60 protein-coding genes and 1 tRNA gene (2 of these 61 only partly in view) are annotated in these 54,586 nt (G+C 60.9%); 26 read left to right on the top strand and 35 right to left on the bottom strand.

Annotated features, from left to right (window positions below; translation table 11 throughout):
- Together JFT85_RS08440 and JFT85_RS08445 are read right to left on the bottom strand one after the other, a co-directional pair.
- On the bottom strand, window positions 1-920 hold the 5' portion of the coding sequence (locus JFT85_RS08440; RefSeq protein ID WP_201229655.1) for a hypothetical protein. Its footprint begins 301 nt before the window's first position; only the first 920 of its 1,221 coding nucleotides appear in the window; it begins with the start codon at window positions 918-920; its stop codon lies off the left edge, out of view.
- Between the two features lie 15 nt (window positions 921-935).
- The gene (locus JFT85_RS08445) at window positions 936-1,385 is read right to left on the bottom strand and encodes a YcgN family cysteine cluster protein (RefSeq protein ID WP_053255005.1); all 450 of its coding nucleotides are present in this window, start codon (window positions 1,383-1,385) and stop codon (window positions 936-938) included.
- A 152-nt stretch (window positions 1,386-1,537) separates the two neighbouring features.
- On the opposite strand from JFT85_RS08445, the gene JFT85_RS08450 reads away from it, so the two are divergent.
- Window positions 1,538-2,131, top strand: coding sequence for a nitroreductase family protein (locus JFT85_RS08450; RefSeq protein ID WP_169875779.1), 594 nt, complete (start codon window positions 1,538-1,540; stop codon window positions 2,129-2,131).
- Between the two features lie 121 nt (window positions 2,132-2,252).
- Here JFT85_RS08450 and JFT85_RS08455 read toward each other — a convergent pair whose 3' ends face one another.
- The 5 genes from JFT85_RS08455 to JFT85_RS08475 form a co-directional block, all read right to left on the bottom strand.
- Window positions 2,253-3,185: a D-2-hydroxyacid dehydrogenase gene (locus JFT85_RS08455; protein WP_073637162.1), complete on the bottom strand. Its 933-nt coding sequence runs from the start codon at window positions 3,183-3,185 to the stop codon at window positions 2,253-2,255.
- A gap of 108 nt (window positions 3,186-3,293) precedes the next feature.
- Window positions 3,294-3,587 (bottom strand): YcgL domain-containing protein, encoded by a 294-nt coding sequence (locus JFT85_RS08460; RefSeq protein WP_053255002.1) that lies wholly within the window; start codon window positions 3,585-3,587, stop codon window positions 3,294-3,296.
- Window positions 3,584-4,717, bottom strand: coding sequence for a ribonuclease D (rnd, locus tag JFT85_RS08465; RefSeq protein WP_053255001.1), 1,134 nt, complete (start codon window positions 4,715-4,717; stop codon window positions 3,584-3,586). Before rnd ends, JFT85_RS08460 begins: the two co-directional genes overlap by 4 nt.
- Before the next feature lie 122 nt (window positions 4,718-4,839).
- Window positions 4,840-5,439, bottom strand: a complete 600-nt coding sequence (locus JFT85_RS08470; RefSeq protein WP_053255000.1) for a class I SAM-dependent methyltransferase — start codon at window positions 5,437-5,439, stop codon at window positions 4,840-4,842.
- 99 nt (window positions 5,440-5,538) lie between these two features.
- The gene (locus JFT85_RS08475) at window positions 5,539-6,909 is read right to left on the bottom strand and encodes a glutamine synthetase family protein (protein WP_053254999.1); all 1,371 of its coding nucleotides are present in this window, start codon (window positions 6,907-6,909) and stop codon (window positions 5,539-5,541) included.
- Between the two features lie 415 nt (window positions 6,910-7,324).
- On the opposite strand from JFT85_RS08475, the gene JFT85_RS08480 reads away from it, so the two are divergent.
- Together JFT85_RS08480 and JFT85_RS08485 are read left to right on the top strand one after the other, a co-directional pair.
- The gene (locus JFT85_RS08480) at window positions 7,325-8,098 is read left to right on the top strand and encodes a transporter substrate-binding domain-containing protein (protein ID WP_069552956.1); all 774 of its coding nucleotides are present in this window, start codon (window positions 7,325-7,327) and stop codon (window positions 8,096-8,098) included.
- 50 nt (window positions 8,099-8,148) lie between these two features.
- Window positions 8,149-8,985, top strand: coding sequence for a cache domain-containing protein (locus JFT85_RS08485; protein ID WP_069552955.1), 837 nt, complete (start codon window positions 8,149-8,151; stop codon window positions 8,983-8,985).
- A gap of 63 nt (window positions 8,986-9,048) precedes the next feature.
- On the opposite strand, the gene JFT85_RS08490 is transcribed toward JFT85_RS08485, so the two are convergent.
- Together JFT85_RS08490 and pobA are read right to left on the bottom strand one after the other, a co-directional pair.
- Window positions 9,049-10,566 (bottom strand): MDR family MFS transporter, encoded by a 1,518-nt coding sequence (locus tag JFT85_RS08490; RefSeq protein ID WP_069552954.1) that lies wholly within the window; start codon window positions 10,564-10,566, stop codon window positions 9,049-9,051.
- A gap of 66 nt (window positions 10,567-10,632) precedes the next feature.
- Window positions 10,633-11,826 (bottom strand): 4-hydroxybenzoate 3-monooxygenase, encoded by a 1,194-nt coding sequence (gene pobA / locus JFT85_RS08495; protein ID WP_053254995.1) that lies wholly within the window; start codon window positions 11,824-11,826, stop codon window positions 10,633-10,635.
- A gap of 180 nt (window positions 11,827-12,006) precedes the next feature.
- Between pobA and JFT85_RS08500 the strand changes: the two genes are divergently transcribed.
- Window positions 12,007-12,873, top strand: a complete 867-nt coding sequence (locus JFT85_RS08500; protein ID WP_053254994.1) for a helix-turn-helix domain-containing protein — start codon at window positions 12,007-12,009, stop codon at window positions 12,871-12,873.
- A gap of 1 nt (window position 12,874) precedes the next feature.
- Here the strand turns inward: JFT85_RS08500 and JFT85_RS08505 are convergent, their stop codons facing one another.
- Together JFT85_RS08505 and JFT85_RS08510 are read right to left on the bottom strand one after the other, a co-directional pair.
- Window positions 12,875-13,051 (bottom strand): hypothetical protein, encoded by a 177-nt coding sequence (locus JFT85_RS08505; RefSeq protein WP_169875775.1) that lies wholly within the window; start codon window positions 13,049-13,051, stop codon window positions 12,875-12,877.
- Window positions 13,052-13,149: 98 nt separating this feature from the next.
- On the bottom strand, window positions 13,150-14,055 hold the full coding sequence (locus tag JFT85_RS08510) for a LysR family transcriptional regulator (protein WP_201229656.1): 906 nt from the start codon (window positions 14,053-14,055) through the stop codon (window positions 13,150-13,152).
- A gap of 108 nt (window positions 14,056-14,163) precedes the next feature.
- Here JFT85_RS08510 and JFT85_RS08515 point away from each other — a divergent pair, with 108 nt between their 5' ends.
- The gene (locus JFT85_RS08515; RefSeq protein WP_201229657.1) at window positions 14,164-15,030 is read left to right on the top strand and encodes an MBL fold metallo-hydrolase; all 867 of its coding nucleotides are present in this window, start codon (window positions 14,164-14,166) and stop codon (window positions 15,028-15,030) included.
- Window positions 15,031-15,064: 34 nt separating this feature from the next.
- Window positions 15,065-15,679, top strand: a complete 615-nt coding sequence (locus JFT85_RS08520) for an NAD(P)-dependent oxidoreductase (protein ID WP_069552951.1) — start codon at window positions 15,065-15,067, stop codon at window positions 15,677-15,679.
- A gap of 115 nt (window positions 15,680-15,794) precedes the next feature.
- On the opposite strand, the gene JFT85_RS08525 is transcribed toward JFT85_RS08520, so the two are convergent.
- Window positions 15,795-16,673, bottom strand: coding sequence for a LysR substrate-binding domain-containing protein (locus tag JFT85_RS08525; RefSeq protein ID WP_201229670.1), 879 nt, complete (start codon window positions 16,671-16,673; stop codon window positions 15,795-15,797).
- 110 nt (window positions 16,674-16,783) lie between these two features.
- On the opposite strand from JFT85_RS08525, the gene JFT85_RS08530 reads away from it, so the two are divergent.
- From JFT85_RS08530 to JFT85_RS08545, 4 genes are all read left to right on the top strand, one after another.
- On the top strand, window positions 16,784-18,409 hold the full coding sequence (locus tag JFT85_RS08530) for a 5-guanidino-2-oxopentanoate decarboxylase (RefSeq protein WP_201229671.1): 1,626 nt from the start codon (window positions 16,784-16,786) through the stop codon (window positions 18,407-18,409).
- The gene (locus tag JFT85_RS08535; RefSeq protein ID WP_053254988.1) at window positions 18,406-19,848 is read left to right on the top strand and encodes an aldehyde dehydrogenase family protein; all 1,443 of its coding nucleotides are present in this window, start codon (window positions 18,406-18,408) and stop codon (window positions 19,846-19,848) included. The genes JFT85_RS08530 and JFT85_RS08535 overlap by 4 nt, the downstream gene beginning before the upstream one ends.
- A gap of 213 nt (window positions 19,849-20,061) precedes the next feature.
- On the top strand, window positions 20,062-21,249 hold the full coding sequence (locus JFT85_RS08540; RefSeq protein WP_201229678.1) for a cyanate transporter: 1,188 nt from the start codon (window positions 20,062-20,064) through the stop codon (window positions 21,247-21,249).
- Window positions 21,250-21,386: 137 nt separating this feature from the next.
- Window positions 21,387-22,322 carry a LysR family transcriptional regulator gene (locus JFT85_RS08545; RefSeq protein WP_053254986.1) on the top strand — a complete coding sequence of 312 codons (936 nt, stop codon included), beginning with the start codon at window positions 21,387-21,389 and terminating at the stop codon, window positions 22,320-22,322.
- A gap of 3 nt (window positions 22,323-22,325) precedes the next feature.
- Here the strand turns inward: JFT85_RS08545 and JFT85_RS08550 are convergent, their stop codons facing one another.
- From JFT85_RS08550 to JFT85_RS08560, 3 genes are all read right to left on the bottom strand, one after another.
- Window positions 22,326-22,688 (bottom strand): 5-carboxymethyl-2-hydroxymuconate Delta-isomerase, encoded by a 363-nt coding sequence (locus JFT85_RS08550; RefSeq protein WP_053254985.1) that lies wholly within the window; start codon window positions 22,686-22,688, stop codon window positions 22,326-22,328.
- A gap of 70 nt (window positions 22,689-22,758) precedes the next feature.
- A complete protein-coding gene (locus tag JFT85_RS08555) occupies window positions 22,759-23,946 on the bottom strand; it encodes a low temperature requirement protein A (RefSeq protein WP_201229679.1) in 1,188 nt (395 codons plus the stop codon).
- A gap of 26 nt (window positions 23,947-23,972) precedes the next feature.
- The gene (locus JFT85_RS08560) at window positions 23,973-24,908 is read right to left on the bottom strand and encodes a LysR substrate-binding domain-containing protein (protein WP_053254983.1); all 936 of its coding nucleotides are present in this window, start codon (window positions 24,906-24,908) and stop codon (window positions 23,973-23,975) included.
- Between the two features lie 129 nt (window positions 24,909-25,037).
- On the opposite strand from JFT85_RS08560, the gene JFT85_RS08565 reads away from it, so the two are divergent.
- Window positions 25,038-25,217: a hypothetical protein gene (locus JFT85_RS08565; RefSeq protein ID WP_053254982.1), complete on the top strand. Its 180-nt coding sequence runs from the start codon at window positions 25,038-25,040 to the stop codon at window positions 25,215-25,217.
- A gap of 52 nt (window positions 25,218-25,269) precedes the next feature.
- Window positions 25,270-25,662: a VOC family protein gene (locus tag JFT85_RS08570; RefSeq protein ID WP_053254981.1), complete on the top strand. Its 393-nt coding sequence runs from the start codon at window positions 25,270-25,272 to the stop codon at window positions 25,660-25,662.
- A gap of 120 nt (window positions 25,663-25,782) precedes the next feature.
- On the opposite strand, the gene JFT85_RS08575 is transcribed toward JFT85_RS08570, so the two are convergent.
- Window positions 25,783-25,929 carry a hypothetical protein gene (locus JFT85_RS08575; protein WP_167422749.1) on the bottom strand — a complete coding sequence of 49 codons (147 nt, stop codon included), beginning with the start codon at window positions 25,927-25,929 and terminating at the stop codon, window positions 25,783-25,785.
- Between the two features lie 197 nt (window positions 25,930-26,126).
- On the opposite strand from JFT85_RS08575, the gene tcuC reads away from it, so the two are divergent.
- A complete protein-coding gene (gene tcuC / locus JFT85_RS08580; RefSeq protein WP_053254980.1) occupies window positions 26,127-27,431 on the top strand; it encodes an MFS transporter in 1,305 nt (434 codons plus the stop codon).
- On the top strand, window positions 27,431-28,189 hold the full coding sequence (locus JFT85_RS08585) for a substrate-binding domain-containing protein (RefSeq protein ID WP_053254979.1): 759 nt from the start codon (window positions 27,431-27,433) through the stop codon (window positions 28,187-28,189). Before tcuC ends, JFT85_RS08585 begins: the two co-directional genes overlap by 1 nt.
- On the opposite strand, the gene JFT85_RS08590 is transcribed toward JFT85_RS08585, so the two are convergent.
- Window positions 28,181-29,083 (bottom strand): LysR family transcriptional regulator, encoded by a 903-nt coding sequence (locus tag JFT85_RS08590; RefSeq protein ID WP_053254978.1) that lies wholly within the window; start codon window positions 29,081-29,083, stop codon window positions 28,181-28,183. The two genes, JFT85_RS08585 and JFT85_RS08590, sit on opposite strands and share 9 nt — an antisense overlap.
- Window positions 29,084-29,455: 372 nt before the next feature.
- Between JFT85_RS08590 and JFT85_RS08595 the strand changes: the two genes are divergently transcribed.
- The 3 genes from JFT85_RS08595 to JFT85_RS08605 all read left to right on the top strand — a co-directional run bounded on the left by JFT85_RS08595 (window position 29,456) and on the right by JFT85_RS08605 (window position 30,981).
- A complete protein-coding gene (locus tag JFT85_RS08595; protein ID WP_232005386.1) occupies window positions 29,456-29,707 on the top strand; it encodes a type II toxin-antitoxin system ParD family antitoxin in 252 nt (83 codons plus the stop codon).
- A 130-nt stretch (window positions 29,708-29,837) separates the two neighbouring features.
- Window positions 29,838-30,041 carry a hypothetical protein gene (locus JFT85_RS28455; RefSeq protein ID WP_242486526.1) on the top strand — a complete coding sequence of 68 codons (204 nt, stop codon included), beginning with the start codon at window positions 29,838-29,840 and terminating at the stop codon, window positions 30,039-30,041.
- Window positions 30,042-30,153: 112 nt separating this feature from the next.
- On the top strand, window positions 30,154-30,981 hold the full coding sequence (locus JFT85_RS08605) for a hypothetical protein (protein WP_371850827.1): 828 nt from the start codon (window positions 30,154-30,156) through the stop codon (window positions 30,979-30,981).
- Window positions 30,982-31,008: 27 nt separating this feature from the next.
- On the opposite strand, the gene JFT85_RS28555 is transcribed toward JFT85_RS08605, so the two are convergent.
- The 3 genes from JFT85_RS28555 to JFT85_RS08615 form a co-directional block, all read right to left on the bottom strand.
- The gene (locus JFT85_RS28555) at window positions 31,009-31,140 is read right to left on the bottom strand and encodes a hypothetical protein (RefSeq protein ID WP_255311511.1); all 132 of its coding nucleotides are present in this window, start codon (window positions 31,138-31,140) and stop codon (window positions 31,009-31,011) included.
- 129 nt (window positions 31,141-31,269) lie between these two features.
- Window positions 31,270-31,821 carry a tetratricopeptide repeat protein gene (locus JFT85_RS08610; RefSeq protein WP_167422748.1) on the bottom strand — a complete coding sequence of 184 codons (552 nt, stop codon included), beginning with the start codon at window positions 31,819-31,821 and terminating at the stop codon, window positions 31,270-31,272.
- A 246-nt stretch (window positions 31,822-32,067) separates the two neighbouring features.
- Window positions 32,068-32,322: a hypothetical protein gene (locus JFT85_RS08615; protein WP_069552939.1), complete on the bottom strand. Its 255-nt coding sequence runs from the start codon at window positions 32,320-32,322 to the stop codon at window positions 32,068-32,070.
- Window positions 32,323-32,603: 281 nt separating this feature from the next.
- Between JFT85_RS08615 and JFT85_RS08620 the strand changes: the two genes are divergently transcribed.
- A complete protein-coding gene (locus JFT85_RS08620; protein WP_078827885.1) occupies window positions 32,604-33,830 on the top strand; it encodes an MFS transporter in 1,227 nt (408 codons plus the stop codon).
- Between the two features lie 111 nt (window positions 33,831-33,941).
- Here the strand turns inward: JFT85_RS08620 and JFT85_RS08625 are convergent.
- The 5 genes from JFT85_RS08625 to dapA form a co-directional block, all read right to left on the bottom strand.
- Window positions 33,942-34,031, bottom strand: a tRNA-Ser gene (locus tag JFT85_RS08625).
- Window positions 34,032-34,114: 83 nt separating this feature from the next.
- Window positions 34,115-34,828, bottom strand: a complete 714-nt coding sequence (purC, locus tag JFT85_RS08630) for a phosphoribosylaminoimidazolesuccinocarboxamide synthase (protein ID WP_027604309.1) — start codon at window positions 34,826-34,828, stop codon at window positions 34,115-34,117.
- Between the two features lie 27 nt (window positions 34,829-34,855).
- Window positions 34,856-35,614: an MBL fold metallo-hydrolase gene (locus tag JFT85_RS08635; protein WP_069552938.1), complete on the bottom strand. Its 759-nt coding sequence runs from the start codon at window positions 35,612-35,614 to the stop codon at window positions 34,856-34,858.
- Between the two features lie 4 nt (window positions 35,615-35,618).
- Entirely contained in the window at window positions 35,619-36,734 is a 1,116-nt protein-coding gene (bamC, locus tag JFT85_RS08640) for an outer membrane protein assembly factor BamC (RefSeq protein WP_201229680.1), read from the bottom strand.
- 17 nt (window positions 36,735-36,751) lie between these two features.
- Entirely contained in the window at window positions 36,752-37,630 is an 879-nt protein-coding gene (dapA, locus tag JFT85_RS08645; RefSeq protein ID WP_053254903.1) for a 4-hydroxy-tetrahydrodipicolinate synthase, read from the bottom strand.
- 273 nt (window positions 37,631-37,903) lie between these two features.
- On the opposite strand from dapA, the gene JFT85_RS08650 reads away from it, so the two are divergent.
- Together JFT85_RS08650 and JFT85_RS08655 are read left to right on the top strand one after the other, a co-directional pair.
- Complete coding sequence (locus JFT85_RS08650; protein ID WP_003172487.1) at window positions 37,904-38,464, top strand: glycine cleavage system protein R; 561 nt, start codon at window positions 37,904-37,906, stop codon at window positions 38,462-38,464.
- A 10-nt stretch (window positions 38,465-38,474) separates the two neighbouring features.
- Window positions 38,475-38,948 carry a peroxiredoxin gene (locus JFT85_RS08655; RefSeq protein WP_201229681.1) on the top strand — a complete coding sequence of 158 codons (474 nt, stop codon included), beginning with the start codon at window positions 38,475-38,477 and terminating at the stop codon, window positions 38,946-38,948.
- 37 nt (window positions 38,949-38,985) lie between these two features.
- Here the strand turns inward: JFT85_RS08655 and JFT85_RS08660 are convergent, their stop codons facing one another.
- Window positions 38,986-40,056, bottom strand: coding sequence for an AI-2E family transporter (locus JFT85_RS08660; protein ID WP_053254901.1), 1,071 nt, complete (start codon window positions 40,054-40,056; stop codon window positions 38,986-38,988).
- A gap of 31 nt (window positions 40,057-40,087) precedes the next feature.
- Window positions 40,088-40,327, bottom strand: coding sequence for a sulfurtransferase TusA family protein (locus JFT85_RS08665; protein WP_053254900.1), 240 nt, complete (start codon window positions 40,325-40,327; stop codon window positions 40,088-40,090).
- Between the two features lie 94 nt (window positions 40,328-40,421).
- Here JFT85_RS08665 and JFT85_RS08670 point away from each other — a divergent pair, with 94 nt between their 5' ends.
- Window positions 40,422-41,855 (top strand): M48 family metalloprotease, encoded by a 1,434-nt coding sequence (locus JFT85_RS08670; protein WP_053254899.1) that lies wholly within the window; start codon window positions 40,422-40,424, stop codon window positions 41,853-41,855.
- Between the two features lie 74 nt (window positions 41,856-41,929).
- On the opposite strand, the gene JFT85_RS08675 is transcribed toward JFT85_RS08670, so the two are convergent.
- The 4 genes from JFT85_RS08675 to rpoE form a co-directional block, all read right to left on the bottom strand.
- Entirely contained in the window at window positions 41,930-43,378 is a 1,449-nt protein-coding gene (locus JFT85_RS08675) for a DegQ family serine endoprotease (RefSeq protein WP_073637172.1), read from the bottom strand.
- A gap of 234 nt (window positions 43,379-43,612) precedes the next feature.
- Window positions 43,613-44,572 carry a MucB/RseB C-terminal domain-containing protein gene (locus JFT85_RS08680; protein WP_053254897.1) on the bottom strand — a complete coding sequence of 320 codons (960 nt, stop codon included), beginning with the start codon at window positions 44,570-44,572 and terminating at the stop codon, window positions 43,613-43,615.
- Between the two features lie 16 nt (window positions 44,573-44,588).
- Window positions 44,589-45,176 (bottom strand): sigma-E factor negative regulatory protein, encoded by a 588-nt coding sequence (locus JFT85_RS08685; RefSeq protein ID WP_003172479.1) that lies wholly within the window; start codon window positions 45,174-45,176, stop codon window positions 44,589-44,591.
- A 32-nt stretch (window positions 45,177-45,208) separates the two neighbouring features.
- Entirely contained in the window at window positions 45,209-45,790 is a 582-nt protein-coding gene (gene rpoE / locus JFT85_RS08690; RefSeq protein WP_003172477.1) for an RNA polymerase sigma factor RpoE, read from the bottom strand.
- A 464-nt stretch (window positions 45,791-46,254) separates the two neighbouring features.
- Between rpoE and nadB the strand changes: the two genes are divergently transcribed.
- Entirely contained in the window at window positions 46,255-47,871 is a 1,617-nt protein-coding gene (nadB, locus tag JFT85_RS08695; protein WP_053254895.1) for an L-aspartate oxidase, read from the top strand.
- Here the strand turns inward: nadB and JFT85_RS08700 are convergent.
- Together JFT85_RS08700 and JFT85_RS08705 are read right to left on the bottom strand one after the other, a co-directional pair.
- Window positions 47,840-48,286 (bottom strand): protein YgfX, encoded by a 447-nt coding sequence (locus tag JFT85_RS08700; protein ID WP_201229682.1) that lies wholly within the window; start codon window positions 48,284-48,286, stop codon window positions 47,840-47,842. The two genes, nadB and JFT85_RS08700, sit on opposite strands and share 32 nt — an antisense overlap.
- The gene (locus JFT85_RS08705; protein ID WP_053254893.1) at window positions 48,270-48,524 is read right to left on the bottom strand and encodes an FAD assembly factor SdhE; all 255 of its coding nucleotides are present in this window, start codon (window positions 48,522-48,524) and stop codon (window positions 48,270-48,272) included. Before JFT85_RS08705 ends, JFT85_RS08700 begins: the two co-directional genes overlap by 17 nt.
- Before the next feature lie 140 nt (window positions 48,525-48,664).
- Between JFT85_RS08705 and ygfZ the strand changes: the two genes are divergently transcribed.
- The gene (gene ygfZ / locus JFT85_RS08710; RefSeq protein WP_169875762.1) at window positions 48,665-49,606 is read left to right on the top strand and encodes a CAF17-like 4Fe-4S cluster assembly/insertion protein YgfZ; all 942 of its coding nucleotides are present in this window, start codon (window positions 48,665-48,667) and stop codon (window positions 49,604-49,606) included.
- Between the two features lie 36 nt (window positions 49,607-49,642).
- Window positions 49,643-50,464, top strand: coding sequence for an HDOD domain-containing protein (locus tag JFT85_RS08715; RefSeq protein WP_053254891.1), 822 nt, complete (start codon window positions 49,643-49,645; stop codon window positions 50,462-50,464).
- Here JFT85_RS08715 and JFT85_RS08720 read toward each other — a convergent pair whose 3' ends face one another.
- Together JFT85_RS08720 and JFT85_RS08725 are read right to left on the bottom strand one after the other, a co-directional pair.
- A complete protein-coding gene (locus tag JFT85_RS08720; protein ID WP_053254890.1) occupies window positions 50,465-51,850 on the bottom strand; it encodes a sensor histidine kinase in 1,386 nt (461 codons plus the stop codon).
- Window positions 51,843-52,514 carry a response regulator gene (locus tag JFT85_RS08725; protein ID WP_053254889.1) on the bottom strand — a complete coding sequence of 224 codons (672 nt, stop codon included), beginning with the start codon at window positions 52,512-52,514 and terminating at the stop codon, window positions 51,843-51,845. Before JFT85_RS08725 ends, JFT85_RS08720 begins: the two co-directional genes overlap by 8 nt.
- Before the next feature lie 235 nt (window positions 52,515-52,749).
- Between JFT85_RS08725 and JFT85_RS08730 the strand changes: the two genes are divergently transcribed.
- Together JFT85_RS08730 and JFT85_RS08735 are read left to right on the top strand one after the other, a co-directional pair.
- Complete coding sequence (locus JFT85_RS08730) at window positions 52,750-54,039, top strand: OprD family porin (RefSeq protein WP_078827865.1); 1,290 nt, start codon at window positions 52,750-52,752, stop codon at window positions 54,037-54,039.
- 34 nt (window positions 54,040-54,073) lie between these two features.
- Window positions 54,074-54,586, top strand: the 5' portion of a protein-coding gene (locus JFT85_RS08735) for a Bug family tripartite tricarboxylate transporter substrate binding protein (RefSeq protein WP_069552934.1). 471 nt of this gene lie beyond the right edge of the window; only the first 513 of its 984 coding nucleotides appear in the window; its start codon is at window positions 54,074-54,076; its stop codon lies off the right edge, out of view.

The following is a 54,586-nucleotide window of genomic DNA, read 5'->3' on the forward strand; positions in this document are numbered from 1 at the left end:
CGGCGCAACAGCTCAATGGCGTAATACTCGCCCAAGCCTTCGCCGATCCAGTCACTGCTGTGGTGGTCGTTGAAGCGGCCGATGGCTTGCACCACTTCGCGAATCAACGGGCTACTGCCATTTTCACTCACCAGCGGCGTGCGGCTACTGAGGTAGATCGAGTCGCGGGACGAAAACACGCCACGGCGCATCGGGTCGCTGGCGCCCACCACCAGCAGTTTGGCCGGGTGGCGCGGGAATGCCGCATCAACCTGGGGCCAGACGAAGGTCAGCAGCGTCAACACATCCATGCGCCGCATGGCTTGCCCCTTGGGCGAGGCGACGGTGACGTCGGTGTCCCCCAGGCGCACGCGCCGGCTGCCCAGGGTGCCGGCGAGCATCCAGCCCGTCGGCCGGTCGAACAACCGGGAAACGTTGTCGATACGGAAGGTGTTCTTGCCGATACGCGGCCAGGCCGTCTCGATGCTTTTCCAGCCCGCCGGCAACTCGAATACCAAGCGCGAGACCAGCTCCACGCCGTCCTGCTGGTCGAGCCGCGCCGTCGGCACCAGGTCTTCACCCCGAAACAGCGCCCAACTCGGCGTCATCCGCGCTTCATACAGCCCCGGTTTGCGTGCGTGCGTGAGCCGTACATGGTAAGTCAGGCTGGCTTTGTCGGCGCTGGGTTGCCACACGCCACGGTGGCCGCTGACGCGCCATTGGCCATCGGCCTTGAAGTCGCTGTAGTCACCGTCGTGGCCCAGGTCGAAGTCAAGGCTGCGCACTGCCGAGCCCTGGGACAGGCTCACGCGCACTTCGGCCTGATCGCTCTGGGGCAGCAGTTTGACGTGGTAGTCGAGGTCGACTTTCTTCGCGCACCACGCGGGCAGGCTCAGCGCCAGCAATACCAACGAGGCCGCCAGCTTGGTTGCCACCGTCATACACACTCCTTTTTTTCAGCCTGCGCGGAAGATCAGGTGATCCTCCCAGTCGTCTTCGGGCACGCTGCCTTCGGCGAGCATTCGGCCGGACTGGGAAATGCGTTCGTGGTGCACGGCATCACGGTCGCCGCAAACCAGGTGGTGCCACAGCGGCAGGTCTTTGCGCTCGCTGACCAAGCGGTAGCCGCAGGTCGGCGGCAGCCATTTGAACTGATCGGCCTGGCCCGGCGTGAGCTGGATACAGTCGGGCACCGAGGCACGGCGGTTGGGGTAGTCAGTGCACTGGCAGGTTTTCAGGTCCAGCAGCTTGCAGGCGATGCGCGTGTAATAAACGCTGTTGTCGTCCTCGTCCTCAAGCTTTTGCAGGCAGCACAGGCCACAGCCGTCGCACAACGACTCCCACTCCTCCTGGTCGAGGTGTTCAAGGGTTTTGCGTATCCAGAAAGGTTCGACTTTGGCGGCCATGGCTCTACATCAGTATCGGTAGGTGAAAAGGCCGCCAGTCTAGTGCCCAAGGCCCTTGGGGCCAAGCGCTTACGACTGCCGGTATGACAAGACTTGTCAGGCTTGGGGCGGCGCAGTAGCTTTGAGCCCCGGTTTTTTATCAGGATCTGCCCATGAGCGATAACCCACGCATTGCCGATTACCCGATCCACACCCAGTTTACCGAGCGCTGGTCGCCCCGCGCCTTTACCGGCGAGAGCATCCCGCAGGAGACCCTGCTGAGCTTCTTCGAAGCCGCGCGTTGGGCGCCATCGGCCTACAACTCGCAGCCATGGCGTTTTCTCTACGCGCGCCGTGACACGCCGGACTGGGAACGCTTCCTGGGCCTGCTCAATGAATTCAACCGTGGGTGGGCGCAACATGCGTCGGCCCTGGTGATCATCGCCTCAAAAACCGACTTCATCGCCCCCGGCGCCACGGAAGAAACCCCGGCGCTGTGGCACACCTTCGACACCGGCTCGGCCTGGGGCCACCTGGCGCTGCAAGCCAGCCTCAGCGGCTGGCACACCCATGGCATGGCCGGCTTCGATCAGGCATTGACCCGCCAAGCGCTGAAGATTCCAGACGGGTATGCGCTGCACGCGGCGGTGGCCGTCGGCAAGCTGGGGGACAAATCGAGCTTGCCTGAATACCTGCAAGGCCGTGAAGTGCCAAGCCCGCGCAAGCCGCTGAGCGAACTGGTGTCGGAAGGTGACTTCAGCCTGTAAGCCTTGCCGATATCCCTGTGGGAGCGGGCTTTCCCGCGATAGCGATGGGTCAGTCACTGCATGGCAGGCTGATACACCGTCATCGCGAGCCAGCCCGCTCGCACATTTTGCTTGGGTGAGTTTAATAACCGCGCTCGAAATCCACTTCGCCGCGCAGGGCTTCCTTGGCCTGATACGCCCGCAGGTTCTGCACAAACAGTTCCACCATCATCAGCGGCGAGGTCGGCGCCGAGCTGTGGCCGGTCAACAGCAGGCCCCAGGCGGTCCAGAACGGATGGCGTTGCGGCAGGGGTTCCTGGCGGCAGACGTCGATCACCGCGCCAGCCAGGTGCCCTTCTTTCAGGGCCTCGACCAGATCGGCATCAACCACGGCCACACCGCGCCCGACGTTGATAAACAACCCGGTCGGCTTGAATTGCTTGAACAGCGCAGCGTCGTACAAGTCATGGGTGGTGGGTGTATTGGGCAGCAGGTTGATCACGTAGTCCACCTCCCCGACCAACCGGCCCAATTGATCCAGCCCGGCGACTTCGATAAACGGCGCCTGCTCACGCGCGGTGCTGGCGATGCCGTAGAGCTTGACGCCAAACGGCAGCAGAAAATCGGCAACACACTGGCCGATATCGCCGGTGCCGACGATCAGCACCTTGCGCCCCGCCAGGCTCTGGCCCAGGCGGTTGTCCCACTTGCGCTCGACCTGGCTGACCAACCGCGCAAGCACTTCACGCTCGTGGCCGAGCATGTAGGTGAGCACAAACTCGGCCATGACCTGGCCAAAGATGCCGACCGCACGGGTCAGGCGGTAGTCGCGCGGCAGGCCCTCGGCCAGCAGCGGCGTGATACCGGCCCAGGTCGATTGCAGCCACTGCGGCTGATGCCCTTGGCGCAACAACGTCGCAAGCAGATCCGGCTGGCCAAGCCATACCGGGCAATCGGCGGCCAGGCGCGACAGTTCGGCCGAGTCGCCGCTGGTCAGCACCTCGACGTCCGGTGCCGCGTCACTGAGCAATTGGGCGTAGAGCGGGTAATCCTGTTCAGCAATCAGAACACGCATGGTTCAAACCTTTCAAAAACACTGCAGACGGCCGCCCGCATCCATACGGCCACCACCCACTTTTACGTTTGCGTTGAAGACTGTGCCCCGGACAGGGCACAGATCCGATCACATCGGGTCGTTGCGTCGCAGCAGCTCTTCGGGCAAGTGTTCGATGTACTCGTCCTCGGCCGGTGGCATTTGCAGGTGGTAGCCCTGCTTGTCGAGGTTTTCGAGGACCACGGTGATGTCCTCGCGGGACAGCTTGCGCTCCGGCGTCAGCACCATTTCGAAGGCGAGATGGGCCTTGCCGAAGGCTTCCATCAACGGTTCCGGTACACGCTCCAGTGCATCGCTTTTCAGCACGTAGAGGTACATCCCGTCTTTTTTCAAACTGCGATAGATGGAGCAAATACGTTTCAAGGCTGTTCTCCGGCAGTGGCCAGGCTGTCGAGCAGTGCCTGGCCCATCAACTCGCGGCGCCAGCCACGCAGCGAGTCTGGCAATGTATAAGGCCCATCGGGGTAGCCACTCTTGACCAGGGCTTCGAGGGTTTTCTTGCGCAGCATCAGTTCCGGTGCCATGTCCAGGCGTTCGGCTTCGGCCTGGCCCAGGGCGCGCAGTTGCTTGATCAGCGCGGCGGCGTCCACTGGCAGCGGTTCAGCCACAGCGGGCGGCCATTGATCCATGGACACGCTGCCGGCACGCTTGATCAGGTCCAGCAGAAACTGGCCATCCTGACGCACGGTGCGCGGGTGCATGTCTTCGATTTTGCCCAGTGCGGCAAGGTTATCCGGCTGGGTTTTGGCCAGGGGCCACAACGAGTGTTCACGAATGATGCGGTTGCGCGGCAGGTCACGGGCGCGGGCTTGCTGCTCGCGCCAGGCGCACAGTTCACGCAGCACGGCGAGCTGGGCACGGGACAGTTTCCACGCCAGCTTGGCGTCGCGATAGACCTCGTACGGGTCGACTTCGCGGCGCAGGTTCGCCACCAGCTCGGCGCCGTCTTCCAGGACCCAGGCGTATTTGTCGTCCGACAGTTGCGGGCGCAGCCTGATGTAAACCTCGGCCAGGTGCACTGCGTCTTCGGCGGCGTAGCTCACTTGCGTCTCGGACAATGGCCGCTGCAGCCAGTCCGAGCGGGTTTCCCCCTTGGGCAGTTCGATATCCAGCACGGCTTGCACCAGGCGCGAGTAGCCCATGGAGAAACCGAGGTTCAGATACGCCGCCGCCAACTGCGTGTCGAACAACGGCACCGGCAGGCTGCCGGTCAGGCGCAACAGCACTTCCAGGTCTTCGCTGCAAGCGTGTACCACTTTGGTCACCGCCGGGTTTTCCAGCAAGGCGGCCAAAGGTTGCCAGTTGTCGATGGTCAGGGGGTCGATCAGGTAAGCACGGATGCCATCGCCGATCTGGATCAGCCCGGCAATGGGATAAAAGGTGTCGACCCGCATGAATTCGGTGTCGAGGGCGACGAATGGCAACTGCTGCCATTCGGCGCAATGCTGGCCGAGGCTATCGTTGTCGCAGATCCAGTGAATATCGATGGCCACACGGCTCTCCCTTGAAGAATGGCGCGCAGTATATATCGCGAAAGGGACTTGCGAGCATCCGCAGTGCACACGCCAAGATGAAAACTCCTACAAGAGGCGAAGAATAGTCCGGCAGGAGAGCGTTAGCCTCTCTTACGCAGAACGTAAACGCGCCACAGCTTGGAGCCGGGCAGGAATTCCTGATGATTGAGGACTTTGAAGCCCGCCAGTCGGAACTCTTCCTCCACCGGCGTACGTGCGTTCACTGAGACAATCACCGTGTCACGGCTGACGCGGTGAAACTCACGCAGCAACGCCAATCGCATGTCACTGCTGGGCACATGCCGAAACAACTCCAGGCAGAAAATGCAGTCCACCGCATTTGCCGACAGACCGATGGAAAACGCTGAGCCCTGGAACGTTTTGACACGCTTGAGCAAGGCCGCCGGGTGATGCGTGCGCGCATGGTCGAGCATGTCCTGGGAGTTGTCCGAGGCCAGGATTACCCGGTTGATGTGTTCGGCCAACACCGGCCAGAACCGTCCCGAGCCGCAGGCCAGATCGAGGATCAGCCCCGGTTCGCCGGCGACTTTCAACGCCTGGCGCACCAGCCGCTCATCGCGCCATGCGGCCAGACGCTTGAGCAGTGCGGGCGGCCGCGTGTCGCCGCAAACCCTGGCGTGCTCGCGGTCGCAGCGCTCGGCGAATTCAATCTCGATAGAGGAAGGAGAGGGTGACGACATCACAGGCTCATGTGTGTGGAACGGTAGTGAACGACCTTGATTCGTAGCTTAACCAGCACAACGTGAAAAAAAGGTCGAAACCGCCGAGGTCTTAAGCCATCACGCCTGATGCAGGTACCAACGCCAATCCTGCTCGCCCACTTCGCCCATGAACTGGCGGTATTCGGCGCGTTTTACTGCCAGGTACACACCGAGGAACTCGCTGCCGAACGCCTCCCTTGCCCAGCTTGACCCTTCCAGTGCACGCAGCGTCGTGAGCCAGTCGGTAGGCAGCGGCTCATTGGCCTGGGCGTAGCCGTTACCTTGCACGGGAGCGCCAGGATCGCGTTGCTCACGGATGCCACGGTGGATACCGGCAAGGATCGCGGCAGCCGCCAGGTAAGGGTTGGCGTCGGCGCCGCAGATACGGTGTTCGATATGCCGCGAATTCGCCGGGCCGCCGGGTACACGCAGGCTCACCGTGCGGTTGTCCACGCCCCACGTGGCGGCCAGTGGCGCATAGCTATTGGTCTGGAAGCGGCGGTAGGAGTTGGCGTTGGGGCAGAACATCAGCAGCGAATCGAGCAAGGTACTGAGCATGCCGCCCACGGCCTGCCGCAACAACACAGTGCCATCGGCCGCCTCACTGGCGAACAGGTTATTGCCGTCGGCATCGGCCAGGCTGACGTGCATGTGCATGCCCGTGCCCGCCAGGTCATCGAACGGTTTGGCCATGAAGCAGGCCGTCATCCCGTGCTGATGGGCGACGCCCTTGACCAAGCGTTTGTAACGCACGGCTTCGTCCATCGCTTGCAGCGCATCGTTACGGTGTTCCAGGGTGATTTCCACCTGGCCCGGGGCGTATTCGGAAATCGCCGTACGCGCCGGTATACCTTGCAGTTTGCAGGCGCTATACAGGTCGGCAAGGAACGGCTCGATCTGCTCCAGCTCGCGCAAGCCATACACTTGGGTCGAGCGTGGGCGATTGCCGTCAACATCCCGTGCCGGTTGCGGGCGGCCGTTGCTGTCGGGCTTCTGGTCGAGCAGGTAAAACTCCAGCTCCGCGGCCATCACCGGGTAGTAACCGTCGGCTTTCAGGCCGTCGATCACCCTGGCCAGCACATGCCGGGGGTCGGCCACGGTAGCGGGCAGGCCTTCGGTAGGGTGCATGCTGACTTGCACCGCCGCCGTCGGGATCAGGCGCCACGGCATGCGCTGCAAACTGCCGCTGACCGGGTAGGCGCGGCAGTCAATATCGCCAACGTCCCACACCAGCCCGGAGTTTTCCACGTCATCGCCATTCATCGTCAGGCCGAGGATGGTGCTGGGTAACGGCCGACCACTTGCATACACCGCCAGCAGTTCATCGCGGTGCAGCAACTTGCCGCGTGGTACGCCGTTGTTGTCGAGGATAAACAGCTCGAACATCTCGATGTCCGGGTTCTGCTCAAGGAAAGATCGGGCTTCGTGCAGGCTCGCAAAAACACTCATGGGAATTCTCATACGTTTGCGTCAGGCAGGCGCACAGGCGCTGCCGGGCAGATGCGCACAGGTGCGCGTCATCCGTGGGGCAAATCAACGTAGGGGAAAAGTATCCGGAGGGCGTGCGTGTCGGCAGTGGAACAGGGCCCAGAAAGCCAGTTCGGAAGGTAACGCCTCGACATCGGCCGGACGACTCGGCGCAAAGGCGCCAGGCAGTGTCGCGGGGTGAGTGTCGGGGCCATCGTCCATGCGTCAATCACTGTGAGCTAGAGGCCCGGCAGCGTCACACGCCTGGATAGGCGGTTAAATTCAGGGTTGATGGAGTTTGGTTGCAGGCTGGCTAAACATTCCGTGGCCCTTGCTACCTTGTCGCCCAGCTGGAAATAATGACAGCCCCGATCATGCCCCCCAAGGACCCGACCGCATGAAAGCTTTTCTAGCCCTGTGCGCACTCGCGAGTGTCGCCACCGCGGCCCTGGCCGACACCCCTACCTCGCGCCTCGACGACGTGCTGCAGCGCGGCACACTCACGGTGTGCACCACCGGTGACTACAAGCCCTACACTTCACTGCGCGCCGACGGCCGTTATGAAGGCATCGACATTGCCATGGCCGAATCCCTGGCCAAGAGCCTCAACGCCAACATCCAGTGGGTGCCCACCACCTGGAAAACCCTGATGCCGGACTTCCTGGCACAGCGCTGCGACATCGCCGTGGGCGGCATTTCGGTGTCCCTTGAGCGCCAGAAGAAAGCGTTCTTCAGCCAAGCCCTCGGCGTCGACGGCAAGATCCCGCTGGTGCGCTGCGCCGATGTGCAGCGTTACCAGACCGTCGAGCAGATCAACCAGCCGCAGGTGCGTGTGATTGAACCGGCAGGCGGCACCAATGAAGTGTTTGCCCGTGCGCATCTGGGCCAGGCGCAAATCCGCCTGCACGATAACGTGACGATCTTCGACGAGCTGCTGGCCGGCAAGGCCGACGTGATGATCACCGACGCCAGCGAGGCGCGCTTCCAGCAGAAGCTCAAGCCCGGGCTGTGCGCGGTCAACCCCGAACGGCAAATGCAGTACAGCGAAAAAGCCTTCCTGCTGCCCCGCGATGATGTGGCGTGGAAAAGCTATGTCGACCAGTGGCTGCATTTGAGCGTGGCCACCGGGGTGTACGACGGCATCGTCAATCAGTGGCTGGCGGCGCCCTGAGTCGAAGCCGTCTACGCTGTTGTCACACCAACAATAATGAGGGATGGGGAATGAAGGGACTCTTGCGAATCACCTGGCTGCTGCTGTTGTGTTTCAGCCAGGTGCACGCGGCGACTCAGGCTGAGGACGCCCGGGCAGCCAAGGCCCTGCTGGAAAAGGCCTTGGCTTATTACCAGAGCAACGGTGACAAGGCGTTCGCCGCGTTCAGCCGTCAGGGCGAGTTTGTCGACCATGACCGCTATGTGTTCGTGGTCGATACCCAGGGTGTACTGCTGGCCAGCGGTGGGCCGTCCTCCGTCCTGATCGGCCGTGATGTGTCCGAGCAACTCGGGCCGGACCTGCAAGCCTCGTTCAAACAGGCATTGGCGGTCCCCGAGGGTCAGGGCATCCAACAGGCCGACTACCGCTGGCAGAACTGGAACGATGGCAAGGTTGAGAAAAAACACGTGTTCTATCAACGTGTGGGCGCACGCATCCTGGCGGTGGGTTACTACCTGCCCCGGGCCACACCGGAACAGGCACGGGCGTTGCGCGACAAGACGGTAAAGGCGCTGGTCAAGGATGAAGCCGCGACGCTCAAGGCGATCAACTCATTGCAGGGTGGGTTCCTGCAGGATGACTTGTATGTGTTTGTGGTCGACCTGAATACCGGGCGCTACGTGGCGCATGGCACTAACCTGCGGCTGGTCAATACTGACTTCGGCAAGATCAAGGACCCCGACGGCAAGCCGGTGGGTGAGCCGATCCTCAAGATAATGGCTGAGCAGGACCAGGGTGAGTACACGTACCGCTGGAAAAACCCGGTGACCGACAAGGTCGAGAACAAGCACGCTTACCTGCGCAAGGTCGGGCATTTCATGGTGGCGGTCGGGTATTACAGCCCCTGATCGGCATTGGAAGGCGATTGACCGTGGGTGCCGGCGAGCCAGCGCCCACTGCCGTTGTATCCGTTACCTGGCGTTGTCTTCGCGGCCGCGCAGCAGCCGGTTCGGCATAGCAAGCGCTGCCGCCAACCCCAACAGCGACACCGCCGCACTCACCATCAACAAATGCCGGAACGTCACTGCCAATTCACCGCGCAGCGCATCTTGCGCTGGGCCTGGGGCGGCGTTCAGGCCGTCGAGCAGCACATTCCCGGAACTGCCTTCGGCCACCCACGCACCGCTGGCCAAATGCGCAAAACTCGAATCCTGCAACAACGCCAGCAACAGCGCCGACATGCAGGCCACGCCCACTGCCCCGCCCAACGAGCGGAACAGGTTGGTGGTACTGGTGGCGACGCCGATATCGCGCTGCTCCACCGAATTCTGCGTCCCGACCAACGACGTCGGAAACTGCATACCGGCAGCAATCCCGCACAACAGCATAAACACCGCCGTCAGCCCAACGGCCTGCGGCGCACTGTAGGCCATGCCGAGAATCGCTAAAGGACTCAACAGCGCCCCGGTGAGGATCATCGGTTTATAGCGCCCGGTCACCGAGGTCATCCGCCCGGCGAAATAAGCGCCCATCGGCAACCCCATGGCCAACGGCAACAGGTGCAACGCGGCACTGTCGGCACCGGAGCCGGTCACCGTCTGATAACGCAAAGGCATCAACACTGTCAGGGAAATCGCCTGGAAGCTGGTGAAGAAAATCGTGCACCAGCACAGCACCGCGCTGCGGTTGGCGAACAAGTGCATCGGCAACAACGGCTCGCGCGCACGGCGTTCGTGCCAGACAAACACGCTGAGCGCCACCAGTGCGCACACCAGCAGGCCCAGCACTTGCTGGTCACGCCAATGATGGCCCTGGCCGATTTCAGTGATGCCCAGCAACAAGGCCGTCAGGCCAATGATCATCAGCACGGTGCCCAGGTAATCAATAACCGGCTTACGCTGCGGCACCGGCAGCCCCACCAGGGTGCGATGGGCCACGTACCAGGCACCCGCCCCCAGCGGCAGGTTGATCAAAAACACCCAGCGCCACGACAGGTACTCGGTCATATACCCGCCCAGCACCGGCCCGGCCACACTGGCCACCGCGTACATGCTGCTGAAGTAGCCTTGATAACGGCCGCGCTCACGGGGTGGAATGATGTCGCCGATGATCGCCTGGCTGACCGAAATCATGCCGCCGGCGCCAACCCCCTGGAGAATTCGCGCCAGCACCAGTTGCTCCATGCTCTGCGCCATGCCGCAGAACAATGACGCCAGGGTGAACACGCCCATGCCGATCAGCATCATCGGGCGACGCCCGTACAAATCCCCCAGTTTGCCGTAGATCGGCACTGCCACCGTCATCGCCACCATGTAACCGGAGATCACCCAGGCCAGCAGGTTGACGTCATGAAACTGCGCGGAGATGGCCGGCATGGACACGGCCACAATGGTCTGGTCGAGGGCGCCGAGAAAGATCGCCATCATCAAGGCGACAAGCACGCTGCGCACGGCGGGCACGGGTTGAGCAGGCTGATTGAGATTGGTCACGGCATAACCTTCGAGCAGGGCCCGCTGGAAAAGGCTGCCAGCGGGAATGCTCGATACGATAGCAGGCTACTCGATAGCTTCGTAAGGAAGCCCGACGTAATTTTCTGCGATGGTTTTGCGGCCCGCCTCGGAGCTGATGAAATACGCAAGCTCGCTCTCGGCAATGCGCTGGCTGAACCCGTCGGCCTCCGGAAACTGGTGCAACATCGACGTCATCCACCAGGAAAACCGTTCGGCTTTCCATACGCGGCGCAAGCAGATCGCTGAGTACTGTTCCAGCAGGTCCACCCGCCCCTCGCGATAGACCTTGAGCAAGATCCGAAACAGCGTACTCACGTCGCTGGCCGCCAGGTTCAAGCCCTTGGCCCCGGTGGGCGGCACGATATGCGCGGCGTCCCCCAGCAGGAACAGGCGCCCGTATTGCATCGGCTCGACCACAAAGCTGCGCAGCGGCGCGATGCTCTTCTCGATGGATGGCCCGGTGACCAGTTGGGCCGCCAGTGCACTGGGCAAACGGGTTTTCAGCTCATCCCAGAAGCGCTGATCCGACCATTCATCCAGCGCTTCTTCAACCGGCACTTGCAGGTAATAGCGGCTGCGGGTCGGCGAGCGCATGCTGCACAGGGCAAAGCCACGCGCATGTTTGGCGTACACCAGTTCGTCATGCACCGGCGGTGTGTCGGCGAGGACGCCCAGCCAACCGAAGGGATAGACGCGCTCGAAGACCTTCAACGACTGCGCCGGAATCGACTGCCGCGCCACACCGTGAAAACCATCACAGCCCGCGATGTAGTCGCACTCCAGGCGAAAAGCTTCACCCTGGTGCTCGAAGGTCAGCCAGGGTCGATCAGTTTTGTGACCATGAGGCTGCACGTTCTGCGTTTCGTATAGAGTGATGCCACCCGCCGCTTCGCGGGCGGCCATCAAGTCACGGGTGACTTCGGTCTGGCCGTAGATCATCACCGACTGGCCGCCGGTGAGCGCCTTGAGGTCGATGTGGGTGAGTTCGCCATTGAGTGCCAGTTCGAAACCGTCATGCACAAGGCCCTCGGCGTCCATGCGTCGGCTGACGCCCGCTTCGCGCAGCAGGTCGACCATGCCTTGCTCCAGCACCCCGGCACGGATGCGGCCTTGCACGTAGTCGGCGCTCTGGCGCTCTAGAATCAGGGTCTGGATACCCGCGTTGTGCAGTAACTGGCCGAGCAGTAATCCGGAGGGACCGGCGCCAATAATGGCGACTTGGGTTTTTAGCGTTTTCATTATTTTTATGGCTCGCAAGCTTCACCCGAACGGATCAAGTGAAAGAGTTGTCATTGGTGTTATGGCTGACATTTTTCACTTGAGCGGGCAGCATAAGAAGGTGAAAACTGCGACAAAGCCTGCGCTTTTTACCAATTGGGGCGATTACCGCACCACTATCCTGAGTATCGGATTGAAACCATGACCAAAACCGCGATTCCGGTCTTCAAGCTGTACGGGGAAAGCCAGCAATGGCCGACGCCCGATTTGTTGCACTGCGAAACCATCTCCCGACGGAGTCGGGATTACCAGTGGGAAATCCAGCCCCACCGGCACGCGGATCTGTGCCAATTGTTGTACGTACACAAAGGCCAGGCACAGTTGGAAATCGAGGGCCAGCGCACCACGCTGAGCGAATCGACCTTGCAGGTGCTGCCGCCCCTGTGTGTGCATGGGTTTCGGTTTTCCGAGGATGTGGAAGGTTACGTGGTAACCCTCGCGGCGCCGCTGGTCAGCCACTTGCAGGCACAACTGGGTGCAACGGTGGAGGGTTTGCAGGTGTTGGGCAATTACCCGGCCGGCAACGACAGCGACTACCTCAACAGCCTGTTCACCCGCTTGCAGGGCGAATACGCGGATGAGCAGCCGGCGCGCGACATGATGATGCACGCACTGGTCAGCGTGCTGCTGGTATGGATCAGCCGCCAGGCTATCCAGCGCCACCACCCGCGAGCACCGCGTGGGCGTGAATATTTCCGGCGCTTTACCCAATTGGTCGAACAACACTACCGCGAACACCCGAAGATCGAGGACCTGGCCCACAAGCTGGGCATCTCGGTCTCGCACCTGAACGGCACGTGTCGGGAGTTGGGCGGGCAGCCGGCGTTGCAGATCATGCATGACCGCCAGCTATTGGAAGCCAAGCGCCTGCTGACCTACACCAGCATGACGATCAATGAGATGTCAGAGGTGTTGGGGTTCTCCGACCCGACCAACTTCTCACGGTTGTTCCGCCGCCGGGTCGGCTTTTCACCCAAGGCATTTCGCGAGCAATTGAAGGCTGAGTAGCCTACCGGAGCGCGCTGAAACTGCCGGTGCGCGGCACGCACAGGTCCTGATGGCAGCTGATCGCAAAGGTCGGCTGCATACGGGTCTGTTCAACCCGGTAAGCGGCGGTGCCGTACAGCGCAGTGGCCAGCACGCACAGGATGAAAATCATCAGGTACTTTCTGATTTTTAGAGTCATGACACACCTCTGAATGAATCGACTCGGTGCTGTTTAAAGCATAGGTCAGTCAGGGCGAGTTGCCATTATTGGACGCTATTCGAGATGTTTATGTCGGATCAGAGCCCGACATCCCAGATCGGTTCTTCCGGGAACCTGAGCACCAAAAAATCCAACAGGCTGCGCAGCGCCGAAGGCATGTGTTTGCGCGAGGCGTACACCGCGTAGATGTTCATCTGCCGAGGCTCGGCCTCGGGCAACAGGCGTACCAGTTCGCCACGGCGAATGTAGTCGCCCGCCTGGTAACTGGGAAGCATCGAAACCCCTGCCCCGGCCAGGGTCACGCGCAACAAGGTACTGGCCTCGTTGGACGTGATATTGCCGTTTATCGGCACCGAGACGTGCTCGCCGTTTTCTTCGAAATGCCACAGGCTTTTGCCGAAGTAAGAGTGAGTCAGGCAGTTGTGCCGGGCAAGGTCTTCGACTTTCTGCGGGGCCGGGTGCTCCAGCAGATACGCAGGCGTCGCACAGACCACTGAACGACAGACGGTCAGCCGCCGTGCGATGAGGTTAGGGTCCAGGTCATTGCTGGTTCGGATGGCCAGGTCGATGCGCTCGTCCACGAGGTTCACCGTGCGGTCGAGCATCTGCAAGTCGACCGTCACCAGGGGGTAGCGCTTGACGTACTCGGCAATCGCGTCGGCCAACTGCGCCTGGCCGAACGAGGTGCTGACGCTCAACCGCAACAGGCCACGGGGCGCGTCATCAGGCTCGCTGACTGCGGCTTGCATGTCGCAGCACAGTTCCAGCAACTGTCGGCAGCGCGGCAGAGTTTCACCACCGGCGGCGGTCAGGCTGAGTTTGCGCGTGGTGCGGTGCAGCAGGCGCGCACCGACCCAATCTTCCAGCTCGGCCAAGTAACGTGAGACCACCGGGCGCGACAGGTCCAGATGATCGGCAGCGGCCGATTGGCTGCCCAGGTCCACCACGGTCACAAACACCCGCATTGCTTGGAGACGATCCATGATTTGCACGCTTTTAGAAACAAACTATGTTCCAGCATCGCATTTTTTGTTGCGTTTAGTGCAACTAAGCTCTGTGCATCACTTAACGATTACTGGAGCTGCCCCCCGATGCTAGCCACTCTCAAGCGCCTGACCCTGACAACTGCCGCGCTGGCCTTCGCCGCCCACGCTTCGGCGGCAGAGCTGAAACTCGACGTGTATAACCCAGGTGAAGCAGCCATCTTCCCCGTCAGCTCTGTGCTGGTCAGCGGCGCGAAAGACGCGATTCTGGTGGACGCGCAATTCGGCAAAGGCCAGGCCGAGCAGCTTGTGCAAAAGATCCGCACCAGCGGCAAGCACCTGACCACCATCTACATCAGCCATGGCGACCCGGACTACTACTTCGGCCTCGACACCCTGACCACCGCCTTCCCCGACGCCAAGGTACTGGCACCGCAACCAGTGGTCGACCATATCAAGGCGACCGTGGCCGGCAAGCTGGAATTCTGGGGGCCGAAAATGGGGGCCGACAAACCGGCTAAAACCATCGTGCCGCAGGTGCTTGAAGGCCATAGCCTGAGCCTGGAAGGCCAGCAGCTGGAAGTCATCGGGCTGGACGGCCCACAGCCGGATCGCAGCTTTGTATGGATTCCTTCGATCAAGGCCGTGGTTGGCGGTGTCGTGGTCGCCGAGAACATTCACCTGTGGATGGCCGACACCCAGAGCGCACAGTCTCACAAAGACTGGCTGGCTACGCTGCAACGTATTGAACAGCTGAAACCGAACACGGTGATTCCAGGCCATTACCTGGGTAAACCATCGCTGAAGTCCGTGGCTTTTACCGCCGACTACATCAAGGCGTTCGACATTGAGACCGCCAAGGCCAAGGACTCCGCTTCCCTGATCGCGGCCATGAAAAAGCGTTACCCCACCCTCGCCGACGAAAGCTCACTGGAACTGAGTGCCAAAGTCGCCAAGGGCGAAATGAAGTGGTGAATGGTTTTAACCCTTTAACGAACTGGAGAACCTCATGAGCAAGATTGCAATCATTGGTGCCACCGGCCGTGCCGGCAGCCAACTGCTGGAAGAAGCGTTGCGCCGTGGGCACACCGTCACCGCCCTCGCCCGTAATACCGACAAACTGGCCGCCCGTCCGGGTGTCACCGTTAAACAAGTCGATGCCCTGGATGCCCAAGCCTTGCAACAGGCCATCAGCGGCAACGACGTGGTGATCAGTGCAGCGCACTTCGCCACCCTGCCGGCCAGTGCCGTGATCGGCCCGGTGAAGCAAGCCGGTGTGAAACGCCTGCTGGTGGTGGGCGGTGCCGGTTCGCTGCTGTTGCCAGGCGGCAGCCGTGTGATCGACAGCCCGGGCTTCCCGGCAGAGTACAAGGCCGAAGCCAGCGCAGGGGCTGAGTTTCTTGCAGCGCTGCGCGAGGAAAAGGCACTGGATTGGAGCTTTCTGTCGCCGTCGGCAGAGTTCGTAGAAACCGAGCGCACCGGGAAATTCCGCCTCGGTCAGGATGATTTGCTGGTGAGTAGCGACGGCCGTAGCTGGATCAGCTTTGCCGACTACGCCATCGCGCTGATCGACGAAGTGGAAACACCGAAGCACTCGCGCCAGCGTTTCACGGTCGGCTACTGACCGAGCGCGGTCAACACGATGGGAGCGGGCTTGCTCGCGAAGGCGTTGGTTCAGTTAGAGCATCGTTGACTGACACATCGCTTTCACGAGCAAGCCCGCTCTCACCTTTGGATGTTCAGTGCCAAGACTGTTGTGCCTGGCTCACCAACCAATCCATCAGTGCCTCCAACCCAGGCGACGGCTCAGTCCCCGGCGGATACACCAGGTAATAGCCCATCCCCGTCGGCACGCGCAGTTCAAACGGCGTCGCCAAGCGCCCGGCCTTCACATCCTCGCCAATCAACGCACTGTCGCCAATCGCCACCCCAGACCCTTGGGAGGCCACGGTCATTGCCAAATCCAATGTCTCGAAATGATGCCCCTGGGCCAGGTTGCTCAAGCGCGTATTGGCCGCCTTCAACCATAACGCCCAGTCCCGCTCATCCCGTGTGGGGTGCAGCAACACCTGTTGTTGCAGGTCCGCTGGCACACGCAGGCCGGCCAGTAATACGGGGGCGCACACCGGCGTGAGTTGCTCATCAAACAAGTGCCGCGCCTCGCTCGACTGCTCGGCGATGGGCGCATAGATCACGGCCGCGTCGAATTGCTCGCGGCGAAAGTCCACGGTGTAAGCCACGGTGGTGGTGAGTTCCACCGGCACTTCCGGGCGTTCCTTTTGCCACTGCATCAAGCGCGGCAGCAGCCAGCGCATCACGCAGGTCGAGGCCTTGAGTTGCAGGGTGTCGCGGCGACGGCCGATTTGCTCCACGGCATCGCCGATCAGGCCGAACACCTGCTGCGCGCGCAACGACCACTCGCGGCCTTCTTCGGTGAGGCTCAAGCCCCGCGCCTGGCGCTGGAACAACGCGTAGCCCAAATGGCGTTCCAACCCGGCGACCTGCCGGCTCACCGCACCTTGGGTGATGTGCAGGTGCTCAGCGGCGCGGGTGAAGTTGCAGCACTGGGCCGTGACCCAGAAGGTGTGCAACGCGGGCAGCGGCGGAAGGCGTTTCATCGGGTTCAGCCATGACGTAGGGACATGGCTAGTATGACTTTTTATCGATTGTTGCCGCTACCGGCCAACCGGTCCAATACCGCCTCGAATCCATCACAAGAGCGACACGTATGGCCACCTGCGGCGAAGTATTGGTCAACCTCCTGGAACGCTACGGCGTGGACCAGGTGTTCGGCATCCCCGGCGTGCACACCGTGGAGCTGTATCGCGGCCTGGCGCGCTCACGCATCCGTCACGTCACCCCGCGCCACGAGCAGGGCGCGGGGTTTATGGCCGACGGGTACGCGCGCACCAGCGGCAAGCCAGGGGTGTGTTTCATCATCACCGGGCCGGGCATGACCAACATCACCACCGCCATGGGCCAGGCCTACGCCGACTCGATCCCCATGCTGGTGATTTCCAGCGTGCAGTCGCGCAGCCAATTGGGCGGCGGACGCGGCAAGTTGCACGAGCTGCCGAACCAGGGCGCGATGATCGCCGGCGTCGCCGCGTTTTCCCATACGTTGATGTCGGCGGCAGAGTTGCCTGGCGTCCTGGCCCGCGCGTTTGCGCTGTTCCAGGCCGGTCGACCGCGCCCGGTGCATATCGAGATTCCACTGGATGTGCTGGTCGAAAACGCCGATGCACTGCTCGCCAGTGCACCGGTCAGTGTCGCGCGCGCCGGTGCGGCGCCGCCGGCGGTCAAGCAGATGAGCCAGTTGCTTGCGGCCGCCAAACGCCCGTTGATCCTCGCCGGTGGCGGCGCCATCGATGCCGCCGCACCCCTGATGCGCCTGGCCGAAACCCTCGGCGCACCGGTAGCCCTGACCATCAATGCCAAGGGCATGCTGCCGTCCACACACCCCTTGCTGCTCGGCTCGACCCAAACGCTGGTCGCCACACGCGCCCTGGTCGCCGAAGCCGATGTGGTGCTGGCCATCGGCACGGAGCTGGCGGAAACCGACTATGACGTGACCTTCGCCGGCGGCTTCGAGCTTCCAGGTTTACTGCTGCGGGTCGACATCGACCCCGACCAGACCGTGCGCAATTACCCGCCTCACGTCGCGCTGGTAGCCGATGCGCAACTAGCCGCCGAAGCCTTGCTGGCGGAACTGAGCACCACGCCACTGCCGGCTCGCCACAGCGATTGGGGCACTCAGCGCGTCGCTCGTTTGTGGGCCGAATTAACGCCCACCTGGGACGCCGCCACGCGCGCGCAAACCCTGTTCCTCGACACCGTCCTGCAGGCACTGCCCGACGCCGTGCTGGTGGGCGATTCCACCCAGCCGGTGTACAGCGGCAACCTGACCCTGAACCTCGACCACCCACGCCGCTGGTTCAACTCGTCCACCGGCTACGGCACCTTGGGGTACGCCCTGCCCGCCGCCATCGGCGCCTGGCTGGGGCGCGGCGACGGGCAGCCGGTGGTGTGCCTGATCGGCGACGGCGGCCTGCAATTCACCCTGCCGGAATTGGCCAGCGCCGTGGAAGCGCGCGTGCCGGTGATCGTGTTGCTGTGGAATAACCAGGGTTACGAGGAGATCAAGAAATACATGCTCAACCGCTCCATCGAGCCGGTCGGCGTGGACATCTACACCCCGGACTTCATCGGCGTGGCCACGGCCTTGGGCTGCGTGGCCGAAAGCATCCAGGGCATCGAGCAACTGCGCACGGCCTTGCGCGCCGCCGCCGATCGCCAGGGGCCAACGCTGATTGAAATCGACCAGGCGCTCTGGATGAAGGCGGTAGCGGTATGAGCCCAGTAGTGAACGGGGTGTTTATCGGCGGTGAATGGCGTGCGGGCCATGATGTACTGGAGGTGATCAACCCGGCCACCGAGGCGACGCTGGCCCGCGTCAGCGTCGGTGATGCAAGCGCCGTGAGCCAAGCGGTCGGCGCGGCCAGTGCGGCGTTCATCGACTGGTCGAAAAGCACCGGCCGTGAGCGCGGCGCGCTGCTGCGTGAGGTCGCCCGGGGCGTGAGCGCGCAACGCGAACATTTGATGCGGTTGCAATCGAGCAACAACGGCAAGCCTCTGTTTGAAGCGGGCATGGATGTGGATGACGTGGTCGCCACCTTCGACTACTACGCCGGCATCGCCGAACAGTTGGACGCCGGGCAAGACCGTCCGGTGGCACTGCCCGCCGATGATTTCAGCGCGCGCCTGCGCCGAGAACCGTGCGGCGTGGTGGGGCTGATCGTGCCGTGGAATTTCCCGATGGTCACCACCGCCTGGAAACTCGCCCCGGCGCTGGCTGCCGGCTGCTGCGTGGTGCTCAAGCCGTCGGAAGTCACGCCGCTGGCGGAGCTGCATCTGGCGCGGATTATCGCTGAGGCCGGGTTCCCGGCCGGGGTGTTCAATCTGGTCTGCGGCACCGGCTTGGCCGTCGGTGCACCGCTGGCAGCGGACCCTCGCGTCGCGAAGATTTCCTTCACCGGCAGTAACGCCGTGGGCGTGCAGGTGATGCAACGCGCCGCTGAAACCACCAAGGGCGTCAGCCTGGAATTGGGAGGCAAATCTTCATTGCTGGTATTGGCCGATGCCGACCTCGACCTGGCCGTGGAACTGGCCTGTGGCGGCGGCTTTTTCAACGCCGGGCAGATGTGTTCCGCCACCAGCCGCGTGCTGGTAGCGGACAGCCTCGCGGATCAATTCCTGCAGCGGTTGCAGACGCGGGCTGAAGGTATTCGTGTGGCGGAGCCGTTTGCCGACGAGGTGGAAATGGGCGCGTTGATTAACCGTGCGCAGTATCAGCGGGTGCTGGGGCACATCCAACGCGGCATTCACGATGGCGCGCGGTTGTTGTGTGGCGGTGATCGCCCGGCGCATCTGGCGAAGGGCTATTTCATTCGCCCGACGGTATTCACCGATGTGCCATTGGACAGTGCCTTGTGGAACGAAGAGATCTTCGGCCCGGTGCTGTGTGTACGCCGTTTTGCCTCGGTGGACGAGGCCATCGCGTTGGCCAACGACAGCGATTTCGGCCTGGTGGCCAGTGTGGTGAGCAACCATGCCGAAACCGCCGACCGCGTGGCCAACGCCTTGCAGGCCGGGCTGGTATGGATCAACGCGCCGCAGGTAATCTTCCCGCAGACGGCATGGGGCGGTTACAAGCAGAGCAGCATCGGCCGCGAGTTGGGGCCGTGGGGGCTGGCGGCGTTTCAGGAGATCAAGCATGTGATTCGCGCCCACTAACGACGAACGTCCTCTGTGGGAGCGGGCTTGCTCGCGAAAGCGGTGTGTCAGTCACAGATTCATTGCCTGATCCACCGCATTCGCGGGCAAGCCCACATTTTGATTCGCGGTGCATCAGTCACCTGCAATTTTTAGATAGCCCCAACGACTTTCTGATTTGCCCCCTTCCCCCCTGCGTGGCCTGATTCGCCCTTGTCTATTCAAGGCCCGCCCATGGAAAACGTTCACGCAAAACCCGCTACCGCCGTCTGGCTGATGATCAGCGTTGTACTGGTCGCCCTTAACCTGCGCCCGTCGATGGCTGCCATTGGCCCACTGTTGTCGTCGATTCGCACTGATGTGCCGTTAACGTTCAGCAACGCGGCGTTGTTGACCATGCTGCCGGTCATGGCCATGGGCCTGGCGATGTTCTTTGGCATGGGCCTGGCCAAGCGTTTTGGCGAACACCGCAGCATGATGATATCGCTGGCAGTCATTGGTCTTGCCACGCTCTCACGGCTGTTTCTGGATTCGGCGCTGGCGCTGATCGTCAGCGCAATGGCGGCCGGCGTGGGCATTGCGATGATCCAGGCGGTGATGCCGGCGCTGATCAAGTCGCGGTTCAGCCATAACGGTTCGCTGTTCATGGGCCTGTACGTCACCGCCATCATGGGCGGCGCGGCGCTGGCGGCGTCGTTCTCGCCATTCGTGCAAGCGCAGACCGGCAGCTGGCGCATCGGCCTGGCGATCTGGGCGGCACTGGCGGTATTGGCGTTGGTGTTCTGGTACGCGCAGCGCTCGGCCATGCCAGCGCTGCCCCAAGGCGGTTCCGGCCCACAGGAGTCGTTTCTCGGCAACCGCCGCGCCTGGTTGCTGGCGGTCTTCTTCGGCCTCGGTACTGCGTCCTACACCTGCGTACTGGCGTGGCTGGCGCCGTACTACGTGGAGCAAGGCTGGAGCGAACAGAACGCCGGTTTGCTGCTGGGGTTCTTGACCGCGATGGAAGTGGTGTCCGGTCTGCTCACTCCGGCCATCGCCAACCGCCGCCAGGACAAACGCGGGGTGGTGGCGGTGCTGCTGGTGCTGATCATCACAGGGTTCTGCGGCCTGATCCTGAGCCCGCAACACCTCAGCCTGTTGTGGCCATGCCTGCTGGGGCTGGGCATTGGCGGCCTGTTTCCGATGAGCCTGATCCTGTCCCTCGACCACCTCGATAACCCTCGACGCGCCGGCGGCCTGACCGCCTTTGTGCAAGGCATCGGTTACCTGATTGCCGGCCTGTCACCGCTTATCGCCGGGATGATCCGCGACCAGTTGGGCAGCTTTCAATGGGCCTGGTGGTCACTGACCGCCGTGATCGTGGTGATGCTGTTGATCGTCACGCAGTTCAACCCAAAGCATTACGCGCAACATATCCGCTGACGTCGTGTTGCGAACATTTTTTGTCCCAAGCCAAACATAGAAACGACCTACAGCACTTTCTATTGGTACGACCGTTCCGTTAAGCTTTTGCCTTTGTCGCGCGCTGCCTCAGTGCCAAGGCTTACCGGACGGAATGGATGCTAAACAGTAATTTGCTCAGAAAGCTCGATATGCAGGACTTGATGGTGTTTATCGCCGTCTACGACCAGAGCAGCGTTACCGAGGTGTCTGAAACGTTGTTCGTCAGCCAGTCCACCGTGAGCTACAGCCTGAAGAAACTGCGCACCAGTTTTGAAGATGAGCTGTTTATCAACACCCGGGCGGGCATGCGCCCTACGTACAAAGCCACCACCATGTACGGGCATGTGCAGAAGATCCTGGAAAGCATCAACCTGTGCCATGCCGGTGGCCAAGCCTTCAACCCGACGCAGCAGGCCGTGACCTTCAATGTGTGCGCCCCTGAGTACTTCGAACAGTTGATCCTGCCGCGCCTGTTGAAGAACTTCGACCGCGCCGACCTGCCGGTGATCGTCAACGTGCAAAAGCTGGAAACCGAGATCCCCGCCGATGACCTGCGCGAAGGCCGCCTCGACCTGGTGCTGTGCTTCGGCCCGCACTTTCACCGCGCCCATAAAGACTTCAAGACCCAGATGCTGCTGGAAGACGACCTGGTGTGCGTGTTCGATAAACGCTCGGCACCGCGCGAGCCGACGTTCAGCCTGCAAGCGTTTGTCGAGCGGCGCCACGTGTTCCCCACACCGTGGACATCCGACACCAACATGATTGACGGCTGGCTTACACGCCAGGCCCACAAGCGCCAGGTCATCGCCCGGGCCAACAGCTACAGCGCGGCCTTGAAGATGATCACCGGCACTGACTTCATCGTTACCCTGCCGCGCCGCATACAAAAACTGCTGGCCCCGGCCACGCTGTTCGGGCATTGCGAAGCGCCCAACGGTTTACCGGGGTTCACACTGGACATGCAGTGGAACGAAACCAGTGAGCAGGACAGCGCCAACACATGGTTTCGCGAACAGGTGGTGAAGGTGTGTGCGGACCAGGGCTTGCTGTAACCCTTAGCCGATCGCGACCTTGCTATAGGAATCGCGATCGATGTCCAGCACTTCAACACTGAGTTGAAGCTGCACATTCGCCGGCCATTCACCCAGGTCCTGCAAGGCCGCCAACAGGCTTTGCGACAACTGCTGCTTGACCTGCGGTGACCGCCCGCTGAGCATCGACAGCGTCACCGCGATAAAACCGCGCGGGTTGATTGACGTGCCAACCTGGAAACTCTCGACCTTCACCGCGCGGCTTTTGATATCGAACTCGGAACCGAACTGCCCGGATGCCATCAGTACGTTGTTGAGCCTCAACAGCGTCTTCTCGACGGCCAAGCCTGTGAGGTTGGCGGTGTATTCCAGGTGCAGATGCGGCATGAAAAGCTCCGAATTGTTGTAGGAAAAGAGTCATACGTATAGCACGCAGCCGAGCGCAATCGGAGCGCTTTCACTGTAAAACTTCGCCCAGGCTGCGCAGCGAACGGTTTTCCCAAACCGCTACGATCACCAATACCGCGGTGGTCAGCGCCCCCAGCGCCAACGCTGAAAACACCTGCGATAACCCCAGCAGCAATAGCACCAGCAACATCAGCAACCCGCCCAGGTGAGAAAACGGCGGCAACGGCCGGTCACTCATCACCCACTTGAACAGCGCGCTGCCCAACAGAAACACGCCGGGGCCGGCGATTATCGCCATGACACCCGCCTGGCTGGCATGCCCCGGATGCACCAGCACCAATTCGTCGGCCACGGCGCTGACAATGATCCCGGCAACGATCAATAGGTGCAGGTAGGTGTAGGCAATGCGTGCCTGGCGACCCGGGTCGGCGGAGCTGGCGATACGGTGATGGGCGCGCTCGGCACCGCTGTCGAAATAGATCCACCACAGGGCAATGCTGCCCACCACCGCCACCAGAAATGCGCCCAGGCCTTCCAGGCTCCAGGGCAATTGCGCGAAGGTGGCGCCGGTCACCAGCAATGATTCGCCGAGGGCGATAATCACAAACAGGCCGCACCGTTCGGCCATGTGATTGCCTTCCACATTCCAGTCCGCCAGCGTCGAACGCCCGAGCCCCGGCACCCAGAAATACACGGACGGCGAGACCAGCTCAATCAGCAGCGCCAACGCCCAGAACGCCAGGCGCTGCTCGCCTTCGAACAGCGCGCCGGTGATCCAGAACACCCCGGAACAGAGCATCCACGCCAGGATCCGCTGGAAGTTGCGGGTCATGTTCAGTGACTCGCCGCGCACGGCCCACAACGCAAACAGCGTGCGGCCGACTTGCATAAAGACGTAGGCACTGGCGAACAGCACACCTCGGTCGGTAAATGCCTTGGGAATCGACGAGGACAACAGCAGGCCGGCCACCATCAAGCCGAACAGGCCGATGCGAATCGGGATTTTCTCCGGGTCGAGCCAGTTGGTGACCCATGAGGTGAAGATCCACACCCACCAGACCGCGACCATCATCAACGCCACTTGCACCGCACCGCCGAGGGTCAGATGCGCCAGCAGCGAATGGGACAGTTGGGTCACGGCAAACACGAACACCAGGTCGAAAAACAGCTCGACCATACCCACCTTGCCGCTGTCATGGCTGCCACGTCCGCGCAGCAAGGAACGGGATAGGGTCATCGTTGGCTCTCCCTGAAGGGCTTATCTCAAGATTTTGGCGCCAGCACCGGCAGCCTGTCGCGCTCGCTCATAAATGCCTCCAGCCTTGAACGCATCCAGCGTTCCGCCGGGTCGGTGTCGACATGGCTGAGCCAAACCATGGACAAGTCCAGGGTCGGCGTTTCGAACGGAAAGGGCTCGCAGAACAGATTGCCGCCGGCCGCCATGGCCTGGGCGGTGTAGTCCGGCAGGCTGGCGATCATGTCGGTGCCGGCGAGCAACGCCGGCAGCGCGCTGTACTGCGGCACGGACAACACCACATGCCGCTTGCGACCAATCTCGGCCAGCCACTCATCGGCAAACCCGGACACGTTGGCGGTATGGGACACCAGCACATGCGGGCGGGCGCAATATTCGTCGAGGGTCAGCGGTTTGTCCGAGGCGTCGGCGCGTAACAGGCAGGGACGAATATGCCGCAGCAGTTTTCGTTTGGCATTTGCCGGCAGGCCGCGTGTCTGGGTGATGCCGACAGTGATATCGCCTGAAGCCAGCAGGTCGGGGATCCGCCAGTAATCCACATGCTGGACCACAAACACCACCAGCGGCGCTTCCTGGCGCAGGGCCCGCAGCAAGGGCGGCAGCAGGCCGAACTCAACGTCATCGGACAGGCCGATGCGGAAGGTCATGGTGCTCTGGGTTGGGTCAAAGTCGTGGGTCAGGCTCAAGGCCGATGACAGGGAATCGAGGGCCGGTGACAGGTGCTGGATGATCTCTTCGGCACGGGCAGTGGGCTCCATGCGGTGACCAACGCGAATAAACAACGGGTCATTGAATAGGGTACGCAAACGGTTGAGGGCCGAACTGATAGTGGGCTGGCCGAGAAACAGCTTCTCCGCCACCCGCGTCACATTGCGCTCGAGCATCAGTGCTTCGAAGACCACCATCAGATTGATGTCGGCCTTGCGTAATTCGTTGCGATTCATCGGCGCCTGCCCCTTTCCCCAAGACAAGCCGCAGTTTAGAAAGGCCAGGGGGCTGCGTCTATGTGCACACTGTTCATTGGGCGGCTTTGGCGCTATAAATCAGCGTTTGAAGGTCACAGGAACACGCGCGTGCTGGTGATTCTCGCCTTGGCCATTGGCGTGGCCGGGTACTGCCTCTGGGCTGTCAGGTTGCTCGCACACCCCACGGCGAGGACGTTGCTGCGCGTGTTTATCGGCCTGTGCCTGGCCGCAGTGGTGGCCTATTGGGTACTGGCGCTGGGCTTTCCGGTTTCTTTGTTGGTTTCATAAGCCGATGCCGGCCTTTTAATACGCCGGTTCACTGAGCAAGGACTGCTGAATCATGAAATTCGCCTACACCATCATCTACGTGCCGGACGTGGCTGCCTCACTGGCATTCTTCGAAAAGGCTTTCGGTTTCAGTCGCCGTTTCCTGCATGAATCGGGCACCTATGGCGAACTGGAAACCGGCGACACCACCCTCTCGTTTGCCGCCCATGCACTGGGCGAACTGAATTTCGACGGCGGGCACATAGAGGCGCATGCCTCCAGGAAGCCACTGGGCATGGAGGTGGGGTTCGTCACCGAAGATGTGTTCATCGCACACGCCAAGGCGCTGGCACACGGCGCGAAAGAACTGTCGCCACCGAGCACCAAGCCTTGGGGGCAAGTGGTCTCCTATGTGCGCTGCCCGGACGGAACGCTGGTGGAGTTGTGCACCCCCATCGTGGGCTGAACACACATCCAATCTGGGTGGGTTGGCGAAGGCGGCGTGCCAGTCATCGGTTGTATTGACTGACCCACCGCCTTTGCAAGCAAGCCCGCGCCCACCCTTGCACTGAGTACCAGGTGCTTGTCAGGGTTTCAGCGGGCGCTCCTGATCCCGCTCGGAAAGCTCGTGCCCGTCATCTGGATGCTTCCAGGTCTGCGGTTTCTCTTGCTCATGCTGACGCGCGGGTTGCTCACGCTCCGACTCATCCTGGCGCTTCTGTTCGTTAGCCATTGCCACCTCCCATCCGTAAGAATTGGTCACGCCTTAAGCATAGAACAGGGTGTGGATTTTTGACGCGACTGGCGATTGATAGCCTTGACGCATCAATGCATCCAAATTACTCACTTATCATTTCTAAATGTGTCAGCCACTATCCGCGGTCTTAAGCGAAACAAGCACTTTAAAAAGAACGCTGGAGACACAAAACCATGACTAGCCCTTCCCGGCCCGACTCTGCCCGCTCGAAAGTTGGTGCGGTATTCCGCGTTACTTCGGGCAACTTCCTCGAACAGTTTGACTTCTTTCTGTTCGGTTTCTACGCCACCTATATCGCTGCCGCGTTCTTCCCCGCCGCCAATGAGTTTGCGTCATTAATGATGACCTTCGCCGTCTTCGGTGCAGGCTTCCTGATGCGTCCACTGGGCGCGATCATTTTGGGTGCCTACATCGACGACGTGGGTCGCCGCAAAGGCTTGATCGTGACGCTGTCGATCATGGCCAGCGGGACCTTGCTGATCGTGCTGGTGCCGAGTTATCAAACCATCGGTCTGTGGGCACCCTTGCTGGTGTTGGTGGGCCGCTTGCTGCAAGGCTTCTCTGCGGGTGCAGAGCTGGGGGGTGTATCGGTTTACCTCTCCGAAATGGCCACGCCGGGCCGCAAAGGCTTCTACACCAGCTGGCAATCAGGCAGCCAACAGATCTCCATCGTGGTCGCCGCCGCATTGGGCTATGGCCTGAACGTCTGGATGCAACCGGCCGTGGTGGCCGATTGGGGCTGGCGCATTCCGTTCGCCATCGGCTGCGTGATCATCCCGTTCATCTTCGTGCTGCGTCGTAACCTGCAGGAAACCGAAGAGTTCGCCAACCGCAAACATCGCCCGACCATGCGCGAAGTGATGGCCACTCTGGTGAAAAACTGGACCATGGTCATCGGCGGCATGCTGATGGTGGCCATGACCACCACCGCGTTCTACCTGATCACCGTGTATGCGCCGACCTTCGGCAAAACCGTGCTGCAACTGAGCACCTCCGATGCACTGCTGGTGACGTTGCTGGTCGCGGTGTCGAACTTTGTCTGGCTGCCGATCGGCGGCACCCTGAGCGACCGCTTCGGTCGCAAGCCGGTGCTGTTGGCAATGACCGCCCTGACCGTTATCACCGCGTACCCGGCGCTGTCGTTCGTGGTCAACGCGCCAAGCTTCGCGCATATGCTGGAAACCCTGCTGTGGTTCTCGTTCCTGTACGGCATGTACAACGGCGCGATGATTCCGGCCCTGACCGAAATCATGCCGGTGGAAGTGCGCGTGGCGGGCTTCTCCCTGGCCTATAGCCTGGCGACGGCGATCTTTGGTGGTTTCACCCCGGCGATCTCCACCTGGTTCATTCACATCACCGGAGACAAGGCTTCGCCGGCCTACTGGATGATGTTTGCCGCACTGTGCGCCTTGTGCTCGACCCTCGCGTTGTACCGTCGCGCCAACCCCCGTGGGCAACTGATGCAGGGGGCTGTGTAATGAAGCCATTATTCAAAACCCTGACCGCCCTGGCCCTCAGCGCCCTGGCGCTGACGGCACACGCCGAACAACTCAAAGTGATGACCTCCGGTGGCTTCACCGCCGCGTATAAATTGCTCGGCCCGCAATACGCCCAGCAAAGCGGTGACACCCTGGACACCATCCTCGGCCCCTCAATGGGCAAGGCGCCGGAAGCGATTCCCAACCGCCTGGCCCGTGGCGAACATGCCGACGTGGTGATCATGGTCGGGTATGCCCTGGATGACTTGATCAAACAGGGCAAGGTCGACCCCGCGTCCCGCGTCGAACTGGCGGACTCGCGGATTGGCCTGGTGGTGAAGGAAGGCGCAGCCAAGCCTGCAATCGGCACCGATGCCGAGTTGAAAGCGGTGCTGAGCAAGGCCAAGTCCGTGGCGTACTCGGACAGCGCCAGCGGTGTGTATGTCGAGAAGGAGCTGTTCAAAAAGCTCGGCATGCCGGCCAAAGGCACGATGATCGAACGCCTCCCGGTGGCCGAACAGGTGGCCAAGGGTGATTACGAAGTGGGCTTGCAGCAGGTGGCGGAATTGTTGCCGGTGCCGGGCGTGACCTTCGTCGGCAAGATCCCGGAAAACGTGCAGTCGGTGACGCGCTTTGCCGCCGGCATTCCGGTCAACGCCGAGCACCCGGCCCAGGCCAAGGCATTGCTGCGCTACCTGGCCTCGCCCGAGGCGCAACCGGTGGTGCAATCCACCGGCCTGGACTCGGTATCACACTGACCGGAACGGCATCTCCCGCACCAACCGTTCCAACTCCAGCGCCGCTGGCGGCAAGGTCCGCCCGCGGCGTTTTATCAAGCCCACATGGCGCATCACCTGCGGCTCGACCAGCGGCACACTCACCAGGATGGGGTGGGTGCCCGACGGCATCGCAATCGACGGCACCATTGCCACGCCCAACCCCGCCTCCACCAGCCCGATCATCGTGGTCACGTGGTGGGTCTCGCAAATACTTGGCTTTTTCACGCGCACACCCCGCAAGGCCTGGTCCAGCAGAAAGCGGTTGCCCGAGGTTTTGTCCACGGTGATGTAGTCGTGCTCGTAAGCCTCGGTCCAGGTCACGCTCGTGCGCTCGGCCAACGGATGATCACGGCGACAGGCCAGCACATAGCGCTCCTGAAACAGCAGCTCGAACTCGACCTCGTCGGCCAGGCTGCCACTGAAACTCACGCCGAAATCTGCCTCGCCACTTTCCACCGCGTGGCACACCTCACCGGCACTGGCGTCCAGCACCCGCAGGCGAATCTTCGGGTACAGCTTGTGGTATTCGGAGATTACGTGGGGCATGAAGTAGTAAGCGGTGGACGGCACACAGGCGATGGTGACGTTACCCATGCGCGTAGACGCGACGTTACTGATGCCCATCAAGGCGATATCAAGGTCGTCGAGTATGCGCTCCACCTGGGGCAGGAACGCTCGCCCGACCATGGTCAGGCTGACCCGCCGCGTGGTGCGTTCGAACAACTTTACATCGAGGGCGGACTCCAGCTTTTCGATACGCCGGCTGAGGGCCGGTTGTGAGATACGGATGGCCTCGGCGGCCCCCCGAAAACTGCCCTTGTCCACCACGGCGCGGAAAGCTTGGAGGTCGTTGAGGTCGAAGTTGATGTTCACGGGAAGGCCAGTGTGGTCGATTTGAGGGGCATTATCGTATGCGCGGTGATGGGGCGCCATGCGTGACGGGGCCGGGGTGGATTAATAACCCTGCTAAAAATATGAAGTCATACATATCAGTGGGTTATTCGCGCGCTGGCGCCACGCAGTCAGCAAAAAGCGTCAATACTTTCGAGCTGACCTACTCAACGGGAGACAAAGACGCTCATGGAAACCCGCCAGACCACACCTTCTTTTTGGAACGACGACGCGACGCCACTGAGCGACATCGGTCAGTGCCTTCTTGCAACACGCCAACGGTCCAGCAGGATTGAATCCGACTCAACCCCTGCGCACGTCGACATGCGCTCAACTCAGCAAATGAGCATTACGGTGCCACTCGAGATGGCCGCCCTGGTCAAAGCCAAGGTGGCTGCCGGTGAGTACGCGACCGAGAGTGAAGTCATCCGCGACGGCCTGGGGGTCCTGCTGGCACGTGACCGCGCAATGGCGGACGGGTTGCGCGACCAGGTGATTCCAGCGGCCGCCGCGCTCACGGCCGCCCCTGGCCGGGCACTGTCCGCCGAGCAGGTTCGCGAACATCTGGCGGCCAACCGTCAGCGAAAAAGTACCGAAAAACCGTGAGTCATTCGCTAGCCTTTGCGCCTGAGGCGTTAGCCCAGCTTGACGCCCTCGAGGGCGACATCAGCGAAACCGAATCCCCCGTCGTAGCGGCGCGCTTTGTTGACAACATCATCAGCTACTGCGCAAGCCTTTGCGTGTTTCCCTTGCGCGGCCCCGTCGTGACGACCTGCTACCCACGTTGTGCATCACCCATTACCGACACATCACGGCCATTGCGCTCAGTGTGGCCGCCGAAACGCCCACGGTGTCGATCCTCGGCCTGCCTTTCGGTGGCCAGGACTATGCCGCGCGGTTCCACAATCACGGCGAACACGCGCCCTCGGCAGATGCGTGAGACGCCCAGCGACGCTGAGCGACAGCTTGATCAATAAACAAGGAAGATAAACATGACTGACACCGGATCCCTGCATCAATTTCTGCGCTGGGGGCTAAGTCTGATCGGCTTGATGGGTATGGCAACCCTGGGCTTTTTCGCCTGGCAAAGCTTCTATCCCGTCAGCGCAGCGCCGGGCTGGAGCGTTCAAACCGTGCACACCGATGTACCCAAAGCCGCCTCGCTGATGCCTATGCCTGACGGCTCGCTGATGATCAGCCAGGAACTCAACGATGCGAAAGGCAGCATCGTGCGTATTCACCCCGACGGGCAGCGCGAAGTGGTGGTCGGCAGCCTGTCCAAACCTGACGGCATGTTCGCAACCCACGGCGGCTGGGTGTTCAGCCAGGAGACCGGCGATGCGCCCGTCAGTTTTCTCAAGGAGGGTGTCGTCACGGAGCTGTTCAGGGGTGAAAACGTTCAAGGCCTGTGGGTCGAGGGTGACGATCTCTACGCCATCGAAGACCGCAAGGACAACGGCCGGCTATTGCGTTATCGCTGGAGCGACCAATCCCTGACCGTCGTGCGTGACCAACTGCACGAAGGCGAATCCATTACGCGTTGCACCGACGGCCGAATGCTCTACACGGAAAAGAAAAAAGGCGTGGTACGTGAGCTGACCGACGACGGCAGCGACCCTGTGGTGTTGGCGGGCCTGAACAAACCGACGTTTTTGATGTGCGATGAACGCGGGCTGTGGGTCAATGAAGACTCGACGCATCGGGCAAGGTTGCTGCTGATCGACAAACAGGGACAGCAACAAACGGTGCTGTCGTTCTTGAAGGCGCCGCAGTCGATTGTGCGCACGGGGGACGGTACTTATTTACTGGCCGAAGGGGGTCGTAACCGAGTATTGAAACTGGTGAGCACGTCGCTGGCAGTGGCCAGCGACGGCCTGTAAAGCACTAGCGCGGCCCCGAGGGACACGCTACTGGCAAGTCCCACCCTTGTGGTGCGACCCTGTGCCACCCACCGGATGCGTGCCTTTCGGGCACGCCACCGCGAACATCGGGCTGACGGCCAATACCACCAGCAACCCTAGCAACGACAACGTCTTCATAACATCCTCCGTGACGATCACACTGCATGATGGCACAAGGATATCATATCACCCATACGCAGGCCTCGGCCGAGTGCTGCCGCCAGAACAACAGCGGGTGCCAGTCGCGGCGACATACAGCCATCAGTTTCACGCCTGCGGCGCAGCAGCAATGGCTTCGGCCAGGTCTTCGTACTCTTCGCAGGTGGTACTGCACAAGGCTTTGATTTTCACCAATTGCTCTTGCGCCAAGTCGATGCGGCCCTTGATCACGTAGGCCTCACCCAGGTACTCGCGAACCTGGGCATAGTTGGGGTCGAGCGCGACCGACTGCAGGTAATAGCCGATGCCCTCATCGGTACGCCCCAGTTTGCGCGTGGCATAGCCGCGATAGTTGAGGGCCTTGGCGGTGTTCGGGTTTTGCAGGGTATCGAGCAAGGCCAGCGCCTCGTCATAGCGGCCATCTTTGGCCAGCCGGTAGGCATAGTCAGTACGGTCGGTGTCTGAGGTGGCTTTGCTGGTTTGCAGCACGCACTTTGCGGTCTTGGTGTCCCAGACCTGGCCTTTGGGGCAATTGGGCTTGGGCGGCGCCGACTCATCACCGGAGGCGCAGGCTTGGCCTGCGAGCAAAGCAGCGCTCAGGCAAGCGCCGAATAAAAGTGCAGCGCGGTAGCCAACGGCGTGTTCGGGGCGGCTCTTCATGGTTGTCATGCTCCGTAACGATAGGGAGGTACACCAGCAAACAACACAATGCGCCCTTTTCACCAGCAGGTTAAGCCTCGGGTGACTGCCGGCTTTTGGGCGATTCGCGCCCAACAACGCGGGGTTATTCACTGACGCAAATGATAGAGGCGAGCCCGCCGAGAAAAACCGGGGCACCCCACGACGAAAAAGCCCCGTAGCGTGTTTGGCTACGGGGCTTTTTCAGGTCATGGCGGCGCGCGTCATTCAGCGCCCCCGCTCTTTATTGGCTTGGGCAAGAACCGAGGCAGCCAGAGATTTTGTTGGCCCACTGTATTGATCGCTTTGAAGCGCCTTCCCGGCCTTCTCCTCCATCTCTGCACTTGTCTGCTTATCGGTACCGCTCTGAGCCAACGCTGAGGCGGCAAGGCTTTTGGCAATGGCTGAGGAATGGGGGTTGCTGAGCGTTTCAGCGGCCAGACTGGCCATGTTATCGGAGGTTCTTTTGGTGTTTTTGCTCATGCTGCAGGTCCTTTGCGGTGTGGGATTTTCTACCTGAAAATGCCTCAAAACCACGATAGGCAGTTACCGCGAGAGGCGCAACGCGTGGCTTGTAGGCGACATTGGAGAACAGGGTACGAAACGCGCAATCGTCCTGTAGGGCGTCGAATCGATTGCACTGATGGTTATTATCGAAACGATCGCCTGTGTGATTAGCCAAACCGATTCCTATAATCGCCTCCACTTTTCCTGCCCGTGCATCGCTTGATTTCAAGCGACATTCCCCTATGGAAGCCACCACCATGCCAAGCGTCAGCCAGGCCCCCAACGGCCCCCCTGAACATAATCAACAGAGTGTCAAACAGCAGTGGCTGGCGATTCTCTCGGTCGCCGTAGGTGCCTTCGCCCTGGTGACCAGTGAGTTTCTGCCCGTGGGCGTACTCAACGACGTCGCCAGCGACCTCGGCATCAGTGCCGGTCATGCCGGCCTGATGGTCACCCTGCCCGGCATCATGGCCGCCCTCGCCGCGCCTTTGCTGTCTGTGAGCATTGGCGCCATGGACCGTCGCTACCTGCTGATCGGCCTGACGCTGATCATGATCATCGCCAACACGGTCGTGGCCTACGCCAGCGACTTCAACCTGCTGCTGTTCGGCCGCGTGCTGCTGGGTATCAGCATCGGTGGTTTCTGGGCAACGGCCATCGCTCTGAGCGGCCGCCTGGCCCCCAAAGGCGTGGGCGTGGCGAAGGCGACCTCGATCATCATGATGGGGGTGACCCTGGCCACCGTACTGGGCGTGCCCGTGGGTACGTGGCTGAGTGGCCTGATGGGCTGGCGCATGACCTTTCTGGTCACCGCACTGGTGGGCGTACCGGTGCTGCTGGCGCAGGTATTCCTGCTACCACGGCTCACCCCGGAAAAGGCTATTCAGATCCGTGACCTGCCAGCCTTGTTTATCAACCCGCAAGCACGGGTCGGCTTGATCGCGGTCTTGCTGATCGGCCTGGCGCACTTTGCGGCATACACCTATGTCGCGCCCTTCTTCAAAAACAGTTCCGGCTTCGACGGCCCGACCATTGGCTCACTGCTACTGCTCTATGGCGTGGCCGGGGTGATGGGTAATGTCTTTGCCGGTTTCGCTGCCAACCGCAGCGTCCGTCACACCCTGCTGCTGGTCGCGTTGATGATCGGCACCAGCACCGCGCTGTTCCCCTACTTCGCCACCGGCATGACCGGCGCCGCCATGCTGATCGCACTCTGGGGCTTCGCCTTCGGCGCCTTCCCGGCGTGCGCCAGTATCTGGATGTTCGTCGTCGCGCCCAAGGACGTCGAACGCGGCATGCCACTGTTTGTCGCGTTGTTTCAGGTGATTATTGCATTGGGCTCGTTCTTTGGCGGGCGGATTGTTGATCAGATGGGTAGCGCGGTGTTGTTGAGTTTGGCTACAGCGCTGGTGGGGGCTGGGTTTGTGACGGTGCTGGTGTTGGGGCGTAATGTGAGTAATAGCTTGGTGGCGCAGCCTGGCTGACCAGATAGCAATCACTAAAAAGCCCGATGAGCATTGAGTTCATCGGGCTTTTTTTGTTTCAAAACAAAAAAGCCCCGTCGCTTATTCAGCGACGGGGCTTTTTCTATGTAATGGCGGAGAGATAGGGATTCGAACCCTAGGTACCGGTGAAGGTACAACGGATTTCGAATCCGTCCCATTCGGCCACTCTGGCATCTCTCCAACGGCGCGCATCATAACAGTGTGTTTCGCGGAAGCAAACCCCAAAAGCGATTTTTTTCCGTTCTATCAGATGCTTGCGTCGATTAAAGCGGAACGCCGAGGCGCTTGGCGACTTCTTCGTAGGCTTCGATAACGTCACCGAGGCCCTGGCGGAAGCGGTCTTTGTCCATCTTCTTCTTGGTGTCCTTGTCCCACAGACGGCAGCCGTCCGGGCTGAATTCGTCGCCCAGGACGATGGAGCCGTCGTGGAACACACCGAATTCCAGTTTGAAGTCGACCAGCAGCAGACCCGCGTCGTCGAACAGCTTGCTCAGCACGTCGTTGACCTTGAGGGACAACTCCTTCATGCGCGCCAGTTGCTCAGCGGTGCCCCAACCGAATGCCACGACGTGGGATTCGTTGATGAACGGGTCGCCCTTGGCGTCGTCTTTCAGGAACAGCTCGAAGGTGTAAGGGTTGAGCTTGAGGCCCTCCTCCACGCCCAGGCGCTTGACCAGGCTGCCGGCGGCGTAGTTACGCACGACGCATTCGACCGGGATCATGTCCAGCTTCTTCACCAGGCACTCGTTGTCGCCCAGCAATTTGTCGAATTGGGTCGGAATGCCGGCCGCTTCGAGTTTCTGCATGATGAAGGCGTTGAACTTGTTGTTCACCATGCCTTTGCGATCAAGTTGTTCGATGCGCTTGCCGTCGAACGCCGAGGTGTCGTTACGAAACAGCAGGATCAGGCGGTTGGCGTCGTCGGTCTTGTACACCGACTTGGCTTTGCCGCGGTAGAGTTCTTCACGTTTTTCCATGATGGGCTCCGCTTGCTAAATGGTGGGCTAGGCGATGTGTCGCCAGTCGAGCCCTGAATCTTGATCGGCCAGTTGCAGCCAGTCCGGGTCGCACCCGAGGGTGTCGACAAAACATTGCCGGGCCAGCTGCGGCAGGTTGTTCTTGCTGCTCAGGTGGGCCAGGACCAGGTGTTGCAAGTCTTGCCAGCCCAACTCATACACCAGGTACGCCGCCTGGTGGTTGTTCAAATGTCCCAACTCGCCGCCCACCCGTTGCTTGAGAAAGTACGGGTAATGACCACGTGCCAGCAGGTCTCGGCAGTGGTTGGACTCGATCATCAATGCATCCAGGTCACGGTAACCGTCCAGCACCTTTGAGCAGTAGGAACCCAGGTCGGTGAGCACGCCGAAACGCCGCTCACCGTCACTGAATACATACTGCGTCGGCTCCTGGGCGTCATGCGCTACGGCAATCACACTGATGCTCAACGCACCAATCTGCAGCGTCTCGCCACCGGCCAGGAAACCTGCAGGTTCTATGGGTTTGCGCATCCCGCGCAAGGTGCCGCGACTCAGGTACACCGGAAGATTGTAGCGCCGAGACAGCAAACCCACGCCATGCACGTGGTCGGCATGTTCGTGGGTCACCAGAATCGCGCTCAGCTGCGCGGGGTTTACCCCCAGGCGCAGCAGGCGCCGCTCGGTTTCCCGCAGGGAGAAACCACAATCCACCAGCACGTACGTGTCGTCATGAGCGACCAGCGTGCCGTTCCCTTGGCTACCGCTGCCGAGAACGGCAAAGCGCATCGGATCAGCCCAGGTTGTCCTGAATCACGCCCAACACTTTGCGTGCTGTTTCAGCAGGCGCAACGGTGTTGATGTTCTTCTCGACAGTGACTTGCACGCTCTCGCCAACCTTGCTCAGGCGAACCTGGTAACGCTCGGCGCGGGTCTCGATCTCTTCCTTGGTCGGCTTGCTGCCGAACAACTTGCCGAAGAAGCTTGGCTCGTCGTCTTTCTTCTCGGCCTTTTCAGCCACGTTGATGTAGTACAGGCCCAGGCTGCGGTTGATGTCTTCAACGCGCCAAGGACCTTGCTCCAACGCACGGCCAACACTGGCCCAGGCGCGGTCGAGGTCTTCACCCAGGGTCAGCACCACGTTGCCGCTGCCGTCTTCGGTGAGGCTGACGCGGTTGGGCGTGTCAAAGTTACCGGCGGCGAGCAGGGAGACCGAACCGCCCTTCTCCGAGATACGGCTCATGCTGGCCAGCATCTCGTCGACCAGCGCGGCGTCAACGCCCATGTTGACCGAACGCGGGGTGAAATCGACGTTGGCAGTACTGCCGGCCGGGCGCTCGGCGCTGACCACGTAGACTTCACTGGTATTGCGTTGCACGCCGGGCTCGATACGCACACGCACACGGGCTTCGCTGTCGGCGGCTACACCACCGGCCTGCAGGCGCTTGGCCATGCTGGCGGACAGTTCGCTGCCGTGCTGCCACGCCGTGGTGAACTCACCGGTCTGCGGACGCTGCTGATCAATGCGGAAACCGTTGTCCTGGAAAAACTGCACCGCCACCGGCCAGACTTCGGCAGGTGGGCGCTGAGCGACGATCCAGCGGTTGTCGCCGCTCTTCTGCAGGCTGTAGTCACTGGCGTCAGCCACGGCCGAGATCGGCTGTGGACGTGGCACCACGTACTCACCCTTGGTGGTGTCGTCAGCGACGTTGCGCGGGATCGGCAGCAACGGGTCAAGGCGCTTGGCGACATTGACGTCAGGCGGCAGTTGCATCGGTTTGGTTGCTTGTGCTTCCAGGTAATCGCTACCGCGGTCACGGAAGTAACCATCCGGGCCCCAAATCCAACCGCAGCCGCTGGTGCTGGAGATAATCAAGGCAAGTGCGGAAAGTCCGGCCAATCGCTTCATGCGTAGTGCTTCCTCAATTAAACCAGGACGCCGGACTGGCGCAGGGCCTGTCGCAGCGGTTCGTGACAGGCTTCGCTGAGCCGGGTGAGCGGCAGACGGATACCGTCCGGCATCAAGCCCATTTCAAACAGCGCCCATTTCACGGGAATAGGGTTGGATTCGATAAAGAGTGTTTTGTTGAGCGGCATCAGCTTCTCGTGGATCGCACGCGCCTTGACAGCATCACCGGCGATGGCCGCGGCGCACATGTCGCTCATGGCACGCGGGGCAACATTGGCGGTCACCGAGATGTTGCCTTTGCCACCCAGCAGGATCAGTTCGACCGCCGTGGCGTCGTCACCGGAATACACCAGGAAGTCGCTGCTTACGCCAGCCAGGATGTCCTTGGCGCGCTGCAGGTCGCCGGTGGCTTCCTTGATACCGATGATGTTCGGTACGGTGGACAGGCGGATCACGGTCTCGGCCTTCATGTCACAGGCAGTACGGCCGGGCACGTTGTAGAGGATCTGCGGGATATCAACGGCTTCGGCAATGGCGCGAAAGTGCTGGTACAGGCCTTCCTGGGTCGGCTTGTTGTAGTACGGGGTCACAAGCAGGCAAGCATCGGCGCCGGCTTTCTTGGCGTTCTTGGTCAGCTCGATCGCTTCACGCGTCGAGTTGGCGCCCGTACCGGCGATCACGGCGATACGACCCGCGACGCGCTTGACCACGAACTCGATCACCTGAATGTGTTCTTCCACATCAAGGGTGGCCGATTCACCTGTGGTGCCGACCGCCACAATGGCGTTGGTGCCCTCTTGCAGGTGGAAGTCCACCAGTTTGCCCAGGCTATCCCAGTCGAGATGACCTTGTGCATCCATGGGTGTGACCAGTGCCACCATACTGCCCGCAATCATGCAACCGCTCCTGCCGGAAAAAGAGAGCCGTAATGGTACTGGCGCCAAGATGCTTGTACAAGCGAAGTACCGCCTGAGGATGCGTTCTGGATCAACTAAACGACGGGCAATGCCATCATTGAGCCAAAGCGTTGCGTGAAGCACGCTGAAATCAGACCGATCACGCAATGAAAACGCCACCTCCTATCCCTTGGCGACGCTTTTCGCTACCCTTCATGCTTTGATCGATACAGCCCTCACCGTATCGACCGCTCATCGTTTTAGGAAGGCTGCATGTCCACCCCCACAGTTCGCGAACAATTCCTTGTTATCAGTGCCCTCGGCGCCAACCCCATGGAGCTGACCAACGTCCTGTGCCGCGCCAGCCATGAAAACCGCTGCGCCGTTGTGACCTCGCGCCTGACCCGCCATGGCGAGTGCAGTGCGCTGGTGCTGCAGATTTCCGGCACCTGGGACGCCCTCGCGCGTCTGGAAACCGGCCTGCCGGGCCTGGCCAAGAAGCACGACTTCACCGTCAACGTGGTGCGCAGTGCTGCGCTGGAAAACCGCCCACAAGCCCTGCCTTATGTAGCGTACGTCAGCTCGGCCTACCGCTCGGACATCGTCAACGAGCTGTGCCAGTTCTTTATCGACCATAACGTCGAGCTGGAAAACCTGACCTGCGACACCTACCAGGCGCCACAAACCGGCGGCACCATGCTCAACGCAACGTTCACCGTGACCTTGCCGGCCGGCGTGCAGATCAGCTGGCTGCGCGACCAGTTCCTGGATTTCGCCGATGCCCTGAACCTCGATGCGCTGATCGAGCCGTGGCGCCCACAAAACCCAATGTAAGGAAGAACTCATGCCGGTAGCCATCGACAAACCCGTGGCCGATTTCGAAGCCCAGGCCACCAGCGGCCAGACCTTCAGCCTCGCTGCACTCAAGGGCAAGCAGGTGGTGATTTACTTCTACCCGAAGGACAGCACCCCGGGCTGCACCACTGAAGGCCAGAGTTTCCGCGACCAGTACGCGGCGTTCAAGGCCGCCAACACCGAAGTGTTTGGCGTCTCGCGTGACAGCGTGAAGTCCCACGAGAACTTCAAGAGCAAGCAGGAATTTCCCTTTGAGCTGATCAGCGACAAGGACGAAGCGGTTTGCCAGCTGTTTGATGTGATCAAGCTGAAGAAGCTGTATGGCAAGGAATACCTGGGTGTTGATCGCAGCACGTTCCTGATCGACAAGGCTGGCGTGCTGCGTCAGGAATGGCGCGGTGTAAAAGTGCCGGGCCATGTGGACGCCGTGTTGGCGGCTGCGCAGGCGCTGGAAAAGGCTTGATGCGTGAGGGGCGAACACTGGCTGTTCGCCCCACGCGTTACAACAAAGGCGCAACCACCGGCTCTTTTCGCGGCCAGGCATCCAGCACGGCTTTGAACAACGTCGCCAGGGGAATCGCGAAGAATACGCCCCAGAATCCCCACAACCCACCGAACAACAACACCGCACAGATAATCGCCACCGGGTGCAGGTTGACGGCCTCGGAAAACAGCAGCGGCACCAGTACGTTGCCATCCAGGGTCTGAATAATGCCGTACACCGCCATCAGGTAGATGAACTGGTCACTCCAGCCCCACTGGAACAATGCGATCAACATCACCGGTACCGTCACCACCACCGCGCCGACATACGGCACCACCACCGACACGCCTACCAGCAACGCCAACAGCGCCGCGTAGTTCAGCCCAAGCGCAACAAATGCGATGTAGGTGACGCCCCCACAGATCACAATCTCGATCACTTTGCCGCGAATGTAGTTGGCGATCTGCCGGTTCATCTCTTCGGCCACGCGGGTAATGAGCGCGCGTTCACGCGGCAGGTAACCGCTGACCCAGCGGCCGATTATCGCGCGGTCCTTGAGGAAGAAAAACACCAGGATCGGCACCAGCACCAGGTAGATCATGATGTTGACCAGCAGCGGCAGGCTGGACAGGGAAAACGTCAGCGCCCATTGCCCGAATTTTCCGATCTCGCCACGCGCCACTTCAATGGCTTGCAGCACTTGTTCATCCGACACCAGGTGCGGGTAGCGTTCCGGCAACAACAGCAACAGTGACTGCCACTTGGCGAGCATCCCCGGCAATTCGTTGAACAGGGTGATCAACTGATGCCAGAGCAATGGCAACACCACCACGATAAACACCACCAGCAACCCCATGAACAAGGCGAACACCAGGCCCACCGCAACGCCGCCCGGCAAGCGCAGACGCTCCAGGGTGGTGACCAGGCCCTGCATCAGGTAAGCCAGCACCATCCCGGCCAGCACTGGCGCCAGCATCCCGCCCAAGGTGAGCACGGCCGTAAAGGCCAGGAACAGCAGGACCGCCAGCACCACGGCTTCTTCGTCGGAGAAGTAGCGCTGAATCCAGTCTCGTAACACTTTGAACATCAATCAACCTCGGATGATGGGGGCAAACGGCTCAGGCCTTGCGCAACCAGTAACGGTACACACCGGCGGCGTCTTCTTCGTGCACTAAAGTATGCCCGGCCAACTTGGCGAAGGTCCGAAAATCGCGCTGGGAGCCAGCGTCCGTGGCGATGACCTTAAGCACGGCACCGCTGGCCAATTGATTGAGTTCCAACTTGGCCTTGAGCAAAGGCAACGGGCAATTGAGGCCACTGGCATCGAGTTCGGCATCAAAGGCGACAGCGTCGGTCATGGTTTACTCCGGACAAGCGATTGGGGTGCTTAGAATATCTGGTCCGAAGCTCAGTGTCCGGCTACAGTAAGCTCTTTGTCGAAAGGCTCTGTGCATGACTTTTTTGCGCCCTACCCTGCTGACGCTGGCCTGCCTGCTGGCCTCTCCGGGCTTCGCTGACGACCTGCCGTCACTTGGCGACGCCAGTTCTGCCATTGTCTCTCCGCAACAGGAATACCAACTGGGCCGTGCCTGGCTGGCTTACCTGCGGGGCCAGGTCTCGCAGCTCAATGATCCACAACTCAAGGATTACGTCGAAACCAGCGTGTACAAGCTGGTGGAAACCAGCCAGGTCAACGACCGACGCCTGGAGTTCATCCTGATCAACAGCCCGCAACTCAACGCCTTTGCTGCGCCGGGCGGGATTATCGGGGTCAACGGCGGCCTGTTCCTTAATGCCCAGACCGAGGGTGAATACGCCTCGGTACTCGCTCACGAATTGGCTCACTTGTCCCAACGCCACTTTGCCCGGGGCGTCGAAGCTCAGTCGCGCATGCAACTGCCGATGATGGCCGCGTTGCTCGGCGGGATTATCGCGGCCGCAGCAGGCGCGGGCGATGCGGGGATTGCCGCGATTGCCGGCAGCCAGGCAGCAGCCATCCAGGAGCAGCGCCGGTTCTCGCGACAGAACGAGCAGGAGGCTGACCGTATCGGCATTCTCAACCTGGAAAAAGCCGGTTACGACCCACGCTCCATGCCCACCATGTTTGAGCGCCTGATGCGCCAATACCGTTTCGACGCCAAGCCGCCTGAATTCCTGCTGACGCACCCGGTAACCGAATCGCGGATCGCTGACACCCGCAACCGCGCCGAGCAAGCCAAACCCGGCGGCAAGGAAGACAGTTTGCGCTATCAGCTGATTCGCGCACGGGTGCAGTTGCAATACGAAGACACCCCGGGCCTCGCCGCCAAACGCTTCCAGGCGCAGTTGGACGAGAACCCGAAAAACGATGTGGCGCGTTATGGTCTGGCGATCGCCCAGATCAAAGGCACTCAGTACAAAGAGGCACGGGAAAACTTGCAGCCATTGTTGGCCAAGGCACCCAACGACATCACCTACAACCTGGCACAGATCGAGTTGGACATGGCCAATAGCCGCTTGCCCGACGCCCAGCAACGCACTGATCGGATGATCACCCAGTACCCCGGCAACTACCCGCTGAATCAGGTGCGGGTGGACTTGCTGATCAAGCAGAACCGTATCGCCGATGCGGAAAAGGCCTTGGACGGGCTACTCAAATCGCGTCCGGATGATCCGGATGTGTGGTACCAGGTTGCCGAGACACGTGGCCTGTCCGGCAACATCATCGGCCTGCATCAGGCCCGCGCCGAGTACTTTGCCTTGGTCGGTGACTTCAAGCAGGCCATTCAACAGCTGGACTTCGCCAAGCGCCGCGCCGGCAGCAACTTCCCGCTGTCCTCGCGAATAGATGCCCGCCAGCGTGAGTTGATCGAACAGGAACGCCTGGTAAAAGGGATGATGAGCTAAACCCATCAGCCACAAAAAAGCCCCGCCTTCGTTAACCGAAGGCGGGGCTTTTTATGGGGTTGCAGGCTAGCGGGTTACTCGGCCAGCTTGAACGTGATGAAGCTTGCACGCCCCTGACGCAGCACGCGCATCGACACCGAGCGATTCTTCGGCAACGCCTTGGCGATGTCGGTGAATTCCTTGGTGGAGTTGATTGCCTGGTTGTTCAGGTGGGTAATCACGTCACCCGGCTGCAGGCCGATCAAGGCAGCTGGGCCGTCCTGAACTTCCTTGATCACAACACCGCTCTTGAGGTCGAAGCTCTTCTTCTGCTCCTCGCTCAGCTCAACCACGGCAATGCCCAAGCGATTACTGCTGCGCTCGGCGCCCGGTTTGGCGTTGCCCAGAGCATCCAGCGTTGCGCCCTCTTCCGGAATCGCGCCAACGGTCAGCTCAACGGTCTGGCGCTTGCCGTCACGAATCACTTCCAGCTTGGCTTTGCTGCCGGCTTTAAGGGCCCCCACCAGATGCGGCAGGTCGGCTGACATGATGATCGGCTGACCATTCATGCTCAGGATCACGTCGCCCACTTGCAGACCGCCTTTGGCAGCCGGACCGTCGTCCTGGATTTGCGCGACCAGCGCACCGGCCGGTTTGTCGAGGCCGAACGATTCAGCCAAGTCTTTGTTCACTTCCTGGATGACGACGCCCAACCAGCCACGGCTGACCTTGCCACCGGCTTTGAGCTGGTTGGAGACGTCCATGGCCACGTCGATAGGAATGGCAAAGGACACGCCCATGAACCCACCGGAGCGGGTGTAGATCTGCGAGTTGATCCCGACCACTTCGCCCGCCAGGTTGAACAGCGGGCCACCGGAATTACCCGGGTTGATCGGCACGTCGGTCTGGATGAACGGCACGTAGTTTTCGTTCGGCAGGCTACGACCGATGGCACTGACAATGCCTTGGGTAACGGTATGGTCGAAGCCAAACGGAGAGCCGATAGCGACCACCCACTGCCCGGCTTTCAGGTCCTGGGATTTGCCCAGTTTCAGCACCGGCAGGTCTTTACCGTCGATTTTCAGCAAGGCCACGTCAGAGCGCGGGTCAGTCCCGACCAGCTTGGCTTTCAGCTCACTGCGATCAGCCAGGCGGACGAGGATCTCGTCAGCGTCGGCAATCACATGGTTGTTGGTGAGGATGTAGCCATCAGGCGAAATGATAAAACCCGAGCCCAGGGACTGAGCTTCACGCTGACCACCGCCACCGCCACCGCCACCACGCGGGGAGCGCTGTTGCGGCATGCCGCGCTCGAAGAACTCGCGCAGCATTGGCGGCAAGCCTTCCAGGTCCGGCATCTGCTGGTTCGAGACTTTGCGCTCCGGCAGTTTCTGCGTGGTGCTGATGTTCACCACGGCAGGCGAAGCCTGCTCCACCAGTTGGGTGAAGTCAGGCAGCTCGGCCGCTTGCGCGGACACCGCCTGACCCAGCACCAGCACCGTGGCGATTATGGATAGGTAAGACTTCAAACGTGGTATCGACATACAGCTCCCGTTACGACGAGCAGGGTTGAGCGACAGGGTTCAAGAAACGCCGGAAACTGCGATCGGCTTCCTTGTTCCGCGAACAAAATAAGGTCAGGACCTACAGGCCCTGACCTATAAAAAACATGTGGATTTTTTGCAAGTGAAAATAATGATCCAGAGATTTCATACTCATCGCTCCCAACCAAGCATAGGCTCACATTGAAAGACCAGGATGAACATAGGATTAACGACTCACGGCTTGGCGGCGGTCTTTTCGCCGCGCACCGACAGCGCGATACGCTCAGCGGTGCCGATAGGGATTTCGCCGACAACCGTCACCATGACTTCGCCATCGACGGTGTTCAGGCGGCGAGACACGGCAACCGTCGGACCGAGCTGGGTGCGTGTTTCGCTCACACTCGCACCCTCGGTCGATTCAAGAAACACGGAAAAGCGCGCCAGCCCGTCGTCATACATCAGGCTGTCAACGGTGGCTTTGGTCTGGGTGTCTTTTCGCGAGATGCTGTTGGTGAGCTGGAAACCAGGGGGCAACCAGTCCAGGTGCCATGCCTGGGTGGCGGGCACTTCGGGCGCTTTGCTGTTCGAAACCGCTACAGGCGTGCATTCGCCGCTGGGCTGTAAATCGCGATCCGTCAGTGCTGCCGACGTATTCAGACGCGTGAACTGAAAGCGCTCCAGCAACTGGCCTTGATCATTGAGCAACAACGATTTCAGCGGCAACGCGGTTTCACGATCCAGGTGCAACTCGAAGCCATACCGGTATTGATCGCGTGGAGTAATCGACACAATCACTGCATTACGACCAGCCACACGGGATTTGCCAATGACGGCCAGTTCGTAGAATTGAGTGAGTTTTAGCGGGTCGAGTGCGCGCGAAGGCGCGTCAGGCGAATTGCCCAGGCCGGCGACCAGTGTGCCACTGACACATTGAGTTTTTCCATTTACCCGCACCAGTTCCTGGGCAGAACCGTCGAGCTGCAACAGCCGCTCACGGACTTGACCGTCCTGGACACGGTGCCAGATGTCATGGGTAGAAAAACTGCCGTTACGCTCGTAGATGAACGTACCTGCAAAGCTTTGCTGCTGCTCTGCACGCCCAAGTCGAGTCAGCCAGTCTTGGGCTTCGTCGGCATGGGCGGATAGTGCAAAACAACCACTGAGCAAAAGCGTAAGGAGCGGTATGGCGCGCATAGGGCCCCTTAGCGGTTTAGCGGTTTTCCAGGCTGGCTGCACGAGCGTATGGCAGAGCGCTTTCAGTGCCTTTCAGTGCCGATTCCTGTGCGTGTTGGCGCAGGTAGCCTGGAAGACGCTGGTCCTGCCAGCCGGATTGCCCCTGAAGTACACCATTGGCCATGGGACCTGTGGTATCAGAGCTTTCCTTGTAGCCGGCCAGTACCGCTGGGCCTTTGACTTGCGGACCGGCCATGACCGGTTGCTGAGTCTGTTGGGCCAGTTCGGCACCGGCGATTTCGTCCTGGTTGTACAGGCGAACACCGGCCAACACGGCAACAGTCACCGAGGCAGCTACTGCCAGGCGACCCAGGCTACGCCACGGGCCACGAGCAGCTTTTGCCGGAACGGCTTCATCAGCCAGCGCGGCAGAAACGGCCGCAGCAATATCCAGACGAGGGATTAGAAGATCCTTGTGCATCACCGCCCGAGCGACTTGGTAACGAGACCAGGTATCACGGGTTTCGGCATCATCAAATGCATTGAGCACTCGACGAAGTTCCAGTTCATCCGCTTCGTTATCCATCACTGCGGACAGCGATTCCTGCAGGGCATCACGACTCATGGCGGTTCCTCTCTTGGCTGTCGCCGCTGTCTTTAGTTTTCCTGCAACAACGGTTGCAAGGCTTTGTCGATGGCTTCCCGGGCCCGGAAAATCCGTGACCTTACAGTCCCCACCGGACACTGCATGACGCTCGCAATGTCTTCGTAACTGAGACCATCGAATTCACGTAAAGTTAACGCCGTACGCAAATCTTCTGGCAGTTGCTGAATTGTGCGATGAACGGTTCCTTCGATCTCGTCGCGCAGCAATGCACGCTCCGGCGACTCGAGATCTTTGAGGCCGTGATCACCATCGTAAAATTCTGCATCTTCTGAACTTACATCGCTATCCGGTGGGCGGCGGCCGCGAGACACCAGATAGTTCTTCGCCGTGTTGATGGCGATACGGTATAGCCACGTGTAAAACGCACTATCACCGCGGAAATTGCCAAGTGCACGGTACGCCTTGATAAAGGCTTCCTGTGCAACGTCCTGCGCTTCATGGGTGTCGTGCACAAACCGCACGATCAACCCGAGAATTTTGTGCTGGTATTTCAGCACTAGCAGATCAAATGCGCGCTTGTCGCCGCGTTGAACGCGCTCGACCAGCTGCTGATCCTCTTCCTGGGTTAGCATGAACACTCCTCGTTGTACTTGAAGGAGGCTTGCATAACTAAACGATCAGGCTTGCAAACATAGACTAGGACTTTTCGCAAAAGTTCTCCCCCTCCAAGCAAGTTTCCGGCATGCACTGATTTGGCACACACGAAAAACGCAGCGCGGGTTAGGCCGGCTGCGCGAATAATCTTGTCGCCGGTCTTCTGACGCGTCCAATGCTCCCGACGGGCCAATAAACTCAACGTTTTCCCAGCTTTCGGGCAACCTGCTATTGAGTCGGGGCTTATGCAAAAAGTTCCCACCTCAATAACCAGTCAGTCAGCCCCTCGCCGTGCACCGTAATTTCACATTGCCACGAATGCCCGGCTATTGTGCCGCTCCCCCCCTCTATATACTAGTGGCCCGTGTGACCCTTTGATTCGCCGATCCAGGCGTCCTGTTTGCGCCACCCCCTGTGGATCGCTTTTTGCGGAATCCTTCAAATGAGCCAACAGTTTCAACACGATGTTCTGGTGATTGGCAGCGGCGCGGCCGGCTTGAGCCTGGCACTGACCCTGCCCAGCCACCTGCGCATTGCCGTTCTGAGCAAGGGCGATCTGGCCAACGGCTCGACATTCTGGGCCCAAGGCGGTGTCGCGGCGGTACTGGACGACACCGACACGGTGCAATCCCACGTCGAAGACACCCTCAACGCCGGCGGCGGCCTGTGCAACGAAGACGCCGTGCGCTTCACCGTCGAGCACAGCCGTGAAGCCATCCAATGGCTGATCGACCAGGGGGTGCCGTTCACCCGTGATGAACACGCGGGCAGTGACGACGGTGGTTTCGAGTTTCACCTGACCCGTGAAGGCGGCCACAGCCACCGCCGCATCATCCACGCCGCCGATGCCACCGGCGCGGCAATCTTCAAGACCCTGCTCGACCAGGCCCGCCAACGCCCCAACATCGAATTGCTGGAGCAACGCGTCGCCGTTGACCTGATCACCGAAAAACGCCTGGGCCTGGACGGCGAACGCTGCCTCGGGGCCTATGTGCTCAATCGCGCCAGCGGCGAAGTCGACACCTATGGCGCACGCTTCACCATTCTCGCCTCGGGCGGCGCGGCCAAGGTCTACCTCTACACCAGTAACCCCGATGGCGCCTGCGGTGATGGCATCGCCATGGCCTGGCGTTCGGGCTGCCGGGTGGCCAATCTGGAATTCAATCAGTTCCACCCCACCTGCCTGTATCACCCGCAAGCCAAGAGTTTCCTGATCACCGAAGCCCTGCGCGGTGAAGGCGCGCACCTGAAACTGCCGAATGGCGAGCGTTTCATGCAGCGCTTTGACCCCCGCGCCGAACTGGCACCACGGGATATCGTCGCCCGCGCCATCGACCACGAGATGAAGCGCCTGGGCATCGACTGCGTCTACCTCGACATCAGCCACAAGCCCGAAGCCTTCATCAAGACGCACTTCCCCACCGTCTACGAGCGCTGCCTGGCGTTCAACATCGATATCACCAAAGGCCCGATCCCCGTGGTACCGGCCGCGCACTACACTTGCGGCGGCGTGATGGTCGACCAGCATGGCCGCACCGACGTGCCCGGCCTGTATGCGATTGGCGAAACCAGTTTTACCGGCCTGCACGGCGCCAACCGCATGGCGAGCAACTCACTGCTCGAATGTTTTGTCTACGCCCGCTCTGCGGCAGCCGACATCCTCGAGCAACTGCCACGCATCCCCGTGCCCGCCGCCTTGCCGCGCTGGGACGCCAGCCAGGTGACCGACTCGGACGAAGACGTGATCATCGCCCACAACTGGGACGAACTGCGTCGCTTCATGTGGGACTACGTCGGCATTGTGCGCACCAACAAGCGTCTGCAACGCGCTCAACATCGCGTGCGGTTGCTGCTGGATGAGATTGACGAGTTCTACAGCAACTATAAGGTCAGCCGCGATTTGATCGAGTTGCGCAACCTGGCCCAGGTTGCCGAGTTGATGATCCGCTCAGCCATGGAGCGCAAGGAAAGTCGCGGCCTGCATTACACCCTCGACTATCCGCAGATGTTGCCTGAGGCGCGCGACACTATTCTGGTGCCAACCACCTACGGCGGCTGAACTTCAAGCGCACCCGCAGGCGCCGATGCACATCGGCGGCCTGCGAGTCCATCGGCACACAGATCGAACGCACCCACCATTCACCCTGCGCCCGGTAGCGCAGCACCACGATCAGCGGCAACGCCAGGCTATCGGGACGTAGCTGAACACTGTGCCAGCCTCGCTCATGGCTGAACAACTGCCAGCCGTCTTCATCACGGCGCAGGCCACGAATCGACGAACGGTGGGTCAGCAGGATATGACGCGGTAAGACCCACGCAGCGTGAGCCAGGCACACCAAGATGCCAACGCTGGAGAAAGGTAAATCAACAACCAGCAAAGCGCCCAGCGCAAACAACTGGGCGAGCAGATACGCCGCCAGCAACAGCCGAGAGGCCTGCCAGCGGCATTCGAAGCGATTACTTGGGCTGGACACGGTCCAGAATCTTACGAACCATGCGCTGCAGCTCCGGATCTTCAGATTCGGCGCGTTCCATGAACCAGCCGAACATGTCCTGGTCTTCGCAAGTCAGCAGCCGCTCGTAGAGTTCGCGATCCACCTGATTGAGCGTCTTGTACACCTCTCTGGTGAAAGGCACCAGCAACACGTCCAACTCCAGCATGCCGCGACGGCTGTGCCAGTAGAGGCGATTGATTTCTACTTCTTCGACCATGGAGCGCTCCTCAAATAGGGCGCAAGTATACAGCCCAGACGGCAGTGGAACAGTCGGCTTTGGTCGCCCCATACGGAAACTATCCATTTACCGAACGCCCCTCTATGATGCACGCATGACTTTTTGACCTGCGATGACCCATGGCCGACTCTGCTTTTTTCTGCGCCCTGCACCACGAAGGCGTTCTCGCCGTCCGCGGCTCCGACGCTGCCAAGTTCCTGCAAGGGCAACTGACCTGCAACCTCAACTACCTGAGCGACACCCAGGCCAGCCTGGGCGCGCGTTGCACGCAAAAAGGCCGCATGCAGTCGAGTTTTCGCATCCTGCTGCAAGGTGATGGCGTGCTCATGGCCATGGCCACCGAACTGCTCGAACCGCAACTGGCCGATCTGAAAAAATACGCGGTGTTCTCCAAATCCAAGCTCACCGACGAAAGCCCTGCCTGGGTCCGTTTCGGCCTATCGAATGCAGACCCGGCCCTGGTGACTCTTGGCCTTGAGCTGCCGGCCGAGACCGACAGCGTCGCGCGCACAGATACATTGATCGCCATTCGCGTCTCCCCCGCCCGCGCTGAGCTTTGGGTGCCGGCCGAGCAAGCGGAAACCGTACGCAATCAATTGGCTAGTCAACTGCAACACGCTGACTTGAATGAATGGCTGCTGGGCCAGATCCGCGCCGGTATTGGCCAGGTCATGCCGCAGACCCGCGAACTGTTCATCCCGCAGATGCTCAACCTGCAGGCCGTCGGCGGCGTCAGCTTCAAGAAAGGCTGCTACACCGGTCAGGAAATCGTTGCGCGCATGCAGTATCTGGGCAAGCTCAAGCGTCGCCTGTACCGCCTGAGCCTCGATGCGGCTGAACTGCCCGAGCCAGGCACTGCGTTGTTCTCGCCCAACCACAACAGCGCGATCGGTGAAGTCGTGATCGCGGCAAAAGCTGATCAATCGATTGAACTTCTGGCCGTGCTGCAAGCCGAAGCAGCCGAGAGCGACGATGTGCACTTAGGCACTCTGGAAGGACCCGGCTTGCACGTGCTCGATGTGCCTTACCAACTGGATCGCGATAAAGAGATCCAGCGTTAATCGCCGTACCTTTTTGCAACACCCTAGAGAGCATGAATGAACAAGCTGGCGGAAAAAGTCCAACAGGCTTTGGTGAAGGCCATCGACAACGATGACCTGGTTCTGCCGACATTACCGGAAGTGGCCCTGAAAATTCGTCAGGCCGCCGAAGACCCGGAGATCAGCATCAGCCACTTGAGCAAAGTGATCGGTCGCGATACCGCCCTGTCGGCGCGCCTGATCAAAGTGGTCAATAGCCCGCTGCTGCGCGCGACCCAGGAAGTGACCGACCTGCACACCGCCATCACCCGGCTGGGTACCAACTACAGCAGCAACCTGGCCATCGGCCTGGTGATGGAACAAATCTTCCATGCCCGCTCCGAAGTCGTCGAACTGAAAATGCGCGAAGTGTGGCGCCGCAGCCTGGAAGTGGCGGGTGTGAGTTACGTGTTGTGCCGCAGCCACAGCCATCTCAAGCCCGACCAGGCGGCCCTCGGCGGGCTGGTGCATCAGATTGGCGTGCTGCCGATTCTCACGTACGCCGAAGACCACTACGAACTGCTCGCCGACCCCGTCAGCCTCAACCATGTCATCGAGAGCATCCACCCGTTGCTTGGGGACAAGCTGCTCGGTGGCTGGGACTTCCCGGAGATGCTGGCGAAGCTGCCCGGGCAATACCTGGACCTGGAGCGCGACTCCGCGAGCCTGGACTACATCGACCTGGTGCAGGTCGCCGTGCTGTATTGCCACCGAGGCACCGACCATCCGCTGGCGAATGTGTCCGTTTCCGGCCTGCCGGCGATCCAGAAGCTGCGCCTAGACCCGTACAGCGAGGCCCTGCGTGCCGAGCTGGATGAAGCGCGCTCGATGTTTTACTGATCAACCCGCGATAAAACTCACCCGCACCTTCAACCCCGCCAACTCACCGTCATGCAGGCTGATCTGCGCCAGGTGCGCGCGGCAGATCTCCCCGACAATCGCCAGCCCCAAGCCTGAGCCCATGCCCTGCTGGCTGCGGCGATAGAAACGCTCAAACACGCGGTCCCGTTCATCCAGCGGAATACCCGGGCCATCATCTTCAACTTCGAGGATGGCCGGCGCGGTTACCCGCAAGATCACATTCCCACCCGGCGGCGTGTGGGCCAGGGCGTTATCCACCAGGTTGCTCAGCAGCTCATTCAGCAAGGTCGGCTCACCGCGCAGCCACACCGGTTCGTCTGCCTCCAATGCCAAGGCAACGCCCCGTGCGTGGGCCAGCGGTGCCATGGCCATGCCCAGTTCCCGTGCCAGTTGGCTGAGGTCGAGCAATTGTGCGCCACCTTCGGCAATTGCCCGGGCGCCGTTTTCGATACGTGCCAGGGATAACAGTTGGTTGGCCAAATGGGTCAAGCGGTCGGTGCCTTGGGCGGCAGTTTCCAAGGTACTGCGCCACGTCGCCGGGTCACTGCTGCGCAGGCCCAGCTCCAGCCGGGCCTTGAGCGCTGCCAGCGGAGTGCGCAGTTCGTGAGCGGCGTCGGCGATAAACTGCGCCTGACGCTCAAACTGGCCGCGCAAACGCTCGGTAAAATGGTTGAGGGAGCGCACCAGCGGGCCGAACTCGTGTTGCACCTCCACCAGCGGCAACGGCCGCAAGTCGTCGGGCTGACGTTCTTCCACTGCCGTACGCAGACGCTCCAACGGCCGCAGCGCCGCACTCACGGCATACCACACCAGCAGCAACGCGCCGACGGCCAGCATGCCCAAACGCAATAACGTATCGGCCATCAGGCTGCGGGCCATGCTTTCGCGCGCCTCATCGGTTTCCGCGACACGAATTTCCGCCATGCCATTCATGTTGGGTTCCGAGACCGCTTTGAGCAGGCTGACCACGCGTACATGCTGGCCCTGGTACATGGCGTTATAGAACCGCGCCAATGCCGGGTAGTCGTCGGTGCGCGGCGTGCCGGGCGGTGGACCCGGGAGGTTTTCGTAGCCCGAAATCAGCTTCTGATTGATGTCATTGACCTGGTAATAAATGCGCCCGGCGCTGTCGTAGGCGAAGGTGTCCAGCGCCACATAAGGCACGTTCGCGCTCAAGGTGCCGTCGACCTGGGTCAAGCCAGCCGCGATGGTCCGCGCCGAGGCCAGCAAGGTGCGGTCATAGGCGGTGTCGGCGGCTTCGCGACCATTCCAGTAGGCACTCATGCCGCTGGCCAGCATCAACACCACCAGCAACAGCGCCAGGTTCCACAGCAGGCGCCAGCGCAGGCTGCTGGGCTTATGCATCGCGGGCTTCCAGCAAATAGCCGAGGCCGCGGAACGTCACAATGGCAATGGGTTGGCCATCGAGCTTCTTGCGCAGGCGGTGCACGTAGATTTCGATGGCGTCGGGGCTGGCTTCTTCATCCAGGCCGAAGACCTGGGCGGCCAGTTGCTCTTTGCTCATCACGCGACCCGGCCGGGCGATCAGCGCTTCAAGCACCGCTTGCTCGCGGGAAGTCAATGTCAGCAGCTCGCCACCCACCGTGAAACGCCGGGTATCCAGGTCATAGATCAACACGCCGCACGCCTGCTGACGCTCGCCACCCAATACGCTGCGGCGCAACAGCGCCTTGACCCGGGCTTCCAGCTCGGTCAGTTCAAACGGCTTGGCGAGATAATCATCGGCCCCCAGGTTCAGGCCATGCACGCGGTCTTTGACATCACTGCGCGCCGTGAGCATCAGCACCGGCAGATTTTTCCCACGCGCCCGCAGACGCGCCAACACCTCGAAACCGTCCATGCGCGGCAGCCCCACATCGAGGATCACCACCGCGTACTCCTCGCTGCTCAAGGCCAGGTCCGCGGCCACCCCATCGTGCAACACGTCGACGGTCAAACCCGTGCTCTTGAGCGCCTGGGCAACACTTTCGGCAAGTTGCAAATGGTCTTCAACCAAGAGGACACGCATGGTTTTTCACCTCATTCTGGCATGGTCGACGCCACGCTTTGGCGGGCAGTTTACAGGCGCCGCCTGCCCTGTGAAGCCCGAAAACATTGAAAGACAGCTGAAAGGTTAGTGAAAGCTTCGCCCTTTAGCATCCAGTCACGGTGGGTAAAGCCCGCCGAGCTACCTGATCCGTAGCGCCAGAAAAACGCCTTGAAGCGTTTTCGCCAAAATAAGAACAATAACGGAGTGCACAACGATGCTGTCGACACAGCCCCAGGCTTGCCCGCCTGTTCGTTTTTCTCGCCTTACCCAGACCGCCCTTGCCAGCGCCACGGCCCTTGCCGGCTTTTCGCCGCTGAGCCAGGCTGCCTTCTTCGAAGACAGCAGCGCCACCCTTGAAACCCGCAACATGTACTTCAACCGCGACTTCCGCGACGGCACGAGTGCGCAGCAATCCAAACGCGATGAATGGGCCCAGGGTTTCATGCTCAACCTGCAATCGGGCTACACCGACGGCACCGTCGGCTTTGGTGTGGATGCATTGGGCATGCTCGGCGTCAAGCTCGACTCCAGCCCCGACCGCACCGGCTCTGGCCTGCTGCCCACCGACAACGGTCGGGCTGTCGACGAATACGCCAAACTCGGCCTGACCGGCAAAGTGAAAATCTCCGCTACCGAGCTCAAAATCGGCGCGCTGATCCCCGAACTGCCGATCCTCAAACCCAATGACGGCCGCATTCTGCCGCAGACCTTCAACGGCGGATTGCTGACCTCGAAAGAATTCAAGAACCTGGTGTTTACCGGTGGCCGCCTGGACAAAGCCAAGGACCGCGACTCCACCGACTACGAAGACATCGCCCTCAACAACAAGAACAGCCGCTTCGTCAGCGGTGCCACCGGCAAGCACTTCAACTTCGGTGGTGTGGACTACAAGTTCGCCGACAAAATCACCGGCAGCTACCACTTCGCCCAACTCGACGACGTCTACCGTCAGCACTTCCTCGGCCTGGTGGCCGCACGCCCAATGGGGCCTGGCACCTTCGGCGCCGACCTGCGCCTGGCCATCAGCGATGACACCGGCAGCGCCCGTGGCGGCAAGATCGACAACACATCCCTCAACGGTCTGTTCAGCTATGCCCTCAACGGCCATAAGCTCAGCGCCGGCTACCAGCACATGTCTGGCGATAGCGCCTTTCCCTACGTGGATGGGAGCGATCCGTACCTTGTCAACTTCGTGCAGATCAACGACTTTGCCGGCGCTGAAGAACGCTCCTGGCAAGCGCGCTACGACTACGATTTCGCCAAGCTGGGGATTCCCGGCCTGAGTTTCATGAGCCGTTACCTGTCGGGTGACAACATCAAGCTCAGGAACGGTGAGACCGGCAAAGAGTGGGAACGCAACAGCGAGATCCGCTACATCGTGCAAAGCGGCACATTCAAGGATGTCGCCCTGCGCCTGCGTAATGCCACGTACCGTTCCAACTATTCGGCCCGTGATGCGGATGAAGTGCGTGTGCTGGTGAGTTATAGCCTCGCACTTTGGTAAGAAGCCTCTAATAACAACAAAGACGGAGATAAAAATGACCTATTCACTGCGTAAATTGGCCCTCGCCGCCGGTTGCATGCTGTTCGCCGGCCAACTGCTGGCCACCGACGAACCGAAACGCCCGGAGTGCATCGCCCCGGCCTCACCCGGCGGTGGTTTTGACCTGACCTGCAAACTGGCGCAAAGCGCGCTGGTCAACGAGAAGTTGCTGAGCAAGCCGATGCGCGTCACCTACATGCCTGGCGGCGTGGGCGCGGTGGCCTATAACGCGGTGGTAGCACAGCGCCCGGCGGACGCGGGCACGCTGGTGGCCTGGTCCAGCGGTTCCCTGTTGAACCTGGCCCAAGGCAAATTCGGCCGCTTCGATGAAAGCGCCGTGCGCTGGTTGGCGGCGGTGGGCACCAGTTACGGGGCCATCGCAGTCAAAAGCGATTCGCCCTACAAGAGCCTCGACGATCTCGTAAAAGCCTTGAAGAAAGATCCAGGCAGCGTGGTGATCGGTTCCGGTGGCACTGTCGGAAGTCAGGACTGGATGCAAACCGCGCTG

It is taken from the genome of Pseudomonas sp. TH04, assembly GCF_016651355.1.
GTDB classification, from domain to species: Bacteria; Pseudomonadota; Gammaproteobacteria; order Pseudomonadales; family Pseudomonadaceae; genus Aquipseudomonas; species Aquipseudomonas fluorescens.

Bases quoted from the DNA above. Each gene is read 5' to 3' on its own strand.
- JFT85_RS08445 (WP_053255005.1), bottom strand. From the start codon at position 1,385: ATGGCCGCCAAAGTCGAACCTTTCTGGATACGCAAAACCCTTGAACAC.
- JFT85_RS08450 (WP_169875779.1), top strand. From the start codon at position 1,538: ATGAGCGATAACCCACGCATTGCCGATTACCCGATCCACACCCAGTTT.
- JFT85_RS08455 (WP_073637162.1), bottom strand. From the start codon at position 3,185: ATGCGTGTTCTGATTGCTGAACAGGATTACCCGCTCTACGCCCAATTG.
- JFT85_RS08470 (WP_053255000.1), bottom strand. From the start codon at position 5,439: ATGTCGTCACCCTCTCCTTCCTCTATCGAGATTGAATTCGCCGAGCGC.
- JFT85_RS08475 (WP_053254999.1), bottom strand. From the start codon at position 6,909: ATGAGTGTTTTTGCGAGCCTGCACGAAGCCCGATCTTTCCTTGAGCAG.
- JFT85_RS08480 (WP_069552956.1), top strand. From the start codon at position 7,325: ATGAAAGCTTTTCTAGCCCTGTGCGCACTCGCGAGTGTCGCCACCGCG.
- JFT85_RS08485 (WP_069552955.1), top strand. From the start codon at position 8,149: ATGAAGGGACTCTTGCGAATCACCTGGCTGCTGCTGTTGTGTTTCAGC.
- pobA (WP_053254995.1), bottom strand. From the start codon at position 11,826: ATGAAAACGCTAAAAACCCAAGTCGCCATTATTGGCGCCGGTCCCTCC.
- JFT85_RS08500 (WP_053254994.1), top strand. From the start codon at position 12,007: ATGACCAAAACCGCGATTCCGGTCTTCAAGCTGTACGGGGAAAGCCAG.
- JFT85_RS08505 (WP_169875775.1), bottom strand. From the start codon at position 13,051: ATGACTCTAAAAATCAGAAAGTACCTGATGATTTTCATCCTGTGCGTG.
- JFT85_RS08510 (WP_201229656.1), bottom strand. From the start codon at position 14,055: ATGGATCGTCTCCAAGCAATGCGGGTGTTTGTGACCGTGGTGGACCTG.
- JFT85_RS08515 (WP_201229657.1), top strand. From the start codon at position 14,164: ATGCTAGCCACTCTCAAGCGCCTGACCCTGACAACTGCCGCGCTGGCC.
- JFT85_RS08520 (WP_069552951.1), top strand. From the start codon at position 15,065: ATGAGCAAGATTGCAATCATTGGTGCCACCGGCCGTGCCGGCAGCCAA.
- JFT85_RS08525 (WP_201229670.1), bottom strand. From the start codon at position 16,673: ATGAAACGCCTTCCGCCGCTGCCCGCGTTGCACACCTTCTGGGTCACG.
- JFT85_RS08530 (WP_201229671.1), top strand. From the start codon at position 16,784: ATGGCCACCTGCGGCGAAGTATTGGTCAACCTCCTGGAACGCTACGGC.
- JFT85_RS08535 (WP_053254988.1), top strand. From the start codon at position 18,406: ATGAGCCCAGTAGTGAACGGGGTGTTTATCGGCGGTGAATGGCGTGCG.
- JFT85_RS08540 (WP_201229678.1), top strand. From the start codon at position 20,062: ATGGAAAACGTTCACGCAAAACCCGCTACCGCCGTCTGGCTGATGATC.
- JFT85_RS08545 (WP_053254986.1), top strand. From the start codon at position 21,387: ATGCTAAACAGTAATTTGCTCAGAAAGCTCGATATGCAGGACTTGATG.
- JFT85_RS08550 (WP_053254985.1), bottom strand. From the start codon at position 22,688: ATGCCGCATCTGCACCTGGAATACACCGCCAACCTCACAGGCTTGGCC.
- JFT85_RS08555 (WP_201229679.1), bottom strand. From the start codon at position 23,946: ATGACCCTATCCCGTTCCTTGCTGCGCGGACGTGGCAGCCATGACAGC.
- JFT85_RS08560 (WP_053254983.1), bottom strand. From the start codon at position 24,908: ATGAATCGCAACGAATTACGCAAGGCCGACATCAATCTGATGGTGGTC.
- JFT85_RS08570 (WP_053254981.1), top strand. From the start codon at position 25,270: ATGAAATTCGCCTACACCATCATCTACGTGCCGGACGTGGCTGCCTCA.
- JFT85_RS08575 (WP_167422749.1), bottom strand. From the start codon at position 25,929: ATGGCTAACGAACAGAAGCGCCAGGATGAGTCGGAGCGTGAGCAACCC.
- tcuC (WP_053254980.1), top strand. From the start codon at position 26,127: ATGACTAGCCCTTCCCGGCCCGACTCTGCCCGCTCGAAAGTTGGTGCG.
- JFT85_RS08585 (WP_053254979.1), top strand. From the start codon at position 27,431: ATGAAGCCATTATTCAAAACCCTGACCGCCCTGGCCCTCAGCGCCCTG.
- JFT85_RS08605 (WP_371850827.1), top strand. From the start codon at position 30,154: ATGGGTATGGCAACCCTGGGCTTTTTCGCCTGGCAAAGCTTCTATCCC.
- JFT85_RS28555 (WP_255311511.1), bottom strand. From the start codon at position 31,140: ATGAAGACGTTGTCGTTGCTAGGGTTGCTGGTGGTATTGGCCGTCAGC.
- JFT85_RS08610 (WP_167422748.1), bottom strand. From the start codon at position 31,821: ATGAAGAGCCGCCCCGAACACGCCGTTGGCTACCGCGCTGCACTTTTA.
- JFT85_RS08615 (WP_069552939.1), bottom strand. From the start codon at position 32,322: ATGAGCAAAAACACCAAAAGAACCTCCGATAACATGGCCAGTCTGGCC.
- JFT85_RS08620 (WP_078827885.1), top strand. From the start codon at position 32,604: ATGCCAAGCGTCAGCCAGGCCCCCAACGGCCCCCCTGAACATAATCAA.
- purC (WP_027604309.1), bottom strand. From the start codon at position 34,828: ATGGAAAAACGTGAAGAACTCTACCGCGGCAAAGCCAAGTCGGTGTAC.
- JFT85_RS08635 (WP_069552938.1), bottom strand. From the start codon at position 35,614: ATGCGCTTTGCCGTTCTCGGCAGCGGTAGCCAAGGGAACGGCACGCTG.
- bamC (WP_201229680.1), bottom strand. From the start codon at position 36,734: ATGAAGCGATTGGCCGGACTTTCCGCACTTGCCTTGATTATCTCCAGC.
- dapA (WP_053254903.1), bottom strand. From the start codon at position 37,630: ATGATTGCGGGCAGTATGGTGGCACTGGTCACACCCATGGATGCACAA.
- JFT85_RS08650 (WP_003172487.1), top strand. From the start codon at position 37,904: ATGTCCACCCCCACAGTTCGCGAACAATTCCTTGTTATCAGTGCCCTC.
- JFT85_RS08655 (WP_201229681.1), top strand. From the start codon at position 38,475: ATGCCGGTAGCCATCGACAAACCCGTGGCCGATTTCGAAGCCCAGGCC.
- JFT85_RS08660 (WP_053254901.1), bottom strand. From the start codon at position 40,056: ATGTTCAAAGTGTTACGAGACTGGATTCAGCGCTACTTCTCCGACGAA.
- JFT85_RS08665 (WP_053254900.1), bottom strand. From the start codon at position 40,327: ATGACCGACGCTGTCGCCTTTGATGCCGAACTCGATGCCAGTGGCCTC.
- JFT85_RS08670 (WP_053254899.1), top strand. From the start codon at position 40,422: ATGACTTTTTTGCGCCCTACCCTGCTGACGCTGGCCTGCCTGCTGGCC.
- JFT85_RS08675 (WP_073637172.1), bottom strand. From the start codon at position 43,378: ATGTCGATACCACGTTTGAAGTCTTACCTATCCATAATCGCCACGGTG.
- JFT85_RS08680 (WP_053254897.1), bottom strand. From the start codon at position 44,572: ATGCGCGCCATACCGCTCCTTACGCTTTTGCTCAGTGGTTGTTTTGCA.
- JFT85_RS08685 (WP_003172479.1), bottom strand. From the start codon at position 45,176: ATGAGTCGTGATGCCCTGCAGGAATCGCTGTCCGCAGTGATGGATAAC.
- rpoE (WP_003172477.1), bottom strand. From the start codon at position 45,790: ATGCTAACCCAGGAAGAGGATCAGCAGCTGGTCGAGCGCGTTCAACGC.
- nadB (WP_053254895.1), top strand. From the start codon at position 46,255: ATGAGCCAACAGTTTCAACACGATGTTCTGGTGATTGGCAGCGGCGCG.
- JFT85_RS08705 (WP_053254893.1), bottom strand. From the start codon at position 48,524: ATGGTCGAAGAAGTAGAAATCAATCGCCTCTACTGGCACAGCCGTCGC.
- ygfZ (WP_169875762.1), top strand. From the start codon at position 48,665: ATGGCCGACTCTGCTTTTTTCTGCGCCCTGCACCACGAAGGCGTTCTC.
- JFT85_RS08715 (WP_053254891.1), top strand. From the start codon at position 49,643: ATGAACAAGCTGGCGGAAAAAGTCCAACAGGCTTTGGTGAAGGCCATC.
- JFT85_RS08720 (WP_053254890.1), bottom strand. From the start codon at position 51,850: ATGCATAAGCCCAGCAGCCTGCGCTGGCGCCTGCTGTGGAACCTGGCG.
- JFT85_RS08725 (WP_053254889.1), bottom strand. From the start codon at position 52,514: ATGCGTGTCCTCTTGGTTGAAGACCATTTGCAACTTGCCGAAAGTGTT.
- JFT85_RS08730 (WP_078827865.1), top strand. From the start codon at position 52,750: ATGCTGTCGACACAGCCCCAGGCTTGCCCGCCTGTTCGTTTTTCTCGC.